36 protein-coding genes, 3 tRNA genes, 1 other RNA gene and 3 pseudogenes are annotated in these 41030 nt (G+C 52.4%); 35 read left to right on the forward strand and 8 right to left on the reverse strand.

All coding sequences use genetic code 11. The features are described 5' to 3' along the window. Positions 1-139 precede the first annotated feature (139 nt). The 28 genes and pseudogenes from FC43_RS05205 (at position 140) to spx (ending at position 22027) form a co-directional block, all read left to right on the forward strand. Positions 140-222 (forward strand) — tRNA-Tyr (locus tag FC43_RS05205). A 10-nt stretch (positions 223-232) separates the two neighbouring features. Next, positions 233-304, forward strand: a tRNA-Gln gene (locus FC43_RS05210). A gap of 66 nt (positions 305-370) precedes the next feature. Next, positions 371-1033, forward strand: a complete 663-nt coding sequence (locus tag FC43_RS05215; protein ID WP_056954666.1) for a hypothetical protein — start codon at positions 371-373, stop codon at positions 1031-1033. A 67-nt stretch (positions 1034-1100) separates the two neighbouring features. Then, positions 1101-1817, forward strand: coding sequence for an aspartate/glutamate racemase family protein (locus FC43_RS05220; RefSeq protein ID WP_056954769.1), 717 nt, complete (start codon positions 1101-1103; stop codon positions 1815-1817). 183 nt (positions 1818-2000) lie between these two features. Beyond that, the gene (locus FC43_RS05225; protein WP_019206918.1) at positions 2001-2702 is read left to right on the forward strand and encodes a GntR family transcriptional regulator; all 702 of its coding nucleotides are present in this window, start codon (positions 2001-2003) and stop codon (positions 2700-2702) included. A gap of 62 nt (positions 2703-2764) precedes the next feature. Next, positions 2765-4243 (forward strand): nicotinate phosphoribosyltransferase, encoded by a 1479-nt coding sequence (locus FC43_RS05230; RefSeq protein ID WP_019206917.1) that lies wholly within the window; start codon positions 2765-2767, stop codon positions 4241-4243. After that, a complete protein-coding gene (nadE, locus tag FC43_RS05235) occupies positions 4236-5063 on the forward strand; it encodes an ammonia-dependent NAD(+) synthetase (protein WP_019206916.1) in 828 nt (275 codons plus the stop codon). The genes FC43_RS05230 and nadE overlap by 8 nt, the downstream gene beginning before the upstream one ends. A gap of 15 nt (positions 5064-5078) precedes the next feature. Further along, entirely contained in the window at positions 5079-7244 is a 2166-nt protein-coding gene (locus FC43_RS05240; protein WP_056954668.1) for a Tex family protein, read from the forward strand. Then, on the forward strand, positions 7237-7710 hold the full coding sequence (locus tag FC43_RS05245; RefSeq protein ID WP_056954670.1) for a SprT family protein: 474 nt from the start codon (positions 7237-7239) through the stop codon (positions 7708-7710). Before FC43_RS05240 ends, FC43_RS05245 begins: the two co-directional genes overlap by 8 nt. A gap of 45 nt (positions 7711-7755) precedes the next feature. Next, positions 7756-7841, forward strand: a tRNA-Leu gene (locus FC43_RS05250). Positions 7842-8077: 236 nt separating this feature from the next. After that, positions 8078-9955 (forward strand): glycoside hydrolase family 2 TIM barrel-domain containing protein, encoded by a 1878-nt coding sequence (locus FC43_RS05255; RefSeq protein ID WP_056954672.1) that lies wholly within the window; start codon positions 8078-8080, stop codon positions 9953-9955. Continuing rightward, the gene (locus tag FC43_RS05260; protein ID WP_019206912.1) at positions 9939-10922 is read left to right on the forward strand and encodes a beta-galactosidase small subunit; all 984 of its coding nucleotides are present in this window, start codon (positions 9939-9941) and stop codon (positions 10920-10922) included. Before FC43_RS05255 ends, FC43_RS05260 begins: the two co-directional genes overlap by 17 nt. A gap of 17 nt (positions 10923-10939) precedes the next feature. Next, positions 10940-11914 carry a mannose-6-phosphate isomerase, class I gene (gene manA / locus FC43_RS05265; protein ID WP_056954674.1) on the forward strand — a complete coding sequence of 325 codons (975 nt, stop codon included), beginning with the start codon at positions 10940-10942 and terminating at the stop codon, positions 11912-11914. Between the two features lie 153 nt (positions 11915-12067). Next, entirely contained in the window at positions 12068-13021 is a 954-nt protein-coding gene (locus FC43_RS05270) for an AEC family transporter (RefSeq protein WP_056954676.1), read from the forward strand. Between the two features lie 77 nt (positions 13022-13098). Continuing rightward, the gene (locus FC43_RS05275) at positions 13099-13779 is read left to right on the forward strand and encodes a 2,3-bisphosphoglycerate-dependent phosphoglycerate mutase (protein WP_056954678.1); all 681 of its coding nucleotides are present in this window, start codon (positions 13099-13101) and stop codon (positions 13777-13779) included. A gap of 11 nt (positions 13780-13790) precedes the next feature. Beyond that, entirely contained in the window at positions 13791-14672 is an 882-nt protein-coding gene (locus tag FC43_RS05280) for an alpha/beta hydrolase (RefSeq protein WP_056954681.1), read from the forward strand. A gap of 15 nt (positions 14673-14687) precedes the next feature. Further along, positions 14688-17210: a M1 family metallopeptidase gene (locus tag FC43_RS05285; protein WP_056954683.1), complete on the forward strand. Its 2523-nt coding sequence runs from the start codon at positions 14688-14690 to the stop codon at positions 17208-17210. 149 nt (positions 17211-17359) lie between these two features. Beyond that, positions 17360-17836 carry a hypothetical protein gene (locus tag FC43_RS05290; protein WP_040470208.1) on the forward strand — a complete coding sequence of 159 codons (477 nt, stop codon included), beginning with the start codon at positions 17360-17362 and terminating at the stop codon, positions 17834-17836. A gap of 44 nt (positions 17837-17880) precedes the next feature. Beyond that, positions 17881-18210, forward strand: coding sequence for a hypothetical protein (locus FC43_RS05295; protein WP_156648291.1), 330 nt, complete (start codon positions 17881-17883; stop codon positions 18208-18210). Continuing rightward, positions 18207-18353, forward strand: coding sequence for a hypothetical protein (locus FC43_RS11240; protein WP_164478920.1), 147 nt, complete (start codon positions 18207-18209; stop codon positions 18351-18353). The genes FC43_RS05295 and FC43_RS11240 overlap by 4 nt, the downstream gene beginning before the upstream one ends. Beyond that, positions 18343-18819, forward strand: a pseudogene (locus tag FC43_RS05300) (glycosyltransferase family 2 protein); the annotation flags it as partial. The gene FC43_RS11240 and the pseudogene FC43_RS05300, both read left to right, overlap by 11 nt. Positions 18820-18994: 175 nt before the next feature. Continuing rightward, the gene (locus FC43_RS11355) at positions 18995-19153 is read left to right on the forward strand and encodes a Rossmann-fold NAD(P)-binding domain-containing protein (protein ID WP_019206904.1); all 159 of its coding nucleotides are present in this window, start codon (positions 18995-18997) and stop codon (positions 19151-19153) included. A 5-nt stretch (positions 19154-19158) separates the two neighbouring features. Continuing rightward, positions 19159-19575: an NAD(P)H-binding protein gene (locus FC43_RS11360; RefSeq protein WP_056954690.1), complete on the forward strand. Its 417-nt coding sequence runs from the start codon at positions 19159-19161 to the stop codon at positions 19573-19575. 11 nt (positions 19576-19586) lie between these two features. Beyond that, positions 19587-20000, forward strand: coding sequence for a MarR family winged helix-turn-helix transcriptional regulator (locus tag FC43_RS05310; protein ID WP_202812966.1), 414 nt, complete (start codon positions 19587-19589; stop codon positions 19998-20000). Continuing rightward, positions 19993-20097 carry a hypothetical protein gene (locus FC43_RS11365; RefSeq protein ID WP_019206901.1) on the forward strand — a complete coding sequence of 35 codons (105 nt, stop codon included), beginning with the start codon at positions 19993-19995 and terminating at the stop codon, positions 20095-20097. The genes FC43_RS05310 and FC43_RS11365 overlap by 8 nt, the downstream gene beginning before the upstream one ends. Before the next feature lie 30 nt (positions 20098-20127). Continuing rightward, positions 20128-20838, forward strand: a pseudogene (locus tag FC43_RS11195) (SDR family NAD(P)-dependent oxidoreductase); the annotation flags it as partial. Between the two features lie 18 nt (positions 20839-20856). Beyond that, positions 20857-21594, forward strand: coding sequence for an NADPH-dependent oxidoreductase (locus tag FC43_RS05320; RefSeq protein ID WP_056954694.1), 738 nt, complete (start codon positions 20857-20859; stop codon positions 21592-21594). A 34-nt stretch (positions 21595-21628) separates the two neighbouring features. Continuing rightward, positions 21629-22027 (forward strand): annotated as a pseudogene (gene spx, locus FC43_RS05325) (transcriptional regulator Spx). Positions 22028-22083: 56 nt separating this feature from the next. Here spx and brnQ read toward each other — a convergent pair. After that, a complete protein-coding gene (gene brnQ / locus FC43_RS05330) occupies positions 22084-23424 on the reverse strand; it encodes a branched-chain amino acid transport system II carrier protein (RefSeq protein WP_156648296.1) in 1341 nt (446 codons plus the stop codon). Positions 23425-23868: 444 nt separating this feature from the next. Between brnQ and adhE the strand changes: the two genes are divergently transcribed. Continuing rightward, the gene (gene adhE / locus FC43_RS05335) at positions 23869-26484 is read left to right on the forward strand and encodes a bifunctional acetaldehyde-CoA/alcohol dehydrogenase (protein ID WP_019206896.1); all 2616 of its coding nucleotides are present in this window, start codon (positions 23869-23871) and stop codon (positions 26482-26484) included. A 71-nt stretch (positions 26485-26555) separates the two neighbouring features. On the opposite strand, the gene FC43_RS05340 is transcribed toward adhE, so the two are convergent. The 3 genes from FC43_RS05340 to FC43_RS05350 form a co-directional block, all read right to left on the reverse strand. Continuing rightward, on the reverse strand, positions 26556-27413 hold the full coding sequence (locus tag FC43_RS05340) for an amino acid ABC transporter substrate-binding protein (RefSeq protein WP_056954698.1): 858 nt from the start codon (positions 27411-27413) through the stop codon (positions 26556-26558). Between the two features lie 322 nt (positions 27414-27735). Beyond that, complete coding sequence (locus FC43_RS05345) at positions 27736-28887, reverse strand: ArgE/DapE family deacylase (RefSeq protein ID WP_056954702.1); 1152 nt, start codon at positions 28885-28887, stop codon at positions 27736-27738. Between the two features lie 68 nt (positions 28888-28955). Continuing rightward, positions 28956-30434, reverse strand: coding sequence for an amidase (locus FC43_RS05350; RefSeq protein WP_056954704.1), 1479 nt, complete (start codon positions 30432-30434; stop codon positions 28956-28958). A gap of 138 nt (positions 30435-30572) precedes the next feature. On the opposite strand from FC43_RS05350, the gene FC43_RS05355 reads away from it, so the two are divergent. Together FC43_RS05355 and FC43_RS05360 are read left to right on the forward strand one after the other, a co-directional pair. Next, on the forward strand, positions 30573-31253 hold the full coding sequence (locus FC43_RS05355; protein ID WP_056954706.1) for an amino acid ABC transporter permease: 681 nt from the start codon (positions 30573-30575) through the stop codon (positions 31251-31253). Between the two features lie 73 nt (positions 31254-31326). After that, positions 31327-32193, forward strand: a complete 867-nt coding sequence (locus FC43_RS05360) for a transporter substrate-binding domain-containing protein (protein WP_056954708.1) — start codon at positions 31327-31329, stop codon at positions 32191-32193. Between the two features lie 123 nt (positions 32194-32316). Here the strand turns inward: FC43_RS05360 and abc-f are convergent, their stop codons facing one another. The 4 genes from abc-f to nrdH all read right to left on the reverse strand — a co-directional run bounded on the left by abc-f (position 32317) and on the right by nrdH (position 37715). Then, on the reverse strand, positions 32317-33789 hold the full coding sequence (abc-f, locus tag FC43_RS05365; RefSeq protein WP_056954710.1) for a ribosomal protection-like ABC-F family protein: 1473 nt from the start codon (positions 33787-33789) through the stop codon (positions 32317-32319). Positions 33790-34099: 310 nt separating this feature from the next. Beyond that, on the reverse strand, positions 34100-35101 hold the full coding sequence (gene nrdF / locus FC43_RS05370; RefSeq protein WP_056954712.1) for a class 1b ribonucleoside-diphosphate reductase subunit beta: 1002 nt from the start codon (positions 35099-35101) through the stop codon (positions 34100-34102). A gap of 96 nt (positions 35102-35197) precedes the next feature. After that, the gene (gene nrdE / locus FC43_RS05375) at positions 35198-37369 is read right to left on the reverse strand and encodes a class 1b ribonucleoside-diphosphate reductase subunit alpha (protein WP_056954714.1); all 2172 of its coding nucleotides are present in this window, start codon (positions 37367-37369) and stop codon (positions 35198-35200) included. 124 nt (positions 37370-37493) lie between these two features. Next, positions 37494-37715 (reverse strand): glutaredoxin-like protein NrdH, encoded by a 222-nt coding sequence (gene nrdH / locus FC43_RS05380; RefSeq protein ID WP_019206887.1) that lies wholly within the window; start codon positions 37713-37715, stop codon positions 37494-37496. Positions 37716-37975: 260 nt separating this feature from the next. On the opposite strand from nrdH, the gene tadA reads away from it, so the two are divergent. From tadA to FC43_RS05395, 4 genes are all read left to right on the forward strand, one after another. Next, entirely contained in the window at positions 37976-38467 is a 492-nt protein-coding gene (tadA, locus tag FC43_RS05385; protein WP_056954716.1) for a tRNA adenosine(34) deaminase TadA, read from the forward strand. Between the two features lie 48 nt (positions 38468-38515). Continuing rightward, positions 38516-38612, forward strand: an RNA gene (ffs, locus tag FC43_RS10800) — signal recognition particle sRNA small type. 198 nt (positions 38613-38810) lie between these two features. Next, a complete protein-coding gene (locus tag FC43_RS05390) occupies positions 38811-39887 on the forward strand; it encodes an NAD(P)-dependent alcohol dehydrogenase (protein WP_056954718.1) in 1077 nt (358 codons plus the stop codon). A gap of 224 nt (positions 39888-40111) precedes the next feature. Further along, on the forward strand, positions 40112-41030 hold a 919-nt coding region (locus tag FC43_RS05395; protein ID WP_235807594.1), incomplete at its 3' end, for an RNA-guided endonuclease InsQ/TnpB family protein.

The following is a 41030-nucleotide window of genomic DNA, read 5'->3' on the forward strand; positions in this document are numbered from 1 at the left end:
TGGGGGTAGACCAATTATTCTTCTAAAAGTTCATCAGTACCAGTTGACGAAGAACCAAAATAAATTAGACCTTGCAATCGGGTGAGGGATTGTGTATTATAATATATGTTGATTGTTCAGATGAAACGATTAACCTTACGGAGGAGTAGCGAAGTCTGGTTAAACGCGACGGTCTGTAAAACCGTTCCTTCGGGTTCGGTGGTTCGAATCCACTCTCCTCCATTTTAATTATTGGGCTATGGCCAAGCGGTAAGGCAACGGTTTTTGGTACCGTCATGCGCTGGTTCGAATCCAGCTAGCCCAACTGACAAAGTCGTCACGGTGGTGGCGGCTTTTTTGTTTCTTTACGTTCAAGAAAGGAAGCTTCACCATGCCAAAACAAGGTCAGTTTGCTCGCGTAGCCAGGGCAAGTCATCACCGGACGTTAAAGGGGCGGATTCACCGCCAGCAGCGAACGATTGCGGATGGGCAGGGGCCAGATTTTTTAGTGGCCCGGTTTGCCCTCACTGCGAAACGGCGGTTGCCCCCAGTGCTGCAGGAAAGTGCCCAGCGGTGCTTGCAAGAATTGGCACAGCCACTATTAGCGACGGGCGATGGTCAAGCGGCGCTGACGACCTTGATGCAGACGGCCCAGGGACGGGTGCCTTGGCAGTTTTGGGCGCAAGTCAGCTTGGCGTGGCCGGTCTTAGCAGCCTTTTTGCGTCGCGAAGTCCCAGCGGTTCCCCTCAAGCGGCGGGTCGAGCTGACAAAGCTTCTTAGTGCAGCGGAAGTTGATCAATTAATCGCGGCGCAGCTCAGCCGCCAAGCGGCAGCGTTGACCCTGTTGCAGACCCAGCAAACGGAACAAATCGAAGCCTTGGCCCGGCAATTGCAACAGCAGTTTTGGCGGGCGGAGCACTTAAATTGGGCCGCCGTGCAAGCTTTGTTGGGCCCCTTTCCCTTTGTGGCCGCGCCGGCGGTGGATGAGGGGACAGCGGCTTGGCTACGCCAGGTTGCGGCCTTTGATCCGGTGGCTTTTTTCAGTAACCAGTAAAATGTGTTAAAATTAACAAGTAAATTGCGGGGCCGGGGGGCTCTAGCAGGGGAATGAGGTAATGAAAATGAAGCATTTCTTTACAGTGTTAGGTGGGATGGGGACCTTGGCCACGGAATCCTACGTGCGCTTATTGGATCAACGGACCCCGACGCATGCGGATCAGGATTACTACGATTACATCGTGGTCAACCACGCGACGGTGCCGGATCGGACCAGTTGGATTTTGGATCACACAAAAGAAGATCCACGACCAGCCTTATTGGAAGATATTCGGCAGCAAAGTCTGTTGAAGCCAGACTTTTTTGTGTTAATTTGCAATACGGCCCACTACTTTTATGATGAATTGCAAGCCGCCACTTCGATTCCAATTTTGAACATGATCGAAGAGACGGTCAAAGAAATCAAGCACGTTACGCCGCAAGCCAAGAGGGTCGGCCTCTTGGCCACGCCGGGGACGATTCAATCGGGCTTGTATGATGGGTATTTGACTAAGGCAGGCTATGAAATTGTCAAACCGACGCCGGAATTGCTAGCGGCGACTGAATCGTTGATCTACGATGACATCAAGCAAGCGGGCCACTCGGACGGGGCGAAGTATCACCGGTTGGTGCAAGCGATGATTGAAGAGCAAGGCGCCGACGTGGTGATTTTGGGCTGTACGGAGTTATCGTATGCTGAAGAAATGGATCCCGAAACGGAATTTCCGGTTGTGGATTCGCAATCGACGATCATTGACCGGACGATTGAATTAGCTAAATGCCAAAAGTTAGGTCAGGACTAACGGGGCTAAACAGGATCAAGGGAAGAAAAATTCGCTTGATCCTGTTTTTAATTTGGACCATTCCGTTCCCAACGAGGCCAAAAATGCCAATGGGCACTAAAAAAATTGGTAGCCCAATTTGGCAAGTGTTAAAATAGAGGATAAACATCCAACCGACATTTATAAGGAGAGGAGCAATGACGCATGGGATCACCAGTCTACATTCAAATTCATAATGAATTACGCGAAAATATTGAAGCCGGGAAATGGCAAATCGGTGAAAAAATTCCGGCGGAACGGGAATTAGCCGCGGAATTTGGGGTGAGTCGGATGACCTTGCGCCAAGCGATTCAAACCTTAGTCGACGATGGGATCTTAGAGCGCCGCGTGGGCGCCGGGACGTACGTTGCCAATCGCAAGGTCCAAGAGAAAATGGCGGGGGTTACCAGTTTTACGGAATTGATGCAAGCCCTGGGCAAGGAACCATCGAGCAAGACGATTTCGTATCATTTGACCTTTCCATCACAAAATGAGGCCGAAACCCTGCATTTACAACCTGGGGAACGGGTCTTGCGGATGGAACGGATCCGCTATGGCAATCAAATCCCGATTTGCTACGAAGCCGCGACGATTCCAGCGTCGTTAGTCGAAGGGTTCAGTAAAGAAGAGATTACGACCTCCTTTTTCAAGACTTTGGCGGATAAGGCCAACCTTTACCCGGGGCATGCAACCCAAGCCGTTTCAGCGGTAAGTGCCACTGAACGGATTGCCGAATACCTCGGAATTCGCCGGGGGGATGCGTTATTGCGGATGAATCAAGTGTCGTATTTGCAGGATGGCCGGCCGTTTGAATACGTCCACTCGCAATATGTTGGCAACCGGTTTGAATTTGTGTTGGAAAAGTAGCGGGAAATGACTGACGAAGGTTATCAGGGCCTGCAACCAAGAATTGAGATTAGGAGAAAATCATGGAATACTTATACCCCGACGATAGCTTAATTTTGCATACGGATGCTTATGAATTAACGATGATGCAAACCTACTGGAAGCAAGGAATTGGTGATCGGAAGGCGGTCTTTGAAGCGTTCTTTCGGAAGATGCCCTTTAAAAACGGTTATGCCGTTTTTGCGGGTTTGAGCCGGATTATTGAGTACTTGAAAAATTTGCGTTTTACGGCCACCGATATTGAATACTTACGGTCCACGGGCATGTTTGATCCGGCCTTTTTGGATTATCTGGCGGACTTTAAGTTCCAAGGGACGCTCCGGAGCGTTGTGGAAGGGGAATTGGTCTTTAATCACGAACCAATCTTACAAGTAGAAGGGAATTTGCTGGAAACGTCCCTGGTCGAAACGGCCCTGTTAAACGTGATTAACTTCCAAATTATGATTGCCACCAAGGCTTCCCGGGTTAAGTCCGTGGTGGGTGATCAACTGCTGATGGAATTTGGGACCCGGCGCGCCCAGGAATTTGATGCCGCGTTGTGGGGGACCCGGGCGGCCTACATTGGTGGGTTTGATGCCACTAGCAACGTGCGGGCCGGCAAGCTGTTCGGGATTCCGATTTCTGGGACCCATGCCCACGCGTTGGTACAAACTTACCGTGATGAATATACGGCCTTTAAGGCCTATGCCCAAACTCATCACGATTGTGTCTTTTTGGTTGATACCTTCGATACCTTAAAGAGTGGGGTGCCAACGGCAATTCGGGTCGCGAAGGAATTTGGGGACCGGATCAACTTCCAAGGGGTGCGGATTGACAGTGGGGATATGGCCTATCTGTCTAAGCAAGTGCGGAAAATGCTGGATGAAGCGGGCTTCCCGGAGGCCAAAATCTTCGCTTCCAATGATTTGGATGAAAAGACAATTCAAAACCTCAAGATGCAAGGCGCTAAGATTGATGCCTGGGGGGTGGGCACCAAGCTGATTACTTCTTATGATCAACCAACTTTGGGCGCCGTGTACAAGTTAGTTTCGGTTGAAAATGACCAGGGCGAAATGGTCGATACGATGAAGCTCTCCAACAACGTCACTAAGGTATCAACGCCAGGGAAGCACCAGGTTTGGCGGATTACCGACCGGGCCGACGGCAAGAGCGAAGGGGATTACGTGACCCTCGCGGACGAAGATCCGCGGCAATTAGACTCTTTGTACATGTTTGACCCACAATTTACCTTCTTGCACAAGACGGTGAAGGACTTTGTGGCCCGGCCGCTCTTGCAAGATATCTTTGTGGATGGGGAATTGGTCTATGATGAACCAAGCTTGGATGAAATCAAACATTCGCATCAAGAGCGCTTAAACCGCCTGTGGGATGAATATAAGCGGGATCTTAATCCTGAAGTTTACCCAGTTGACCTGTCGCAAAAGTGCTATGACAATAAGATGGCATTGATTGCCCAAATTCATGATTACGTGCAAGCATTAGGGGAAGAACAAGATGACTAAACAAACCGAAATTATCGCGGCCCTCGAGGTACAGGCTAAGATTGATCCGACCGCAGAAATCAAGCGCCGGGTGCAATTTATCCAAGACTACTTACGTCAAACGGGAATGAAGACCTTAGTGTTGGGCATTTCTGGGGGACAAGATTCATCCTTGGCGGGGCGCTTAGCGCAACTGGCGGTAGAAGGCTTGCGAGCCGCAACCAAGGATCCAGCTTACCAATTCATTGCCGTGCGCTTGCCTTATGGCGAACAAGCTGATGAAGCCGATGCGATGAGTGCAATCAATGACTTTATTCACCCCGATCAAACCGTGCGGGTAAATATCAAGCCGGCCACCGACGCCATGTTGGCCAGTCTGGAAGCGGCCGGGGAGACCATCTCGGACTTTAATAAGGGCAACATCAAGGCCCGCCAGCGGATGATCGCCCAATACGCGATTGCGGGGGCCCACCGGGGCGCGGTGATTGGCACGGATCACGCTGCCGAAGCTGTGACGGGCTTTTACACCAAGTTTGGGGATGGTGGGGCCGACCTAACGCCTTTGACGGGGCTGACCAAACGGCAAGGGCGCGCCTTACTAGTCGCCCTAAACGCCCCGGCGCACCTATATGAAAAGACCCCGACGGCGGATCTGGAAGAAGAGCGACCAGCCTTGCCAGATGAACAGGCTTTGGGGGTTACTTACCAACAAATTGATGATTATCTGGAAGGCCAGCCCGTGGCCGCGGCCGCAGCAGCCAAAATCGAAGCTTGGTATCAAAAGACGGGCCATAAGCGCCACTTGCCCGTGGCCCCCCAAGACACGTGGTGGCGCCAGTAGATTAAGAGGTGAAGCATGGAGAACCAACTTGTTAAGCAAGTCGCTTCGGCCTTACCAGCTTACCAAAGCTGGCAGGTCGAAGCGGCTTTGCAGTTAATGGATGAAGGCAATACGATTCCATTTATTGCCCGGTACCGTAAGGAAAAGACCGGGACCTTGGATGAAGTTGCCCTGCAAGAAATTCAAACTAGTTACCACAAGGCCAGTGAGCTGTGGGCCCGCAAGCAAACGGTGCTCAAGGCAATTGAAGAAGCTGGCCAACTGACGCCAAAGTTGACGGCGCAGGTGCAAGCCGCGCCGGACCTGGCTACGGTGGAAGACCTGTACTTACCGTATAAACAGAAACGGCAAACCAAGGCACAGGTGGCCAAACAACAAGGGCTCCAGCCGCTGGCCAATTGGCTGCTGACTTATTCGGCCACTGCACCAGCTCAGGAAGCCGCCAAATACGTCCAGGGAGAAGTGGCTGATGCCGACCAAGCTTTGGCGGGGGCCCATGAGATCCTGGCGGAAGCGATCAGTGAAATGAGCTCGGTCCGGGCCTGGCTGCGGAATTTTGCCCAGCAGCATGGGCAAATTGAAACCGCGGTAAAAAAGGATGGCGCGACGCTGGATGAGCGCGGGGTTTACCAACAATACTATGATTTTAGCGCACCAGTCCAAGAGATGACTTCTTACCGGACCTTAGCGATCAACCGGGGAGAAAGCGAGAAAGTCTTGCGCGTGAAGCTGCTCCTGGACGAAGCAACGGTCCAAAACTATCTGAATTTCCGCTTGATCGGCAGTCACGAAGCCAGTCCGGCCGCCGCCTTGGTGAAGCAAGCGGCCCTGGATGCCTACCGGCGGTTCCTGTTGCCGGCGACGGAGCGCGAAATTCGCCGGCAATTGACGGACCAAGCCAACCAACAGGCGATTACGGTGTTTGGTGAAAACCTCTACCACTTGTTAATGCAAGCTCCACTAAAGGGCAAGGTTGTCTTAGGCTTTGACCCGGCCTACCGGACCGGGTGCAAGTTGGCGGTCTTGGATCAAAACGGGAAGCTGTTGGAAACTGCCGTGATCTATCCCCATGCCCCCGCGCCGGCAGCTAAGCGGGCCAAGGCCGGGGCAGAATTACGCGCCCTGATTGAAAAATACCAAGTGGAAATGGTGGCGATCGGGAATGGAACGGCCAGCCGGGAGTCCGAGCAATTTGTTGCGGCGGAGTTAAAGCAACTGTCACGGCCCGTTTACTATGTGATTGTCAATGAAGCCGGCGCGTCCGTTTATTCGGCCAGCCAAGCGGCCCGCGACGAGTTCCCAGCCCTGACGGTCGAAAAGCGTAGTGCCATCAGTATCGGGCGCCGCTTACAAGATCCGTTGGCCGAACTGGTGAAAATTGATCCCCAAGCAATTGGCGTGGGCCAATACCAACACGATTTACCGACCGGTGAACTTAAGGCCGAGTTGGCGGCGGTGATTGAGCGGGCGGTTAATCAGGTGGGCGTGAACCTGAATACGGCCAGTGCTCAATTATTGACCCATATTTCCGGCCTGTCCGCTGCGATTGCCAAAAATATCGTCAATTATCGGGAACAAAATGGGGCTTACACGGACCGGCAACAATTACTGAAGGTTAGTCGCTTGGGGCCGAAAGCCTTTGAGCAGGCCGCCGGCTTCTTGCGGATTATTGATGGGGCCAATCCCCTGGATAATACCGATGTGCACCCGGAAAGCTATCCTTTGGCCCGCCAGGTATTAGCGGCGGCCAACGTCAGTCCTGCGCAACTGGGGAGTGCAGCGGCCAATCAGCGTTTGCAGGCCTTGCCAATTACTCAGTTTACTAGCGAGGCCATTGGGGATGTCACCGTTAAAGACGTGATTGATGATTTGATGAAGCCGGGCCGGGACCTGCGGGATACGATGCCGGCGCCACTGTTGCGGCAAGACGTTTTGACATTGGCGGATCTGAAACCGGGGATGCAGCTGCAAGGAACGGTTCGCAATGTGGTGGACTTTGGCGCCTTTGTGGACATTGGGGTAAAACACGATGGGTTAGTCCACATTTCGCGCTTAACGAAGCAATTTGTCAATGATCCACGACAGGTGGTGGCCGTCGGTGATATTGTCACGGTCTGGGTTCAATCCGTTGACTTGAAGCGGGAACGGATTCAGCTGACCATGTTGGCCCCGAATGACTAATCAAGAGCTCTTGGCCTATACCCAGGCCTGGTCGTTAGCGGCCTTTCAGCGCCCTTTTCGCCACCAGATTTATTTCAACCGGCGCCTAAAGACAACCGGGGGCCGCTACCACTTAAGTGACCACCACATTGATATTAACCCCTTGATGTTGGAAGAATTTGATTTGGCCAATTTAAAACGGGTGGTGCTACACGAGTTGTGTCACTACCATTTGCACCTGACCGGGCGCGGCTACCAACACCGGGACCAGGATTTTAAGCAACTCTTGGCGGCGGTTGGTGGAGCCCGGTATGCCCCACGCACCAGCCAGCGGCGCCGGGTTCAAGCGCAGCAGCGCTACTGTTACCAATGCCAAGCCTGCGGGATTAGATATTGGCGCAAGCGGCGGGTAAATTTGGCCCGTTACCGTTGTGGCCGGTGCCGGGGGCGGCTGGTTCTTGAGAAAATAGAAAAAACTTCACGGTAAGCCTTGCCAACAGCTAAGTTATTTGATAATATATTATCTGTTGACGCGGCAGTGGCGGAACTGGCAGACGCGCAAGATTAAGGATCTTGTGGTCGTTTTAGACCGTGGAGGTTCGAGTCCTCTTTGCCGCACTACTAAGCTCTCATGACGATTTGATCGTTGTGGGGGCTTTTTTGTTGGTTAAATCATGAAGGTTTCCTTAATTTGTTGAAGTCAACCCTTATCATCCTGAAATGAAAGCGCTATACTGGAATGGTAAACATTTAGTAAAAAAACTAAGTGTAAGAGATGTCACCACTAGGTCGCCAGGTGGCCTAAGCGAAAGGGCTTTAGGCTGTCCGCGCTAGGATGAGGAGGTTTTTTGTTGATGGAGGCAGAATTAAAATGGTTGGATGATCCGACCGTCTTTCGGGTTAATCAAATCCCCGCGCACAGTGACCACCAAGCCTTTGCCAGTGAAGCAGAAGCGGCGGGGGCTGCTAGCAGTTTGGTGCAGTCATTAGATGGCAAGTGGCAGTTTATTTTTGCGGCGACGCCGAACGAGCGGCCCGCCAACTTTTGGGTGCCAGCCTTTGAAGGTCCCTTCGATGAAATTACCGTGCCCAGCGAAATTGAATTGAGTGATTACGCCCAGATTCACTATATTAATACTTGGTATCCCTGGGAAGGCCAAATTTACCGGCGGCCCGCTGGGACCGGCGATAATCCGCAAGCCCTGGACGACTTTTCCACGGCGGCCGACAATTCCGTGGGGATTTACCGGCGGACCTTTGACTTAGCTGCCGGTTTGCAAGGGAAGGATGTCCGGATCCGCTTTGAAGGGGCTGAACGCGCCTTGTACGTTTGGCTGAATGGGCACTTCGTTGGGTATGCCGAAGACAGCTTTACCCCGAGCGAATTTGATCTGACGCCTTATTTACAGCCGACGGGCAATGTCTTAGTTGTGGAAGTCTTCAAGCATTCCTCGGCGTCATGGTTAGAAGACCAAGATATGTTCCGTTTTTCGGGGCTGTTCCGCAGCGTTTCCCTGCTGGCCCAACCGGCGATCCACGTTGAAGACTTGCACATCTTGCCAACCGTCAACGATGACTTTACCAGTGGCCAGTTGGCGTTGAAGTTAAAGCTGACGGCCAAGGAAGCGGGTTATTTAACCGTCGATGTTCAAGACGCGAGCCAGACGTCGTTGCTGCACCAGCGCTTGACCAGCGCGGCAACGGTGGAATTAGCGCCAGTAACCTTTGAACAGGTCCACCTGTGGGATACGGATGATCCGTACCTGTACCACTTGGTAATTAAGGTTTATTCCGCCGCGGGGGCCCTCTTGGAAGTCGTGCCATATGACTTTGGCTTCCGGCGGATTGAAATCAATGCCAATCACGTCATTATGCTTAATAACCACCGCCTGATTATTAATGGGGTTAACCGCCACGAGTGGAACGCGAAGACGGGGCGGACGATTACGCTGGCCGATATGCACCAGGATATCGCCACCTTTAAGGAAAACAACATTAATGCTGTGCGGACCTGCCACTACCCTGATCGTTTGGAATGGTATCAATTGTGTGATCAAAACGGGATTTACATGATGGCCGAAAACAACTTGGAAACCCACGGGACCTGGCAAAAGAGTGGGGCAGTTGAACCATCTTATAACGTGCCAGGCTCCGTTGACTTGTGGCTGCCAGCGGTCTTGGATCGGGCGCGGACGAATTTTGAAACCTTTAAGAACCACCCGGCGATCCTGTTCTGGTCGTTGGGGAATGAATCGTATGCTGGTGAGGACATTGCAGCGATGGATCAGTACTATCATGACCACGACAGCAGCCGCTTGACCCACTATGAAGGGGTAATCCGCAATCCGGCCTACCGTGACCGAATCTCCGACGTCGAAAGTTGGATGTATTTGCCGCCGGCCGGGGTTGAAGAATACCTGCAAACCGCGGATAAACCGTTCTTGGAATGCGAATACATGCACTCGATGGGGAATTCCGTTGGGGGGATGGGTTCGTACATCCGTTTGATGCAAAAATACCCGCAATACGCCGGCGGTTTTATCTGGGACTTTATTGATCAAGCCCTCTTAGTGACCGATCCGGTAACCGGCCAAGAAGTGATGCGCTACGGCGGGGATTTTGATGACCGTCACGCTGATTATGAATTCTCGGGGGACGGCATTATGTTTGCCGACCGAACCCCAAAGCCAGCAATGCAGGAGGTTAAGTACTACTATGGATTACCAAAATAAGCTCCACGTGATTTATGGCGACGGCACCCTCGGCCTGCAGGGACCCGATTTCGCCTACCTCTTTTCATACGAACGCGGTGGGTTGGAATCCCTGAAGATCAAAGGCAAGGAATGGCTCTACCGGGAGCCCAAGCCGACCTTTTGGCGGGCAACGACCGATAATGACCGGGGCAATGGCTTTAATGTGAAAGCAGCCCAGTGGTTAGCCGCGGATTATGCCTTACCGTGCCAAGCAATCAGCTTAAAAGTCGATGAGCGCAAATTCAAGCAAGTGCCGGTCGCGCCAGCCACGAATGAATTTACCAACCATGAAGAAGCTGAAAAAGTTAAAATTACTTTTACCTACCAAACGTTGACGGTTCCCGCGACGACGGTGAAGGTGACCTATAAGGTCAAGGCTGATGGGACGCTGAAGGTGACCGCCAAGTACCACGGCCAAGCCGGCTTGCCAGAGCTGCCGGTCTTTGGGATGCGCTTGATCATGCCAACGATGGCCGCCGGCTATGAATATGAAGGTCTGTCGGGCGAAACTTATCCGGACCGGATGGCCGGCGGGCGGCCGGGAACCTACGAAATTCAAGGGTTACCGGTGACTAAGTATTTGGTACCCCAGGAAAATGGGATGCACATGGCTACCAAGTGGGTAAAAATCACCCGGCAGACGACGTTGAACAACGCCGATCATGATGATCAACCCTTTAGCTTGACTTTTAAGGCTGCAAACGGCGATTTTGCCTTTAGTGCCTTGCCATACACCAGTGAAGAATTAGAAAATGCCACCCACCAAGAGGAATTGCCGCCAGCCCGGCGGACCGTACTGGTAATTGCGGGGGCGGTCCGTGGTGTTGGGGGGATCGATAGCTGGGGAGCAGATGTGGAACCGGCTTATCACATTGATGGCACCGTCGATCATAAGGTCAGCTTCGTGATTGATCCAGGGTTGCAAGGAAACGTTCAAACACACTAACAAAGGAAATGAGTAGTATGACGCAAGCACCACTGTTTTTAAAGCCCGTCTTCCATGAAAAAATCTGGGGCGGGCGCCACTTAGCCAGTGACTTTGGTTACCAAATTCCCGCCGGGCCGATCGGCGAATGTTGGGCAATTTCTGGGCACCCCCATGGGGTCAGTATCGTCGCGAATGGTGAGTTTGCCGGGCAAGATTTGGCCACCCTTTACCAAAGTCAACCGGCGCTCTTTAATTACCCTCAGGGTGATCGCTTCCCGTTATTAACCAAGATTTTAGACGCCAATGCCAAGCTGTCCGTCCAAGTTCACCCTGGCGATGAATATGCCCGTACGCATGAAGGCGAGCTAGGCAAGACGGAATGTTGGTACGTCCTAAAGGCCCAGCCGAACGCCTACTTGATTTATGGCCACCAGGCGAAGAGCCGAGCTGAATTGGCCGAGTTGATCGATACCGGCCAGTGGGGCCAATTATTAGGGAAACTGCCAGTCAAGACGGGGGACTTTGTCTACGTGCCCAGCGGGACGATCCACGCCTTGACCGAAGGGATTGAAGTGCTCGAGACCCAGCAGAGTTCCGACGTGACCTATCGCTTGTATGATTATGATCGCAAGGGCCCGGATGGCAAGTTACGAGAGCTCCATTTAGCACCCGCCAAGGCAGTCATTACGGTTCCCTTTGTTGCTCCCCAATTGCACCAAACCACGCAAACCGTGGGCGCCTCAACGGTGACCACCTTGGTAGCGCCACCGACGTCACCATACTTTACGGTCCAAAAGGTGGTCGTCAACGGGGAGTTGCCGCAACAAATGGGCTCACAAGCCTTTGTTTTGGCCTCGGTAATTGCGGGGCACGGTGAATTGGTGGTGGCGGGCCAAACTTATCCCCTCGTTAAGGGGCAGCACTTTATCTTGCCGCACCCGGTCACGGACTGGACCTTCCGGGGGCAACTGACCTTGATCACGTCGGTGCCGGCTCCAGATAAATATTAAATGACTCTAGAGGAGCTGGTGCGTTTTGCCAGCTCCTTTTCTAATTTTTCTCTCATTTAAGCTGGTCATCCCTTTGAATCCGGCATACAATAATAGGGTTACTTAAGGCGAGTTTCGCTTCGACAAAAACTACACGTAAGAGAGGAAAATTAAATGTTTGCGGTCTTTTTAGCGGCGCTTTCGGGGGTCGGTGTAATTTTGGCGATGGTGGTCATTGGTTTTATCCTGAATGAACGGAGCTGGTTTACCCCCGCTTCGGGCCGGGTGATTTCGCGGCTCGTGACGCAAGTGGCCTTACCAGCCTACATGATTTCAACGATTACCAAGGAATTTTCTGCCGATCAACTCCATGTTCTGCTGCCGGATTTGCGGTATCCGGTGATTTCGATGTTGATTTTGTTTGCCCTGTCGTTAGCGGTGGCCAAGGCCTTAGCGATTAAGCGCGATCACTTGGGCTTGTTTTCATCGATGTTTTTTAATTCGAATACGGTCTTTATTGGGTTGCCGATTAATCTAGCCCTCTTTGGCAGCCCGTCCATTCCGTATGTTTTGGTATATTACATGGCCAACACGACCTTTTTTTGGACCTTGGGGGTGTGGCTGATTCAAAAGGATGGCACTGGCGCAGCCAAATTGGATGTCAAACAGGCGTTGAGCAAGTTGTTTTCTCCGCCGCTGTTGGGGTTTATTGTGGCGGTAATTTTAGTCGTTGCCCACGTTAAGTTGCCCCGCTTTATTTTGTCGACGTGCAATTATTTGGGGGGCTTAACGATCCCGCTGTCCATGCTGTTTATTGGGATTGCCATTTCTAATGCTGGCCTGGCCCGGGTCCGCTTTAATCACGATGCCTGGGGAATTTTGCTGGGGCGGTTTCTCATTGCGCCGGCTTTGATGGCCCTGTTGGTTTTGCCAACGGCCATGCCGACGTTGATGAAACAAGTCTTTATTATTCAAGCGGCCATGCCGGTGATGACCAATGCGCCGGTCGTTTCAAAGCTTTATCACGCCGATGCTGATTACGCAGCGATTATGGTGACGGAAACGACCGTTTTGTCGGTGATCGTAATTCCAATTTTGATGGTGGTAGTCCAAACTTTAGTCAAGTAAGGAAATCAGCGCCACAATTCACCCGGCAGTGGGCAGATTCGTGATAAGATAAGAACGAGAAAAAGAGGGGGTGAAGTATGGCAAGATTAGTCATTGTTCGTCACGGTCAAAGCCAGGCGAACCTAGCCAATATTTTTACGGGGTGGACGGATTCGCCCTTGACACCTCACGGGATTGCCCAAGCCCAAGCGGTCGGTCGGCTGTTGGCCCAACGAGGCTACCAGTATGGGGCGGTGCACACTTCGTACATGCAACGGGCGATCAAGACCGCCAATTTGATTTTGGCGGCCCAGGATCAGTTATATATTCCTATGTTTAAAACCTGGCGGTTAAATGAACGCCACTATGGGGCTCTAAGTGGCCAGAATAAGGCGGCGGTGAAGGCCAAGGTCGGGGCGGCCCAACTGCAGGCCTGGCGTCGGGGGTATACGGCGGTGCCACCCCAGTTGCCACGCGCCCAGCACGAAGCGCGGTATGATCGCTTGGGGGTGGCCATTCCGCGGGCCGAAAGCCTGGCGATGACCGAACGGCGTCTGGTCCCGTATTGGCAGGATCAGATTGCGCCCCGGCTGTTAGCGGGCCAAGATCAGCTGGTGGTTGCGCACGGCAGCTCGTTGCGGGCCTTGATCAAATACCTGGAAGGGATCGGTGATGCAGAAATTGATCGTGTTGAGGTTCCTAATGCTGAGCCGATCGTCTACCAACTTGATACCCGTTTGCAAATTCAAACCAAAGAAATTATTAATCAACCAAGTTAAAGAGGTGCGGAATGCAAATTAAAGAACTTACCAACAATCCAACCTTGGCCGGCCAAGTCCGGTTGATTGAAAACGTAACTTACGCAGCGGCTGATGGGGAAGCTTTGCACCTATCTTTGTTGGTCCCGTGGCTGCAACGGCATCGGGTCGCTGAATTAGCGCCCCGGCCCCTGTTGGTCTTTGTGCAGGGCAGCTCCTGGCAACGACCGACCTTGGGGGAAGAAATCCCCCAACTGGTGCAATATGTGCATCAGGGCTTTGTCGTTGCCACGGTTCAACACCGCAACGCGATTGAGGGCCATCCCTTCCCGGCCTTTTTGCAAGATGTCAAGACGGCGATCCGCTACTTGCGGGCGCATGCGGCGCAGTATGCAATCGACCCGCACCAAGTCGTCTTGTGGGGGACGTCATCCGGTGGGAATGCAGCCTTGCTCGCGGCGTTGACTGCCAATGATCCGGCTTACCGGACCGCTGATTATCCGGACCAGTCGGATCAGGTAAATGCAGTGGTGGCTTGCTTTGCCCCTACGGATGTGGCGGATACCTTTGCTTATACGCAGCATGTGCCAGGTTCTGATTTGTTGAAAATCTGTCTATTCGGGCAAGACCCAGCCCAGTGGCCGGCTAAAATGAAGGAAATGAGTCCGTTGTACCGGATCCAACCTGGGCAAACCTACCCAGCCTTTTTATTGTTACATGGGGATGCCGACCAAGTTGTGCCATATCATGAAATGGAAGACATGGCGACGGCCTTGGCTGCTGCCGGGGTAGCGGTGGAAGCGGTCCGGGTCAAGGGCGCGGATCACGAAAAGGACTTTTGGAGTCCCGCCGTTTATCAAACCGTGGCGGACTTCTTGGCCTGCCAAATCAAGCTTGAACCAACGGCAAAGTAGAAAGGAAGCAAGGAAATGACCAAGCAACGCTTGTTAGACCGGTTCGTACCGGCCCATTACGATTTATATTTAGACATTAACCGGGCGACCAAGTCGATTCAAGGTCGGACCACCGTCACCGGGGAAGCTAAGGCAGCGCACATTGCGCTGAATCAAAAGTTTTTAAACGTGACGGCGGTGAGCGTCGATGGAACGGCGGTGCCGTTTGAACTTGATGCCGAAAAAGAAACGTTAGAAATTGATTTACCGACGGCGGGAACGGTGACCGTGGTGATCGATTACAATACGCGTTTGACCGATACGATGATGGGGATTTATCCTTCGTATTACCAGGTCGACGGGCAAAAAAAGCAATTGATCGGGACCCAATTTGAAACCACCTTTGCCCGGCAAGCCTTCCCGTGTGTGGACGAACCAGCCGCCAAGGCCACCTTTGCGCTGGCGATTAAGTACGATGAACAGCCGGGTGAAACGATCATTGCCAATATGCCCGAAGATCACGAAACCGCGGGCGTGCACTACTTCCAACCGACGGTCAAGATGTCAACGTATCTGGTGGCCTTTGCCTTTGGGGAAATGCAAAAGCAGGTTACGACCACCAAGAGCGGGGTGCAAGTCGGCGTCTTTGCAACCCAGGCCCACCAAGCCAAGGAACTGGCCTTTGCCTTAGACATTGCCAAGCGGGCGATTGAATTTTACGAAGACTTTTATCAAACGCCGTACCCATTGCCACATTCCTGGCAGTTGGCCTTGCCAGACTTTTCGGCTGGGGCGATGGAAAACTGGGGCTTAGTGACCTACCGGGAGGCCTACCTGTTAGTTGATCCTGACAACACTGCCTTGGAGACCAAGCGGGTGGTGGCAACGGTGATTACCCACGAATTGGCCCACCAATGGTTTGGTGATTTGGTCACCATGAACTGGTGGGATGACTTGTGGTTGAACGAATCCTTTGCCAACATGATGGAATACGTCGCCTTGGATGCCTTGGAACCAACTTGGCACGTTTGGGAAATGTTCCAAACGTCAGAAGCCCCGATGGCCTTACAACGGGATGCCACGGATGGGGTACAATCAGTTCACGTGGCGGTGGAAGACCCGCGCGAAATTGATGCCATCTTTGACGGCGCAATTGTCTACGCTAAGGGGAGTCGCTTGTTAGTGATGGTGCGGGCCTTGATTGGCGATCAAGCCTTACGGACCGGTTTAAAGAATTACTTTGCGGCCCACCAGTACGGCAACGCCAAGGGCCAAGACTTATGGCAAGCGCTTGGCGAAGCGGCCGGAATGGACATTGGTGCGATTATGCACGCCTGGCTGGAGCAACCCGGTTACCCCGTGGTGGAAGCCAAGGTCGTTGACGGACACTTGCAACTCAGCCAGCAACAATTCTTTATTGGAGATGGCAACGAGCAAGGCCGGCGGTGGCCATTGCCATTAAACGCGAACTTTACCGCCCCGCAGTTGATGGAGCTGGCCAGCTTGGATTTAGGCGATTACGCTGGTTTGCGCCAAGCGGCGGGGGCCCCATTGCGCTTAAACGTAGGGAATGCGGCCCACTATATTGTCAAGTACGATCAAACCTTACTGACGGATCTGCTGGACCATTTGACTGAACTGGATGCGATTGCGCAGTTGCAACTCCTGCAAGACTTGCGCTTACTGGCGGAAGCCCGGCAAATTTCGTACGCCCAGTTGGCCGGCTGGCTGCCCCGGTTTAAGGCCAGTCAATCCGCGATTGTGATTGAGGCGCTGTACCAAATTGCCAACGGCCTAAAGGACTTTGTCACGCCGCAAACGGCGGCTGAAAAGGTGCTGAAAGGCTATTTTGGTCAGCTGAGCCAGCAGCAAGCCGCTCGCTTGGGATGGGTTAAGCAAGCCGGCGAAGGCATTGACGATGAATTGATGCGGCCGACGGTCTTGGCGGCCGCGCTGTATGCGGAAGACCCCGCGGCGGTAGCAGCGGCCCACACCCTGTTTACGCAGACCCCGGCCGCGGAATTGCCAGCGGATGTCCGGGCGCTGGTTTTGACCAACGAATTACGCCACTTCGGTGATGAGGCCTTATTCCAAACGTTGTTGGCAGCCTACCGGCAGACCAGCGATCCGGCCTACAAAAAGGATTTGACGGCGGCTTTGACCAAGGTTGACAACCCAACCTGGTTGAAGCAGTTGGTTGACCACTTTGAAGACGCTGCCACGATCAAGCCGCAGGACTTGCGGGCTTGGTACCGGGGCGTGTTGGCCAACCCAGTGGGCCAACAACTGGCCTGGGATTGGCTCCGGCAGGAGTGGGGCTGGTTGGATGCGACCGTTGGTGGGGACATGGAATTTGCCACCTTTATTACGGTAACGGCACGGCTCTTCCATACCCGGCAACGACAGACGGAATTTGCGGCCTTCTTTGCGCCGAAAGTCAATACCCCTGGTTTAACCCGGGAAATTGAAATGGATATTAAGGTGGTTGATAGCAAGACGGCCTTAGTTGAAGCCGAAGCCACGGCGGTGCAAGCAGCCGTAGCCGCGGTAGTCGATTAATGAAAAAATTGTTAATTACGCTGGTTCTATACAGAGCCAGCGCTTTTTTATTTGGCTTGCGTGTACATTCGCTGAGGGGACCGGTATAATTAACCTGATTGACTTTACACGAAAAAGATTGACAAAACGTTTTTGAGGGAGGACTCTAAGTGCTTCGCCGGAATTTAATACCGATTTATTGTGCCTTATTGGCGGTCATGCTACTGCCAGTCGGGTTGTTTTTTGTTGCCCAGCCTTACCAGGCTAATTTACAAATCGGCCTGGCCTTACAACTGGCGCTGGGTGCCGTGGTAGGATTGTTGCTTCCCAGCTTGATGTTGACCTGGTTGATGATTGGCTTAACGGCCCTAGGAACCGCGATTCTGCTTTTTGGTTATGTAGTGATCCCGATCCCCGCTAAGTTACTGCTATTGGCGGCCTTTCCGTTAATGGCTTCCCTGGCGGCCGTGATTCGGGGGGATTTGTTACAGTACCGCCGGTTAGCGGCTACGCAAGCCGAAATCGAACGTTATCTGCAACACCGTGATCCAGTCGTGACCTTACGGACCACCGCCCTGGCCCAAGCAGTTTACGAGCGGTCACGGGAATTGTTGCAAACGGGCGTTTTTTACGTTCCCTGGATGTGACGATTATTCACTGGGAACACCATCAACAATACGAGCAGTTCCACTTGGAAGAGCACGACGCCTTTTTGCGCGCGCTGGCGCATGAACTACGGACCCACCGTTTGCCAGCTGAACAGTTTTTTTATATTGACGATGCGACTTTTTTAATCTACTCCTATGATTTGAGTGAGCACCAAATGGCCCAATTAACGCAGACGACGCGTCAGCACTTGGCTGCCTTGGCACCGGTTCAGCCAACTGGCCTTAAAATGAGGCAAGCCCACTTGACGCAAGCCCAAGCGGCTAAGTATGATTTTCACCGCTTGCTCCACCACTTGGTCTGCGAGTTGGAAACGGATATTGTGATGGAATACTTACTGGAGGCAGAGCAATGATGACGGGATTTATGTGGGTGGCCCTGGTGATTACCGGGATCTTCTTTGTGTCGTTTGTGATTCTCTTTGTGTGCGCCTGGATAATCTATACCCGGGTCGAACGCGCCGTAATTAGTCCGGGGGTGATAAAAGATGGTCATTAAAGTCGTCTTGATGTTAACTTTGGTCACGATTTGGATCGGCCTGTTAACGTCGTTGATAAACCTCTTTGGGGCCACTAAATTTTGGCTAAAACACGCTAACGAGCGGGCGCACGTGACGCCGTTGCCAACCTATCCGACGGTGACCATTGTCGTTCCCGCGCACAATGAGGAATTGGTGATTTCCCAAACGACCCAGGCGATTTTGAACTTAAATTATCCCCCCGCTCAGGTGGAAGTCCTGCTGTATGCTGATAACTGCAGTGATCAGACGGCTGCGATGATGCACCAGGTGGTGGACCGACCGGAGTATGCCAAGCGCCGGATTCAAGTGATTGAACGAACGGGGACCGGCGGGAAGGCCGGGGTCTTAAACGATGCCCTTAAAATTGCCCAGGGGGAATACTTAGCGGTTTACGATGCGGATGCGATGCCAGAAGAACACGCGCTGTACTTCTTGATCAAACAAACTTGTCGTTTAAGCTGATGTTACAGGGCAAGCAAATTGCCCTGGCTTACCAAGCGGCCAATCGTATATTATATGCATGCGCAAACAAATTAAAAGTGAGGAAACAATGATGAGTAAAAAAATGGTGATTTTAGGGGCCGCGGGATAAATTGCCCGCCAACTGACGGTCCGGCTGTTGGCTGAAACGGATTTAAACTTAGTCTTGTACGGTCGTCACGTAAGTCAACGACTGGCAAGGTGGGCGGCCAATGACCGGGTGACGTTGGTGGATGGTGATTTTCAAGACCAAGCCCGCTTACAAGCCGCACTGGTTGGCACGGACTGGTCTATTTAAATTCAATGTCGGATGCCGCTGACACCGCCAGCTTGCTTCAAGCAATGCAAGCCGCTCACGTTCCGCACGTGATCGCCGCTACGATTGCCGGCATTGAAAATGAAGTTCCCCAAGCCTTGGCGGACTGGACGGCGGCGAACCTGCCGCAAAGTTATTTGCAGGGAGAATTGGCCTCCGCCAAGTTGATGCAGGATTCGGACCTCAATTACCTGTTGTTGAAGCTGACCTGGTTGTTTGACGATGACATTGATCGCGAGTACGAATTGGTGCCGAGCGGGCAACCCTTTGCCGATGCTGAAGTATCCCGCCAAGCCGTCGTGCAAGCCATCTTAGATTTGTTGGCTGATGACGATCATCCGTGGCAGACCAGCTACGGGGTGGGGAAGCCGGGCACCCATTTTGCTCACCCGTCTTTTTATTAAGGGGGATTATGATGACAAGGGCTTTAACTGACTGGTTAAAATTACAAAGTTTAACCCAACAGATTGATCAAGAGCTGACCGCCGCGTTGCAAACGCTGGTCGATCAGATCAGCTTAAATGAATTTTACGTCTTGCACTTTTTGGCGCAAGCCGAGGGACAGCCCCTGCGGGTCAATGATTTAAGTGCCAAATTAGGGCTCAGTCAAAGCGCGACCTCGCGGATGCTGACCCGCTTTGAACGGACCTGTGAGGTCATTGAACGGCAGCCCAGCAGCGTGGATAAGCGAAGCGTCTTGATTCATTTGACGCCAGCGGGCTGGCAGTATTTGCAAAATGCAGAACGGGTGGTGGCACCAATTTTAGCCAAATACCACCCCGTGTTGGAACGGTTAACCGTGCTCAAAGGAGGAAATAAGCATGAGTGAACCAAAAGTAATGTTGGTAACGGGCGCATCAAAGGGGATCGGCCTGGCGACGGTAATTCAAGCTTTAAAGGCCGGCTATGCCGTGGCGGCAACGTAGCGGAATGCGGCTCGGTTAACGGCGCAGGTAGCCCAGGCCGCCCCGGATCAGCAAGCCCAGTTTTTACCACTGGAAATGCAATTTGAAGCTACCAGCATCCAAGCGGCGGTTGCCAAGGTAATGGCGCGGTGGGGCCACTTAGACGTCCTGGTCAACAACGCGGGTTATGCCATTTTAGGGGCCTTTGAAGAATTTACCTTGGCCGAAGTCAAGTAAAATTTTAACGTTAACGTCTTTGGCTTAATGCAAATGACCCAAGCCGTCTTGCCGATCATGCGCGCCCAACAGCACGGCCGCATTATTAATATTGCTTCCATTTTTGGAACGGTGGCCGGCCCCAGCCAGTCCATTTATTCGGCGACTAAGGCCGCGGTCATCATGATGAGTGAGGCGTTGGCGGCGGAAGTAGCGCCGTTTGGGATTCAAGTTACGGCGGTCGGCCCGAGCGGGGTGCGGACGGACTTTTTAGATGGGCGTTCGATGAAGCGGCCTGCTAAGACGTTGCCCGAGTATCAAGTTGTGGCGCAGACCATGACGGGCTTAGGCCAACTTAATCACCACCAAAGCGGCGATCCGGTCCTGGTCGGCCAGGCGATTGTCAAATTGGCCCCAATGGCCCACGCCCCGCGCCGCTTGTATTTAGGGAACTGGTCGGTTGCCGCGTTACAAACCAAGATTGAAGAAGTCGTCAATGAGGTTAACCAACACCTGGACTTAACCCAAAGTATTGATCACGAATGATCAAAGAGGATGAGGAAGATGGAAGTATTTGATTTATTGACCCAGCACGTTTCAGTGAGGGATTTTGAAGCGACTCCGCTGTCAGCGGCGACCAAACAACAGTTATTAACGGCGGCGCACGCGGGTTCGTCGTCCAATTTTGTGCAGGCTACTTCGATTATTGAAGTGCAAGCTCCGGCGCTGCGGAATGAATTGGCGGAAATTTCCCAAAGTGCGGCCTATGTCAAAAAAAGTGGGGTCTTTTACGTCTTTGTGGCGGATCTGTACCGTCAGGCCCATTTACTGGAAGCCGCGGGTCAGGCGGTGGCGCCGGTGACGAATTTGGAGTCGTTTTTGGTCAGCGTAGTTGATACCACGATTGCTGCGGAAAACATGGCCGTCGCCGCAGAAGCGCAGGGCTTGGGGATTTGCTTTATCGGTGGCCTGCGCAATGACTTGGCCCGGGTGGCGGAATTGTTGCACTTACCCAAGTATACGGTGCCGTTATTTGGGTTGACGATTGGCGTTCCCCGGACGAAAAATGGGGTCAAGCCGCGGTTACCGCTGGCTAACTTTACTGCCGTTGACACCTACCCGGCGGCCCAGTTTACGGAGTTAGGGGACTATGATGAAGTAGTCCGTGACTATTATTTGCACCGGCCCAGCCACCCTAAGGACACGGACTGGACAACGACTCAGCGGGACTTTTTTGCGACCCTGCGCCGGCCAGCCGTCGCCGCCTTTGTAAAGGCGCAGGGGTTTGAGCTTACGCGTTAAATTTAGAATTAGTTTTGCTAAGGGGGAAGAGGAAATGGTAACGTTATTTTTAGCGCCGAGCAGCGGTTCATCCCGTAAAGCGCGGGCGTAGCTCACGGCGCACCAAATTCCGTTTGTAGAGCGCAATCTGGCAGTCGAACCGTTGAGTTTAGCGGAAATTAAGTCGATTTTGAAAATGAGCGAAAATGGGACTGACGATATCATTTCCAAACGTTCCAAGGCCTACCAAGCCCTGAATATTGATCTGGATGAATTGTCATTAAGTCAGCTGACGACTTTGATTCAAACGCACCCAGGCTTGGTGCGTCGGCCGATTATCCTTGATGATAAGCGAATGTTGGTGGGGTACAATGAAGATGAGATTCGGCGCTTCTTGCCCCGGCAAGTGCGGCGCTTAGAATTGGCCAAGGCCCAGCAAGCAGCGTTGGGGTAAAAAAACAGGCGGCTTCCGCCCTGATTAATTCGGGGAGGAAGCCGCCTGTTGGCGTTTTAGGCCCGGCGCAATTTTAAGAGGCCGCTGAGCAAGAGCCCTAGGCAGGTGAACGGTAGCCAGGCAAAGCCCAGTGAGTACCACGGCAACCAGTGGCTGGCTACCGTGACCAGGGCTTGAATGGGGGCAGTGTGGGCCAAAACCGGCGGTAGATCCTTAAAGAGGCTTAAAAAGGCCGGGAGAGCCGTTAGCCCAACGGTTAACCGAAAACTGGTCCGATCTAAGCCCAGCCAGGGGGTTAAAATTCCCAGGACAATTAAGGCAATCACGAGCGGATACAGGAAGGTCAGGATGGGGGCCGACCAGGCGATGATCAGATCTAACCCGAGGTTAGCGATCAGAAAGGAACCGCCGCAGGCCAAGCGTAAAAAGGTCCGGTAGCTAATATGAGGGAACAGCTGGTTGAGGGCTTGGGCAAAGGCGGCCACTAACCCCATCGCGGTCGTGATACAAGCCAAAATGGTTAAGACCGCCAACAACCCGTCCCCTAAGCTGCCTAAGTAGTGGTGGGCAACTTGCGCCAAGGTGATGCCGCCGTTGGCACCGAGGGCAAATTTCGCCCGGCTGGTAGCACCCAACCAAATCAAGCCGAGGTAGATAATTGCCACACTCCCCATTCCGATCAGCCCACTTTTGATGGTCGCCCACGAGACCGCGGTCCGATCGGTGACCCCTAACTCATGGATGGCGGTAATGATCGTCATCCCAAAGATTAACCCGGCCAAGGCATCCATCGTGTTATAGCCCTGCAAAAAGCCATTGGCAAAGGCCGCTGGGCGGTAGCTCCCCAGGGCGGCCAGGTGGTGCGCTTGACCGAGGGGGTGGCTAAAGGCCAGGGCAAAGATTACGGCTAGAATCAGCAAGAATAAGGGGTTTAAGTATTTCCCGATCAAAGCGGTGATTTTGCTTTCTTGGACCATCGCCAAGTAGGTTAAGCCAAAGAAAAGGCCAGTATACAGCAATAATCCGCCACCTTGCCAGTGGGCCGGCAAAAACGGGGCGATCCCGATCGTATAAGAAACCGTCGCCGTGCGAGGCGTGGCCAGCAGGGGACCGATCGTCAGTTGTACCAATAAGATCAGCGGCAAGGCGACCCATTTGCCCAAGGGTTTCGTGAGCTCATATAGGCCGCTGGTTTTGGAAAGGCCCAGGGCTAAAAAGGCCATCAGGGGCAACAAGACCCCCGAAAGCAAGAAGCCGCCGGCGGCCGCCAGCCAGTGTTGCCCCGCCAATTGGCCGAGGTGGACCGGGAAAATCAAATTTCCGGCCCCAAAGAGCATCCCAAAAAAGAGGGAACCTAGCACCAAATAATCTTTCCAGGTGAGTTTTTGAGTCACAATGATAAATCCTTTCTATGGGAGGACGCTGCTGATCCCCCGGTTAGTATTTACTACGTTTTGTTTTGGTTGACACGAAAGCTAATTATACCATATTGGTTTGCCAGCTGGGGCGATCCAAAAGTGTTCATTAAGCACAGCAACCGGCCTGGCCTAATTTCTAACCACTAGTTGAGGTTAGGGAGCAAAGTAGACCAATATTTTTTTAGGGGTCACTTAGGACGAGTTTGCATTTACTTTCACATGCTCTGAAGGCGGTTCCATTGTCGCTTGGTTGGGAAAACGTTCCCCTTGATTGAGATATTATTCACAATTATAAACTTAAAAAGTGGATAAATACCTATATTTCAAGGTATTAGACTTGTTGACTTTTTCACATTCGTAAGTTAAAGTAAGAACCGTAATCAAGTACAAGCACAGATCAGAGTTCAAGGAGGACTGTTTAGAATGGCTAAGCAGAATGAAACTCAAGTTACCCAAGATCCAAAGGCCCGGGCCGAAGCAATGGTGGACGCCTTAGTTAAAAAGGCCCACGCGGCTTTAGACGTCATGCAAGGTTTTGACCAAAAGACGGTTGACTACATTACCCACCAAATGGTCGAAGCTGGGCAAGACAAGCACATGGAGTTGGCGATTGAAGCCGTAAAGGAAACCGGCCGGGGTGTGGTCGAAGACAAGGCGATCAAGAATATGTTCGCAACCGAAGAAATCTGGCACCACATCCGCAAGCACCACACGGTCGGGGTGATTGAAGACAACAAGGCCGATGAATTGATCACCGTTGCCGAACCACTGGGGGTCTTAGCAGGGATCACGCCGGTGACCAACCCGACGTCGACGACTTTGTTTAAGGCAATCATTGCCATGAAGACGCGTAACCCAATCATCTTTTCCTTCCACCCGCAAGCCTTAGAGTGCTCCCGGCATGCGGCTAAGATCGTCCGCGATGCAGCGATTGCAGCGGGGGCTCCCGAAGGGGCAATTCAATGGATTGACGAACCAAGCCGGGAAACCAGCACGGCCTTGATCAACCATCCCGGGATTGCCTGCACCCTGGCGACTGGGGGACCAGGGATGGTTAAGGCGGCTTACTCCACGGGGAAGCCAGCCTTAGGGGTCGGCCCTGGGAATGGGCCCGTCTACATTGAAAAGAGTGCCAACCTTGCCCGGGCCATTAACGACCTGGTCTTATCCAAGACCTTTGACAATGGGATGATCTGTGCCACGGAAAACAGTGCCGTGATTGATAAGGAAATCTACGCCGAAGTGAAGGCCGGCTTAGAAGCCAACCGGGTTTACTTCGTGCCAAAGCAAGATCACGCCAAGTTGCGGACGACGATGTTTAATGAAAAGACCGGGGGCGTCAACGGGCCGATTGCCGGGATGTCAGCAATGAAGATTGCCGAAATGGCGGGCATTAAGGTCCCAGCCGACACGCAAGTCTTAGCTGTTGAAGTAGAAGAAATCGGGCCCAAGGAATTGCTGTCCGGTGAAAAGTTAAGCCCAGTCTTGTCAGTCTACCAAGCCCAAAGCAAGGACGATGCCTTTGCCAAGTGTGAAGCCTTGCTCAACTACGGGGGCCTGGGCCACACGGCGGCCATTCAAACGACTGATATGGACCTCGCCCGCGAATACGGGGTCGCTATGAAGGCGTCCCGGGTAATCGTCAACTCCCCATCGGGGCTAGGGGGCATTGGGAACATCTATAACCGGATGACGCCATCGTTAACGTTGGGGACCGGTTCATGGGGGGAAAACTCAATTTCTCACAACGTCACCGATTACGACCTGCTTAACATCAAGACAATTGCCAAGAGGCGGAATAACATGCAATGGATCAAATTACCACGAATTTACTTTGAACGCGACTCCGTTCGTTACCTCAAGGACATGCCAAACATCAACCGGGTCTTCATTGTTACGGGCCCATCGATTTACGCGCACGGCTACGTTGATGTCGTAGTTGATCAATTGAAGTTGCGGCAAAATGATGTTCAATACTTGGTCTTCTCGGACGTCGAAGCTGACCCATCGACCAAGACGGTTGAAAAAGGGGTCGCCTTGATGAAGTCCTTTAAGCCCGACACGATTATCGCCCTCGGGGGTGGTTCGCCATTGGACGCGGCCAAGGGGATGTGGATGTTCTACGAAGACGAGAATGCTTCCTTCTTTGGCGCTAAGCAAAAGTTCTTGAACATCCGTAAGCGGGCCTACCGCTTTGACAAGCCAAGCAAGGCCCAAATGGTCGCCATTCCGACAACGTCCGGGACGGGATCCGAAGTAACGCCATTTGCCGTTATTACTGACTCCGAGACCCACGTTAAGTACCCGCTGGCTGATTATGCCTTGACGCCAGACGTGGCCATCGTGGACCCGCAATTTGTCGACACGGTACCAAAGGGCAACATTGCAGCTTCTGGCTTGGACGTCTTGGCCCACGCGATGGAATCCTACGTTTCCTCGATGGCGTCCGATTACACCCGGCCACTGTCCTTGCAAGCCATCAAGCTGGTCTTCCAAAACCTGACTAAGTCTTACAACGGGGATCCGGAAGCCCGGGCGGCGATGCACAATGCTTCGACGTTGGCGGGGATGGCCTTCGGGAATGCCTTCTTAGGGATCAACCACTCGATTGCCCACAAGTTGGGTGGGGAATTTGGTTTGACCCACGGGATCTGCATTGCCATTACCATGCCGCACGTCATCAAGTTCAATGCGACCCTGCCTAAGAAGTTCAGCACGTGGCCGAAGTACGAAGCCTTCCGGGCGGAAGAAGACTACGCGACGATTGCCAAGACGATTGGCCTGACTGGTGACAGCAACCAAGCCTTGATTGACCAACTGTGCGAAAAGGTCAAGGAATTGGCCCACTCCGTTGGGGTGACCTTGAGCTTGAAGGCTTGGGGCGTTGACAAGGCCCACTTCGACCAAGTGGTTGACAAGTTAGCCGCCTTGGCCTACGAAGACCAATGTACGACGGCCAACCCGCAAGAACCACTGATCAGCGACCTGAAGCAAATCATGATCGATGAATACGACGGCAAGGGTGTCGAAACCAAGTAAGCCGTTGACAATTAACTAGCTAAAAAGCCCTGGTGAGCACTACGCTCGACCAGGGCTTTTCGCGTTGATCGTTACTTGAATTGATCGACGGGGCCGAGGTAATCAGTATCAATCCCCAACCATTTCTTGTTGATTTGGCGCAAGGTCCCATCTTTTTGCAAGACCCCGAGGGCGTAGTTGATTTTCTTAACCAGGGTGCGGTCCTTTTTCCGGATTCCCACGGCGACTTCGTCTTGGGGAAAGACGTCCGAACCAATTAACTTATAGTCATTGGAACCAGCGAGGTGCTTAGCGTAGTAACCACCATAGACCGTCCCGGTTAAGACCCCGTCGATGCGGCCGGCTTTAAGGTCCAAGAAGGCCGAGTTGTTGTCTTGGTAGATAATCCGGCCTTTGACGTAGCGCTTCAGCTTAGCGGGGTACTTGTAAAAATCAGTATAAGCGGTCGAACCTTGTTGCAAACCGACCACTTTGCCTTTCATATCAGCAAAGGAATTGATCCCGGCATCCTTGCGCACTACCAAGGATTGGCCGCTACGCTCATACACCCGGCTGAAGGCTTGCTGTTTGGCCCGGGCGGGGGTGGCGGTGTAGCCATTCCAGATGACATCAATCGTGCCGTTTTTAAGTTCGGTTTCCTTCATCGCCCAATCGATCGACTGGAATTCGGGCTTGAGGCCCAAGACTTTGCAAACGGCCCGGGATAAATCAACGTCGTAGCCGACTAGCGTCCCATTCTTTTGCCGGAAGTCCATCGGCACAAAACTATCATCGACCCCGATCAGCAGGGTTCCTCGCTTTTTGATCTGGGCCCATTGATCACTTTGATCTGCCCGTTGGTTGGCCAAGCTGCCGACGGGACTGATCAAGAGACTTACGATTAGGGTTGCAATCAAACTGAAACTGATTAACCAACGCTTTTTTTGCATAAACGGTCCCTCCTTTAACTGACATGAACGGAAACAAGAATAAAAAAAGCGCCCCCGCCACCAAAAATGGTGACGGGGGCGCTGGGCGCGGTCCCACCCCGAATCCCTGCTTTTTCACAAAACCAGGCTCAGTAGGTTCAATCATTAAACCCGTGGTGATAACGGCCGCCGACCGGCCCACGCTTACTGCCTTCAGCGGGGCAACTGACAGGGGTGATTCACTTTACCGGTTTGGTCGGCTTTCACCAGTTCCGACTCGCTGGACAAACCAAGTCAAGTTACTAGTCTGCTCGTGGTTGTTAATGATAATCTAATCGAATTCTCATTCTTTGTCAAGGGCCGCGAAAAAATTGTGGGCAATTTGTTGGTACACGGCCGGCGCAACGAGAAATTCCGCGAGGTTCAAATGTTCATTTACCTGGTGCGATTGGGTGTCATCGCCCGGGCCGTATTCCACGAAGGCAAAATCCGGATTGCCCTTAACGTACATCGACGCGTCAGTGGCGCCCTTGGAAATGACGACGGGTGCGTCAACTTGGTTAATTTCCTTCACGGCGGCTTGCACCTGGGTGATAAACGGGTTACTTGGGTCCGTGACGACCGGAGCAAAGTCGCCGACTACTTCTAGCTCCAAGGCCGCCCCGCCTTGGTTGAGGCGCTCAATAATGGCTTGCAAGCGGACGTGGGTCGCTTGGTTGTCGCATTCCGGAATGGTGCGGACGTTGCCTTTTAAAAAGGCCGCGTCCGGGATCGTGTTCAACTGTTCGCCCCCGTGCAGGACCGTAATCGAGTGGACCAAGGCGCCTAAGACCGGATTGTCATCGACCTCATCAAACGCCGTTTGTTCGGCGTTGATGAAATCAACCAGGTCCATCAAGGCGTTGTGGCCAAGGGCGGGGGTGGAACTGTGGACGGCTTTGCCGCGGGCGTGGACGATGTAATCAAAGGAACCGCAGTGCGCGTATTCGATCGTTTGGGAAGAAGCTTCGGCCATGACCAAGGCCTTAACGCCTGCTAAGTAACCGCGTTGGGTCAAGGCTGTGGCGCCCGTACCGCTGCCTTCCTCATCACCAGATAGCAAGAGGCGAATCGTACCCGCTTTGGGCAGCCCGGCGGCATGCAACTCGATTAAGGCAATGACGGTCGCAATCAGCCCGCCCTTCATGTCAACGGCGCCCCGCCCGTAGATGGCACCGTCATGGATTGCCGCCGCAAAGGGGCCCGTTTGCCAGGCCCCGGCTGCATTGGGCGCGACCGTATCGAGGTGGCCAGCAAAGGCCAGAATTGGCTCCTGGCCCGTCCCAATTTCGGCGACCAGCCCCGCCCGGTGGGGGGCGAATTCGACCAGTTCACTCTGAATGCCGTGCTCAGCCAGGACTTGCTGGAGCCACTGGGCCAGCGGGGCTTCGTTGCCGTTAGCGGTATTAAATTGGATCGCCTTTTTTAATAAGGCGAGGCGCGCGTTGTCTTCCATCTCGATCAGCCTTTCTCATTTGTTTTTAATCTACTCTCATCATACGAGAGCCGGAAAGAAAAGTAAAGTTAGTTGGCATGCAGAAAATGGAATTGACCGTGACGCTCAAAGCAGGCGGCGATTTGCAGCAGTTGCAGTTCTTGGCCCTTGCCGGCGATAAATTGAATCCCGAGGGGCAGCCCGGCGTCAGTTACGTAGGTTGGTAAGCTGATCGCCGGTTCCCCTGTTAAGTTGGCTTGCTGGGTAAAGGGCGAGCGGGTCAAAGCGGCCAGCCACTGGTCCCAAATGAACTGTTGTTGCTCCGCCGGGCTTAGTTCGGTAATGTGGGCCATGGTGGCCAACTCGGCGGGGGTATTCAAGGACTGGTCGATGCGTGGGGCGATCGTGGCGGTGGTCGGCGTCAGCAAAAGGTCGTATTGCTCGTGGAAGTGGGCCATTTGTTCACCAGCCAAATCCCAGGCACTTAAGGCCCGGCTGTACTGACTGGCCGAGACGTGGGTCCCGGTCTGATACAGGGCCCAGGTGAGCGGTTCCATGTCGGCTGGGGTAACCGGCCGCCCCAACCCAGCGGCAATTTGGTCAAACATTGCCGCCGTTTCGCCCTCATTCATCAGGTAGTAGGTCTCCATCAATTGACGACCGTTGGTGGGCCAGTCGACTTCTTCAACGGTTAAACCTTGCCCTTGCAAAAAAGCCACGGCTTGTTGGACGGCTTGCACGGCTTCATCGTCAACCGGCGTGCCAACTGGTGAGGTGGTTAAATAACCAATTTTAAGGGGTGGTAATTCGTTTAAACGGTCAGTAAAACTGGCGGCTAAGGGAACCTGGAACACCGCGGCGGGTTGCAGGGCCTGGAGGGCTTCCAAGAGCCAGGCCGTGTCGGTGACGGAGCGGGTAATGGCAAAACTGCCGGCTGCGCCTTGCCAAGACCGCCAATCGGTCGGACCGGTCACAATCCGCCCCCGGGTCGGTTTTAAGCCGATGGTTCCGGTCCAAGAGGCTGGAATGCGGATGGAGCCGCCGCCATCGCTAGCGGCGGCCAGGGGAAGGAGTCCGGCAGCGACCGCCGCCCCGGCCCCTCCTGACGAACCACCCGGGTAGTAAGCAAGATTCCACGGGTTATGCGCATCACCATACATTTGGGAATCGGTTACGTTTTTAAAGCCAAATTCGGGATAATTGGTTTGACCGATAATCACAAATCCCGCCGCTTCCAAGGCCTTGGTAAAGTTGCTGGATTGGGTGGCAACTTGGTCGGCAAAGAGGCGGTTGGCGTTGGTCGCAGGTAAGCCGGCTTTGGCCTGCCCCAGGCCCTTGAGTAACAGTGGGACCCCTAAGAAGGGTTGCCCGTGATCGACCAGGCGGTCAGCGTCGCGTTCGGCTTGGGTGCGCCGTTCGCTGATCACGGCGTTGAGCTGGGGATTTTGCCGTTCAATTTGGTCAAAAGCGGCCGCAATCAGCTCCCGGGCACTGACTTGCTTGGTGCGCACCAAGTGGGCTAAATGCGTTGCCGACTGTAACATCAGGTTTTCGCTCATTGCAAGCATCCTTTCCAAAAAAACAAATTTTAGTGGCTAATTGCTTTTTATCTTACCACTTATTTCTTGTAAGCGCTTGAATTTAGTGGTTAAATTATATACGATTTGAGGGTAAATGTTAATAGTTCTTAAAAGGTGGGATGCAAAATGGAAGCTTTATTGCAACAGCTCTCGATTCCGGGCTATTTTGATGCGCCGCTGGCCGTTTCGTCCTTGCCAACGATTCTAAGTGGGTTGCCGATGTCGTTGTTGTTATTGGCGATTTGCTTTAGTTTGGCAAACGTCTTGGGCTTTGTCATCATGTTGATGCGGATCAGTCGTTTTAAAATTTTGCAGTGGCCGGCCCGGTTTTATATTTCCTTTTTCCGGGGGGTGCCAATGCTGGTTGTTTTGTTTTTGACTTACTTTGGGTTGAACCTGGACGCCATTCCAGCGGCCATTTTATCGCTGACGATTGTACCAGCGGCCTTTATTGCCGAGTACTACCGATCCGCCTTTATTGCGATTGACCCGGGCCAGTTAGAAGCGGGGTTGTCATTGGGCTTTTCTTACCTTGGGGTGGTCTACCACATTCTCCTGCCCCAGGCCTTTCGGATTGCAATTCCGTCCTTGGGGAACGTTTTGCTGGATTTGTTTAAGGGCACTTCATTGGTAGCGATGATCACGGTTTCCGAAATGTTTATGCAGGCCAAAATTGTGGCCGGGGCCAACCAAGACTACATGACGATCTACATCGTGATTGCCATCATTTACTGGCTGGTTTGCTGTTTGATGTCTTTTGGCCAAGATGTCTTAGAACGCTACTTAAATCGTCATTTTGCGCAATAAAGCACAAATGAGAGCGCTTGCTTTTCTGGCAAAATCACTTATCATGTAACCATCAACTTTAGGAGGAAGTACTATGTTTTTCAAATCACGTCGGATGAAATTAGCGGCGGTCGCGGCAGCGGCCTTGTTGGTCGTTGGGGGCTTGACAGCGTGTGGTAAAAAGTCAACCGCCACGCCGAAAACTTTAACCGTTGCGACTTCCGGGACCCTGTATCCAACCTCGTACCATGACTCTAAGACCAAGAAGCTGACGGGCTACGACATCGAAGTCGTTCGGGCCGTGGCCAAGGACTTGGGGATGAAGGTCAAGTTTAAGGAATACAACGTCGATGGGCAATTGGCCGCGGTTAAATCCGGGAAGGCCGACTTAGCCGTGAATGATTTTGCCATCTCACCAGCCCGGCAAAAGCAATTCTTGATGTCAACGCCATTTAAGCACTCCTTTAACAGTATCGTGGTGCGGGCCAGCGATGACTCCGGGATTCATTCTTGGGCCGACATTAAGGGCAAGAAAGCGGCTGGGGAAGCCGGGACGGGTTACCAACGCTTGGCCCAACAATTGGGAGCCCAATTGGTCAACTACGACAATGTTTCAAATGACGTTTACTTAAAGGACGTCAAGAATGGCAAGACGGACTTGATCATGAATGACTACTACCTGCAAAAATTAGCCCTAAAGGCGGTGCCGGACAGTGGTTTGAAGATTTTGCCAAACATGTACTTTACCACCAACCTCGATGGCGCTGGGGAAGGAATGATTATCAACAAGCAGGATAAGGCCCTGCAAAAGAAGATCAACAAGTCCTTAAAGAAGCTGCTCAAGGATGGGACGATCAAGAAGATTGCCGAAAAGTACTACGGAGCTGACGTTACCAAGCAACCAAAGGTCCACATCTCCAAGCACTTTACGATTTCTGACCAATACACTGGCCGCAATTAGATAGAATGCACAAAGTCCCGCACGTTGCGATCGTGCGGGACTTTTTCTTATATAATTTAAAATTTAACCGGCGAAAACTTAAAAAATCAAGATTATTTAAACGCTTGTGCTAGTGTGAGCAAATTAATGATTCAGGGGCAAGGTGGGGGCACCTAATTGGGCAATCAAAGCCGGATCGTGCTCTACTATCAGCATGGTCGGGCGGACCTGCTTTAACAGCGCCAGGATTTGATCCTGATTAATTAGATCGAGGTAGTTAAAGGGTTCGTCTAAAAAGTAGAGGTTGGCGGGGGTCAGCAGACAGGTTGCCAGGGCCAATTTGCGTTGCTGCCCGAAACTGAGTTCATCGGTGGCGTGGGTAAATTCATCGCGGGCCATCCCGAGCTTGAAGAGAAAGTTGAGTAAGGCGGGATAATCAAGCTGGTGATCCTTGGCGTATTCGCGGAGGGATTGGTGGGCAAAGTGGACTTGCTGGGGGAGGGTGGCCAGCTTTAGCTCCGGGGTAAACTGCAGGGTGGTCGTCGGGGTGTGGTGGTCAATTGCGTGCTGTAAAGATCTTAAGAGGCTGGTTTTGCCGCAGCCATTGGGACCGGTAATGATTAATTGCTCGCCGCGGTTAAGGGTAAAATCGAGCGGCCCCAGTGAGTGAGTAGGCAGCGCCAGGGTCAGGTGGCGGGCCGTCAAGACCGTCGCGTGGTGGCCCGCTTGCCAGGCCATTGTCAGCGGCGCACTGGTTTCGAGGTTGGCTAGCAGGCCCTGGCGCTGGGCTGCTTGGTCGTTTAAGCGTTTGACCAGGTTTTGCGAACGTTTCATGGCCCGGGCGGCTTTGGCACCCAAAAAGCCCTTGTCACCGTGACTGGCCCGCTCTTTTTTGCGTTCAGCCTGTTGGGCCCAGTGGCGGCGCTGCTCGGCGGCTTGGTGGAGGCTGACAATTTCTTTTTTGAGGCGCTGATTTTGCGCGGCGTTAGTCTGATCGCGCCGGGCCTTTTGCTGGCGGTAATTGGTGGCGTTGCCCTGTTGCAGGGTCAGTTGAGTGGCCTCGATTGCCAAGACGTGGTCAATGACTTGATCCAAAAAACGCCGGTCGTGGCTGGTAACAATGTAGCCCTGCTTTTTGTGGCGGAGGTAATTGGCAACGACCGCCCGGGTCGGGGCATCGAGGTGGTTGGTCGGTTCGTCCAGTAAGACAAACCGGCGGGGATCGGCAAAGGCGAGGGCGAGCAGGGCTTTGGTTTGCTCACCGCCGGACAGCGTGGCGAAAGGCTGCCAGAGGATGGTTGGCTCACAATTCAGTTGGGCTAATTCCCGCTCGATTTCCCACTGTTCAGCCGGACTGGTGGCCTGCAGGGCAAAGAGGGTTAATTGGTCGGGATCAGCGACTGGGTGGGGGTAGTATTCAAAAGCCACCGGGGTGGTGACGGTTCCCTGGGCCCTTAGCTGGCTCAACAGCAATTTTAAGAGGGTCGTTTTCCCCCGGCCGTTGCGCCCGAGCAGGCCGAGCCGCCAATTGGTGTCAAGGGTTAAGTTGACGTGGTCAAAGAGGGGCGCTTGGCCCGGGTAGGCAAAGGTTAAATTTTTCATGGTTAAAGTTGGCATTCAATCAATCCTTTCAAGGGGACTGACGACCAATTAAAAAAGTCCTGTCGGGATGACAGGACTTTGGCGGTGGCCCAAAAAGACCGCCCACTGAGGGGCTCTCCACACGGTAGTCTAATCTTGTCATCGCCAAATCAGCCGTCGTAAGGGACGGGAAACTTGGTTGGTCTGGACAAGATTAGTTCAACAAGGGCGGATGCCACCTTTCGTAAAATGATAGGTTGATTGTAACAAGCTTAGCCAATCGTGTCAACGAACCGGCAGTAAAAAAGGAGTTAAGGGCGCGGACGGCTCTTAGCTCCTGGTGAAATTATTCCTTCGCGTCGGCGGCTTTGCCGGCGTTTGGGCTGGCAACGTGGTAATCACTGTCGCGCATGGCTTCCACGGCCCCGAGCCGGTAGCCGTTACCGACTTGGGAGAAGAAGTCGTGGTTGGAAGTCGTGGTTGAAATCCCGTTCATGACCACTGGGTTGACGTCTTCATCAGTGTCCGGGAAGAGCGGATCTTGCCCGAGGTTCATCAACGCCTTGTTGGCATTGTAGCGAATAAAGGTTAAGACATCATCGGTCCACCCGACTTGATCATAAAGCAAGTGGGTGTATTTTTCTTCGTTGTCGTAGAGGTCGTACAAGAACGTGTACATCCAATCTTTGATTTCTTGTTGGCGCTTGGTGCTTAATTGCCGCATCCCGACTTGGAACTTGTAGCCGACGTAAGTCCCGTGCACGGATTCATCCCGTAAAATCAGTTTGATAATTTCAGCCACGTTGTTCAGCTTGTTGTGACCTAAGTAATACAGCGGGGTGTAGAAACCAGAGTAGAAGAGGAAGGTTTCTAAGAACACGTTGGCAATCTTCTTTTTCAGCGGATCTTCTTCGGGGTCTAAGTAGAGATTTCCGATCCGGATGGCCTTGCTTTGCAAGAATTCTTCGGTATCGGACCACTTGAAGATTTCTTCAATTTCGTCGGGCGTATTCAAAGTCGTAAAGATGGTGGAATACGATTTGGCGTGGACGGATTCCATAAACTGAATGTTGTTTAAAACTGCCGTTTCGTGTTGGGTCTTGACGTCTTGCTTTAAGGCCGTCATCCCGGCTTCGGATTGTAAGGTGTCTAACAGGGTCAACCCCCCAAAGACGTGCCCAACCACCCACCGGTGATCGTCATCCAGTTCGCGCCAGTCATCCAGGTCGTTGGAGACCGGGATCCGGGTATCAAGCCAGAATTGCTCCGTGAGCTTTTCCCAGGTTGCTTTGTCGATCATGTCGGAAACTTGGTTCCAATTGATCGCTTCATAGTTTTTGATTGCCATGGTGTTTGCCTCTCTGTCTGCTAGTTTCTTTTAAAATCGGGCTGGTAAAACCACGTTTTCGATTATATCACGTTGGTACGATGCTTGTGCAGTCGCTTAAATGACACAGGATTCACATTGGTTCGCGCCGATTTCGGCACTGTCATCCGTAAAGGTCCGGATGTAGTAAATTGATTTGATGCCCCGTTGGTGGGCGTAGTGACGCAAGATGTTTAAGTCCCGGGTCGTCATCTTGTCGGTGCCGCCGTCCTTCCATTCGTACATCCCGGCCGGAATGGTCGAACGCATGAAAAGCGTCATCGACAAGGACTGGTCAACGTGTTCTTGGGCCGCCGCATAAGTTTCAATGACCGAACGCATATCAGTATCGTACGCGGACTTGTAGTATGGCATCGTATCATTGTTTAAGTATGGGGCCGGGTAGTAAATCTTGCCGATCATCTTTTCTTGCCGTTCTTCAATGCGATTGATGATCGGGTGCAGGCTGGAAGTAGAATCGCCGATGTAAGAAGTCGAACCATTCGGGGCGACCGCTAGCCGGTAGGCATTGTAGAGCCCGTCAGCTTGAATTTTGGCTTTTAATTTCGCCCAATCCGCGGGACCGGGGATAAAGAAGCCTTGGAAGAGTTTCTTGACCGCCGCCGTCTTTGGCCCCCAGTCTTGGGTGAGGTACTTGTCAAAGTAGGAACCATCGGCGTAGGCACTCTTTTCGAATTCGTAGAAGCTCTCGCCCTTTTCCTTGGCGATTTCGTTGGAAGCCACCAACGTCCAGTAGTTTAACAACATGAAGTAAACTCCGGTAAATTCGATGGCCACTGGACTGCCGTATTGGATGTGGTGCTTGGCCAAGTAGCCGTGCAGCCCCATTGCCCCCAGCCCAACAGAGTGGTAGAGGTCATTTCCCTTGCGAATGGATGGGACAACGGTCAGGCTTTCCGCGTCTGAAATGTGGGTCAAGGCCCGCATCATGGCCCGAATCGACCGGCCCAGGTCTGGGCTTTCCATTAAGTTAGCGACGTTGGTTGACCCCAGGTTGCAAGAAACGTCGGTCCCTAACGTTTCATAGGATTGGTCATCGGCAACCACGGATGGCGATTGGACTTGGGCGATTTCGGAGCACAAGTTACTCATCGTGATCTTCCCAAAGACCGGGTTGGCCCGGTTTTCGGTGTCTAAATTGACAATGTAGGGATAACCAGATTCTTGTTGCAACTTGGAAATTTCATCTTCCAATTCCCGGGCATCGATCCACTTCTTGGTAATTTCCGGGTTGTTGACCAGGTTGTCATATTCCTTGGTAATGTCAACGTAAGCAAAGGGTTCGCCGTAGACCCGTTCGACGTCGTAAGGGCTAAAGAGGGCCATTTGCGCGCCGGCTTCAACCAGTTCATAGAACTTATCCGGGACGGTAATCCCTAAGGAGAGGGTCTTAAGCCGGATTTTTTCGTCGGCGTTTTCTTTCTTGGCCGATAAGAAAGCGACAATGTCGGGGTGGAAGACCGACAGGTACACGACCCCGGCCCCTTGGCGTTGGCCTAATTGGTTTGAGTAGGAGAAGGCGTCTTCCAATAACTTCATGACCGGGACGACCCCACTGGCTGCGCCCTTGATCTTCTTAATCGGGGCCCCGGCTTCCCGTAAGTTGGTCAGGTTGATCCCCACGCCGCCCCCAATCTTAGACAGTTGCAAGGCGGAGTTGATCGTCCGGCCGATCGTGTTCATGTTGTCGGTCGCTTGAATTTCAAAGCAGGAAACAAATTCCCCGCGCCGCTTGCGCCCGACATTTAAGAAGGTCGGGGTGGCCGGTTGGTAGCGTTGGTGGATCAATTCATCGGCCAGGTCCATGGCTAAGTCTTCATCCCCGCCGGCCAGGAATAAGGCGTTCATTGCGACGCGATCGATGTAATTTTCCAAGTAGTATTCCTTATCGTCGGTCCGCAGGGCGTATTGAGCATAGAACTTGTAAGCGGCCATAAAGGAATGGAACTGAAAACCGGCGCCCTTAAGGTAATCGTACAGCCGGGTAATAAAGGTCATCGAATATTGTTCAATGAAGTCCCGCTCGATGTAGTCGTGGTCCATCAACCAGTTTAACCGTTCGGCCACGGAACCAAATTGCTTGGTGTTGGGTTTAACATTCGTAGCCAAGAAATCTTGCAAGGCTTCTTGATCCTTGTTTAATTGAATTTGGCCGTTTTTGGGAATGTTGATTTCATTGTTTAAGTCAAAGTATTTAACTTGGGTCAGATCGATATCAGAGAGTGCCATGGTGTTAAATTCTCCTTCAAGTCAAATTTGTTACATAAAAAAAGAGTGGTGGTCAATTTTCAAACCTCCCACTCGACATGGTTGGGCTGCCGGGGGCACGCCCCAGCTTTATTTCTGGGGGACCCTAGGCCAATTGCTTGAGCATATCCGGCCGGAAACCGGTAAAAGCTGACCCGTTCGGTAACTTAACTACCGGTGTAGCCTTAAATCCTTCTTGCTTTAATGCATCAACGAATTCGGGTTGTTCATCAATGTTGTGTTCAATAAAGTTGACGTGGTGTTGTTCTAAGAAACGCTTGGTCATCGTGCATTGGATGCAGTTGTTTTTTGAAAAGACAGTTACCATTATTAAGTCCCCCTGTTACGAATTTGTTGAATTAAAGTATAGCGGATTTTGCGGAAAAAGCAATTTAAAAACCACCATATCTCGTGGTCGATAAAAAATCGAATACAAGATATGGTGGATAAAAACGGACTTTGATTCGCTTTCAATCACCAGAAAAAAAGATTTGAAAATGATTTTTAAGTCATTTGAACCGTGGTGATCAACGAGAATTTATTATACACTGGTTCAGAGAAAAAAACAGTAAAATGCGCGGAGGAAAAATGAATCAAGATGAAAAATATATGCGTGCGGCCTTAGCGGAAGCGCGCCAAGCCGAATTGTTGGGGGAAGTGCCAATTGGGGCGGTGGTCGTGTACCGTGGCCAAATCGTGGGGCGTGGACACAACATGCGGGAAAAATTTCAAGACGCCACCTATCATGCCGAGATGTTGGCCATTATGGAAGCCTGCCAAACCCTGGGGAGTTGGCGCTTGGAAGATTGTGATTTGTACGTCACGCTTGAGCCTTGCATTATGTGCAGTGGGGCGATTATCAACGCCCGGGTCAAACGGGTGATTTACGCGGCGCCCGACCCTAAAGCCGGGGCGGTGGCGTCACTTTACCACCTATTAAACGATGAACGTTTGAACCACCAGGTTGAAGTCGTAGCCGGGGTGTTGGCAGAAGAAGGCGGTGAATTGCTGCGGCAATTTTTCCGGGGGATTCGCCGCCGGAAAAAGTTGGCTAAGCAGGCGGCTAAACAAAATAATTGAGAAAAGACTGGTAATTTTAGGGTAAATACGGTAAAGTAGTATTTGCCGTTATGGCCGTAAAGCAAGGTTGGACTCGCGAACCGTGTCAGGACCGGAAGGTAGCAGCACTAAGGATGCTCCGGCTTGTGCTTTATGTACATATTTTGGAATGCCACTGGCGCAGGAGGATAATTCTGCCCGGTGGCTTTTTTGGTTTATCCAAGCATGATGGTCACAAGGGCTGTTTCAACCGCCTTCTCCCGATAAAAAAACAAATGAGTGAATTAGTTAACAAACGCGACGGGGTTAGCTACAATAATCGTGTAAGGGTTTTCTTAACGATTGATAGAAAGGGGAAATTTACATGCGTGGATTTGCAATGTTAGGACCAAACAAGACCGGGTTTATTGAAAAACCAGATCCGAAAGTTGGCCCCCGGGACGCCTTGGTAAAGCCACTGGCCGTGGCACCATGTACGTCTGATATTCACACCGTCTTTGAAGACGCGATTGGCCCGCGCGAAGACATGATTTTAGGGCACGAAGCCTGCGGGGAAATCGTTGAAGTCGGCTCCGAGGTGCAAGACTTTAAGGTGGGTGACCGGGTCTTAGTTCCAGCCATTACCCCCGATTGGTCCAAGGTAGAGTCGCAAGCTGGCTACGCGGTCCACTCCGGCGGCATGCTGGCCGGCTGGAAGTTCTCCAATATTAAGGACGGGGTCTTTGCGACCCGCTTCCACGTTAACGATGCCGACGGCAACTTGGCCTTATTGCCAAAGGAAATCGACCCGGCCGTTGCGACGATGCTGTCGGATATGATTCCGACGGGCTTGCACGCTTCAGAATTGGCCGGAGTGAAGTTTGGGGACACCGTAGCGGTAATCGGGATTGGCCCCGTGGGACTGATGGCCGTTCGGGGGGCGGTCTTACACGGCGCGGGCCGTTTGATTGCCGTGGGCTCCAATGACCGGCCGATTACTTTTGAAGTTGCTAAGAAGTATGGGGCCACGGATCTGGTTGATTACCACGCTGGTGATTTAGCAGACCAAATCTTGAAGTTAACGGATGGCAAGGGCGTGGACAAAGTTCTGATTGCCGGTGGGGATGCTGCCCACACCTTTGATCAAGCGATGCGGATCCTCAAGCCTGGTGGCGCGATTGGGAACGTTAACTACTTGAACGGGCACGATGATGTGGTCTTCAACGCCGCCAACTGGGGAGTCGGGATGAGTCACAAGACCCTGCACGGTGGCCTGATGCCTGGTGGCCGGTTGCGGATGGAAAAGCTGGCCTCCTTGGTCGTTAACGGTCGGATTGACCCATCTTTGATGATTACCCAACGGTTTGAAGGCTTTGAACATATTGCCGATGCGGTTGAATTAATGCACAAGAAGCCAGCTGACGTGATCAAACCGGTGGTAATTTGCAACGATATTGATTAAACGAGTAACTGTGCTTAGCAGTGGGGAAACGAAATTTCTCCACTGTTTTTTATTTGTTGACCAGGGGCGCGGCGAAGGCGAGTTATAGTCATAATTTTTGATAAACTTAATGCCTTTTGGTGCCAGCTGGTATAATTTTAATCATTTGCGTAAATTCGTTCCCCTTTAGTTTGTTTTGAGGAATTAATTTTTGATATAATTACAACAAGAAAGGAGGCTTGAGTATGGGACAACGTACGTATCGTAATAAGTTGCGGCGTTATCAGCGACTGCGACAAAACCAAACCGAACAGCAGTATGAGTATTTGACGGAACACCATGTCATCCGTCCTGCGCATCCTAAGTATGCGGTGTTAGATCACTTCAGTCACTTAGCTAACAATGTCTATAACCAAGGGCTATATCGCGCACGGCAGGCCTTATTCAAAGGTGAGTGGTTGTCGTATCAAAAGCTAGACGCATCGTTGAAAAGATCCAAACGGCAAAAGGACAGTATGATCTACGGCTCGATGAACAACGTCCACTTGGTTCAACAACAGCTGAAGTTGGTTGCCCACAGTATGGATTCGTGGAATAAGGCTCGCAAAGCCTATGCCAAGAACCCGGGAAAATTCACGGGACGGCCGAAGTTGCCAAAATATCGGACCAAGGGTGGGCTAAGTACGATTATCATTGACAATCAGACTGCCAAGTTACGCAAGAATGGCTACGTTGAGATTCCTTGCATGGACAAATTCAAGGTCAAACTGGCCCACCCGGAGACCACGGCGATCCAGGAGGTCCGGATTGTCCCGCAGAACCGCCGTTTTATTGTCGAAGTTGTCTACAAGACTAATCAGGTCACCCTCTACAAACCGGATAACGGCCGCTATTTAGGGATTGATCCGGGAGTGAACAATGCCTTTACCTTGGCAACTAACGTACCGGGAATTACGCCGGTGATTGTCAACGGTAAGCCCGTCAAGTCAGTTAACCAGTTCTACAACAAGCAACGCGCCCGGTTGACCAGTCTCTATGCTCGATTGGGCCAAAGCCGGGCCAGTCACCGCTTAGCCCGCCTTGACTTTTTCCGAAACCAGCAGATGAACCGGTTTGCCCATGAAGCAAGTAAGCGGATTGTTGATTTTGCGCTAAGCCATGGGT

It is taken from the genome of Limosilactobacillus ingluviei DSM 15946 (assembly GCF_001435775.1).
Lineage (GTDB): Bacteria > Bacillota > Bacilli > Lactobacillales > Lactobacillaceae > Limosilactobacillus > Limosilactobacillus ingluviei.

Excerpts from the sequence above, each read along its gene's own strand:
- FC43_RS05215 (WP_056954666.1), top strand. The coding sequence starts at position 371 with ATGCCAAAACAAGGTCAGTTTGCTCGCGTAGCCAGGGCAAGTCATCAC.
- FC43_RS05220 (WP_056954769.1), top strand. The coding sequence starts at position 1,101 with ATGAAGCATTTCTTTACAGTGTTAGGTGGGATGGGGACCTTGGCCACG.
- FC43_RS05225 (WP_019206918.1), top strand. The coding sequence starts at position 2,001 with ATGGGATCACCAGTCTACATTCAAATTCATAATGAATTACGCGAAAAT.
- FC43_RS05230 (WP_019206917.1), top strand. The coding sequence starts at position 2,765 with ATGGAATACTTATACCCCGACGATAGCTTAATTTTGCATACGGATGCT.
- nadE (WP_019206916.1), top strand. The coding sequence starts at position 4,236 with ATGACTAAACAAACCGAAATTATCGCGGCCCTCGAGGTACAGGCTAAG.
- FC43_RS05240 (WP_056954668.1), top strand. The coding sequence starts at position 5,079 with ATGGAGAACCAACTTGTTAAGCAAGTCGCTTCGGCCTTACCAGCTTAC.
- FC43_RS05245 (WP_056954670.1), top strand. The coding sequence starts at position 7,237 with ATGACTAATCAAGAGCTCTTGGCCTATACCCAGGCCTGGTCGTTAGCG.
- FC43_RS05255 (WP_056954672.1), top strand. The coding sequence starts at position 8,078 with ATGGAGGCAGAATTAAAATGGTTGGATGATCCGACCGTCTTTCGGGTT.
- FC43_RS05260 (WP_019206912.1), top strand. The coding sequence starts at position 9,939 with ATGGATTACCAAAATAAGCTCCACGTGATTTATGGCGACGGCACCCTC.
- manA (WP_056954674.1), top strand. The coding sequence starts at position 10,940 with ATGACGCAAGCACCACTGTTTTTAAAGCCCGTCTTCCATGAAAAAATC.
- FC43_RS05270 (WP_056954676.1), top strand. The coding sequence starts at position 12,068 with ATGTTTGCGGTCTTTTTAGCGGCGCTTTCGGGGGTCGGTGTAATTTTG.
- FC43_RS05275 (WP_056954678.1), top strand. The coding sequence starts at position 13,099 with ATGGCAAGATTAGTCATTGTTCGTCACGGTCAAAGCCAGGCGAACCTA.
- FC43_RS05280 (WP_056954681.1), top strand. The coding sequence starts at position 13,791 with ATGCAAATTAAAGAACTTACCAACAATCCAACCTTGGCCGGCCAAGTC.
- FC43_RS05285 (WP_056954683.1), top strand. The coding sequence starts at position 14,688 with ATGACCAAGCAACGCTTGTTAGACCGGTTCGTACCGGCCCATTACGAT.
- FC43_RS11240 (WP_164478920.1), top strand. The coding sequence starts at position 18,207 with ATGATGACGGGATTTATGTGGGTGGCCCTGGTGATTACCGGGATCTTC.
- FC43_RS11360 (WP_056954690.1), top strand. The coding sequence starts at position 19,159 with ATGTCGGATGCCGCTGACACCGCCAGCTTGCTTCAAGCAATGCAAGCC.
- FC43_RS05310 (WP_202812966.1), top strand. The coding sequence starts at position 19,587 with ATGACAAGGGCTTTAACTGACTGGTTAAAATTACAAAGTTTAACCCAA.
- FC43_RS11365 (WP_019206901.1), top strand. The coding sequence starts at position 19,993 with ATGAGTGAACCAAAAGTAATGTTGGTAACGGGCGCATCAAAGGGGATC.
- FC43_RS05320 (WP_056954694.1), top strand. The coding sequence starts at position 20,857 with ATGGAAGTATTTGATTTATTGACCCAGCACGTTTCAGTGAGGGATTTT.
- adhE (WP_019206896.1), top strand. The coding sequence starts at position 23,869 with ATGGCTAAGCAGAATGAAACTCAAGTTACCCAAGATCCAAAGGCCCGG.
- FC43_RS05340 (WP_056954698.1), bottom strand. The coding sequence starts at position 27,413 with ATGCAAAAAAAGCGTTGGTTAATCAGTTTCAGTTTGATTGCAACCCTA.
- FC43_RS05345 (WP_056954702.1), bottom strand. The coding sequence starts at position 28,887 with ATGGAAGACAACGCGCGCCTCGCCTTATTAAAAAAGGCGATCCAATTT.
- FC43_RS05350 (WP_056954704.1), bottom strand. The coding sequence starts at position 30,434 with ATGCTTGCAATGAGCGAAAACCTGATGTTACAGTCGGCAACGCATTTA.
- FC43_RS05355 (WP_056954706.1), top strand. The coding sequence starts at position 30,573 with ATGGAAGCTTTATTGCAACAGCTCTCGATTCCGGGCTATTTTGATGCG.
- FC43_RS05360 (WP_056954708.1), top strand. The coding sequence starts at position 31,327 with ATGTTTTTCAAATCACGTCGGATGAAATTAGCGGCGGTCGCGGCAGCG.
- abc-f (WP_056954710.1), bottom strand. The coding sequence starts at position 33,789 with ATGCCAACTTTAACCATGAAAAATTTAACCTTTGCCTACCCGGGCCAA.
- nrdF (WP_056954712.1), bottom strand. The coding sequence starts at position 35,101 with ATGGCAATCAAAAACTATGAAGCGATCAATTGGAACCAAGTTTCCGAC.
- nrdE (WP_056954714.1), bottom strand. The coding sequence starts at position 37,369 with ATGGCACTCTCTGATATCGATCTGACCCAAGTTAAATACTTTGACTTA.
- nrdH (WP_019206887.1), bottom strand. The coding sequence starts at position 37,715 with ATGGTAACTGTCTTTTCAAAAAACAACTGCATCCAATGCACGATGACC.
- tadA (WP_056954716.1), top strand. The coding sequence starts at position 37,976 with ATGAATCAAGATGAAAAATATATGCGTGCGGCCTTAGCGGAAGCGCGC.
- FC43_RS05390 (WP_056954718.1), top strand. The coding sequence starts at position 38,811 with ATGCGTGGATTTGCAATGTTAGGACCAAACAAGACCGGGTTTATTGAA.